Origin of the sequence: Leucothrix mucor DSM 2157 (assembly GCF_000419525.1) — a bacterium.
GTDB lineage: Bacteria > Pseudomonadota > Gammaproteobacteria > Thiotrichales > Thiotrichaceae > Leucothrix > Leucothrix mucor.
Window position 1 is genome coordinate 1554073 of record NZ_ATTE01000001.1, and the last position, 57671, is coordinate 1611743.

The window sequence follows — 57671 nt, forward strand, 5'->3', positions numbered from 1 at the left end:
GGTGGATGATAATGGCGTGGTGTTTTTATCAACCGATGAGCGCTGGCGGATGCATTTGTTATTCCCGTTTTCTGACGCTGAGCGCAAGGCCTTGCGGGAGACTGCGCAGTACCAGCAGAAAGATGACCCGCCATTAGAGTTAGTGCCAGCGATTGAGTGGCAATTTAATGATGCCAATCAACTGCAGCGCATTCGTATTAACGAGACAGTGAATCGTAAGCCCCGTGCCATTGATTATTTGGTTGAGCAGCGCGTCATGGCCAATCAAGGTTGGCGCGTGATGTTTCTGGCTCGGGGTAATGAAGTCTCGCGGCAAGTACGTGAGGCGCTCATGGTGGCCGCTTTAATGCTGGCGAGTGTATTGCTCACTGCGGCGAATTTATTGCAACGTCGCCGACGCTTAACCGAAATGATGGCCATGAAAGATGCCACCAGTCGCGAGCTGGAGCGACGGGTTGAAGAGCGCACTATCGAGCTGCGCGAACGCACGGTTACCTTAAATGAAGTGAATGAGCAATTGCGTGAGCAGATTAAAGAACGAGAGCAGGCTGAGGCGGATTTGCGTGAGGCTCAAGCGGGTTTAGTCCAAGCTACTAAGCTGGCGGCGCTCGGGCAAATGTCCGCCGGTGTAAGCCATGAGCTTAATCAACCACTCGCTGCGATTCGCTCTTATTCGGATAACGCCAAGGCCTTTATCGAGCGCGGCAATATTCAAACGGCAAGTGATAATTTACAGCTGATTACCGAGCTGGCTGATCGCATGGATCGCATTATTAAAAACCTGCGCACTTATGCGCGGGATGAGTCGATTTCGATGCGGCCTGTGGTGGTTGAGCTGCCCTTAAAAGAGTCGCTGACCTTATTGCAAAATCGCATTCTAAATGAAGCCATTGAGATCGATTTACAGTTGCCTGACGAGTCACCTTCGGTCATGGCCGGTGATGTGCGCTTGCAGCAGGTGTTTGTGAATATTATCTCCAATGCTTTTGACTCAATGCGCAATAGTCCGCAAAAAGATTTGAGCATTCGGGTGAGTGAGCAGGGCGATAAGGTGCTGGTGAGTTTTGCCGATAGTGGCCCTGGTGTACCCGAAGCCTTGCGGGCACATGTGTTTGATCCGTTTTATTCGACGAAGTCGGTGGGTGAAGGCATGGGGCTTGGGCTGTCGATTACCTACGGAATTGTTGACCAGTTCGGTGGTAAGATTGAGATCAGCGATGGCCCTGACGGTGGGGCTGTGTTTACGGTTATTCTAAATAAAGTTGCTAGAGATATTTAGAATCACCGTCAACACCAAACAAATACAGGAGAGTTCATGAGCAGTCCCGAGCGCCAACAATCCATTATTCTGGTTGATGATGAAAAGCATCTTCGCCATGCCTGTACGCAGGCGTTGGAGTTGGCAGGGCTGTCGGTGCAGAGCTTTCCTTCGGCTGAGGGTGTGCTGGATGAGTTGAGCAGCCATTGGCCGGGCATTGTGGTGACAGATATTCGAATGCCGGGGCAAGATGGCTTGGCGCTGATGGCGGATATTCTGACGCGTGACTCTGCGATTCCAGTGATCTTAATTAGCGGCCATGGCGATGTGCCAATGGCGGTGCAAGCCATGCGCGATGGCGCTTATGACTTTATCGAAAAGCCATTCCCCTCCGATATGCTGGTGGATGCGGTTAGGCGAGCGCTGGAGAAGCGGCGCTTGGTGCTGGAGAACCGCGCCTTACGCGAAGCGCTGGATACAGGTGTAGAGCTGAGCAAAAAAATGATCGGCACGCAGCCTTCCATTGTGCAATTGCGCCAGCAGGTGTTGGACCTTGCCAATGTGCAGGTAGATGTTTTAATTACGGGTGAAACCGGCGTGGGTAAAGATCTGGTTGCCCGCAGCTTGCATGAGCAAAGTACCCGAGCCGATGCACGCTTTGTAGCGATCAATTGCGGTGGCTTGCCGGATAATGTGATTGAGAGTGAGTTGTTTGGTCATGAAGCCGGGGCGTTTAGTGGCGCAACTGAGCAGCGCATTGGTAAGTTTGAACATGCCAGTGGCGGTACCTTATTCCTTGATGAAATTGAAAGCATGCCGCTGGAGTTACAGATTAAACTGCTGCGCGTATTGCAGGATAGGGTGGTGGTGCGTCTTGGCTCTAATCTGGAAATTCCGGTGGATGTACGCGTGGTAGCGGCCAGTAAAATTGATTTGCTCGCAGCCTGTGCGGAAGGCTCGTTTCGGGAAGATTTGTATTACCGCTTAAATGTGGTGAATATTAGTGTGCCGCCACTGCGCGAACGGCGTGATGACATTCCTTTGTTGTTTCAGGCCTTTGTGGATCAGATTGCTAAGCGCCATCATAAAGAAGCGCCGGAGATTTCAACGGATACGATTGCCTCGCTAGTGGCTCATGACTGGCCGGGGAATGTGCGGGAATTACAGAATGTGGCCACTCGCTTTGCACTGGGCTTAGCGATTGAAACTACTGCCAGCCAAGTTGAACTCATGCCAGAGCATAATACCTTGGCGGAAAAGGTGAATGCTTTTGAGCGACAGGTGATTGAATCTGCCATCCGGGAGCATCAGGGGAGCTTAAAGGCAACCTATGAGGCGCTTGGGGTCTCACGCAAAACCTTGTATGACAAAATTCAGAAGCATGGAATTCAATCGGAGTCCTCCTAAAACTGACTGCATGAATTCTAGCGTACGGATACCCTTTGTCTGTACAAAAGTGCCGCTTATTTTTACACAATAGATATATCTTATTATTAGTGTTAATTGTCTTGTTTTATCTTTAAAGCAAGGATTAGCCATGAGATTAAAAAGAATACTACTAGTGCTATTGGTCTCTACGTGGGCCAACTATGCCGCTGCAAGCCCTTGGCCTGTGGGCGTCAATGATGGCGCACCAACATTAACCAACATGCCCATCTCTATCTCAGTGCTTGAAAATGACATTGGGAACAATTTGATAATTTCAGCCGTCAATGAAACCTCTGTCGCTTGGGGTAAAATCACTATCAGCGCCGATAAAAAAACACTTAATTACACGCCTTATAAAGATTACGCCGGTGGTGATGAGTTTTGGTATGAGCTAAAAGACGATGAAGGGCGCACCAATGCCGCGAATGTTCAAGTAAGCGTTTCTCGTGAGGCTGGGTTACCTGACTGGCCTGTCGCTGTGACGGATAGCGTTACTGCAAACTATGACGCGGTCGCTAAATTTAAGGTTCTGGCCAATGACATTGGTGCGGGGTTGAAATTAGTAGAGGTGAATGAATGGTCGACTAACCAAGGTAAGGCGTGGATCAGTGGCTATAATGAAATCAGCTATCAGCAATATGGCGAAGCCCGTGGGGAGCGGCAAGATGAGTTTTGGTATGTAATGGTCGATCGCTGGGGACGTAGGAATGCAGCTAAAGTGATTGTCTCGTTGAAGGAGGCGACCTATACGCCTTGGCCAGTCGCCACGCCTGATTTTGCAGAGGCCAAGAATGGCTTACGTGTCGTTATCCGAGTGTTGGAGAATGACAGTGGGACGGGGCTGAAGCTTGAGGAGTCTAATCCATCGACTGCGAAGGGTGGTCAGACTGAAATTATGGGCACCTATATTCGTTATACGCCTCCTGCTGGCTTTTCAGGGGAGGATAGTTTTTGGTACTCATTAGCCGATGATGAAGACAGAACCAATAGCACGGAAGTCAAAGTGCAGGTTAGCGCTAACACTGAAAAATCAGTCGTTGAGTTTTGTGGAAATACCTACGAAACCGATGGTACTAAAGCTGGAACACAGTTAACAAGCTTGTTACCCGCCTCGCCAGTGACTTACCCCTCTACTGCAATCCCCCCAACGGGTATTAGTGGTGAGCTTGGGGTCATTCAAGGTCGCCGTTATTATGTTGAAACGGCTGGATCACAACAAACGCTCTTTATGGATTTCAATGGTTCAGTTTCAGAGGTTTCTTCTGTTGATAGCGACTTGCAAACCACGGCAATGGGAACGTACAAAGGTGTTTTTTATTATGCCGAAGCTGGGCGCTATCTGCTCGCTCATGATGGCAATAAGCTAACGACTTTAGGTGACTTGTTACTTACTCTGGGAGCTGGTAATTGGTATATGAGCGCCTATGACCCCTCAGCAGTCGAAGATCCTGAACGTTATGTCAATACAGTTCGCCTTGAAGAAGGCGCGGGGGATGCGCTTTATTTCTCAATAAATAATACTATCACCCCTTCTGATGGACTGTTACTCAGAGAGAGGGTTACGTATTTGCGTATCAGTGATGATTTGGATTGGAGACCGGTTAAAGTACAAGAGGTTATTCCATTTCATAGTGATACTTTCAACCGCGAGGAAAGTGTAAGAGCACTCCAGTTCTTTAATGGACTTGACTACTATGTGCAAACGTTATCTATGACGCAAACGCCATCGCCTGAGACTAATGTGTATACCATTAAGCAGAGGGATCACTATTATTTTGTAAAAGGTATTGATGCCGATGTAACTGCTATCACAGAGGACAGGGGGCGCTTGTTTATCGCAACTAAAGCATCGACCACGAGTATTGTTAGTCAGAATATCGATAACATGGCCACATTGTTTGTTGTTGATAATGTGACCGATGAGTATGTTCAATTGGCTACTTGTGAGTAAGTAGTCTTTACCGCTTGCATACTATTGTTGGCCCGAAGCGCTACTGTTCGGGCCAACACATAAGTGCTAATCGCTGCCTCAAGTGTAGGCTTCTATACACATAAAAATCCTCAATGGGTAAACTCCTACCCATGCGCACACCTGTCACTTCTTCTATGCTTTGATCAAAACTCCTAAAAAATCATAAATTACAATAACTTAATTTGATATTTTCTTTATTTAAGGGTTCAGCTTTCTGAATCCTGAATGGCTTGCTACTATAGTGAGAGTTTCGTTTTTCATTCGAAACCGATCGATATATTCTTTTAAGAGGAGAGGATCAATGCGTAAATCTTTATTAGCTGTGATGATTAGTGGTGCATGTTTACTGGGCTCAAACGCGGCATTTGCTGCTGACGCTTGTGACGATGGTGAAGTGGTAATCAAGTTTAGCCATGTAACTAACACCGACAAACACCCTAAAGGCATCGCGGCTTCTTTGCTGGAAAAGCGTGTAAACGAAGAAATGAACGGCAAAGTGTGCATGCAGGTATTCCCAAATACGACGTTGTACAACGATGACCAAGTTTTGGAAGCCATGCTGCAAGGCGATGTACAATTAGCCGCTCCTAGTCTGTCTAAGTTCGAAAAATTCACTAAAAAATACCGCATCTTCGATCTGCCATTCATGTTTACTAACATTGAAGCGGTTGATGAGTTTCAGCAATCTGAAGCTGGCCAGAAGATGAAAGACAGCATGAAGCGTCGTGGCCTGCAAGGTCTGGCGTTTTGGCACAATGGCATGAAGCAAATGTCGGCTAACAAGCCTCTGCTACTGCCTACCGATGCGAAAGGCCTGAAATTCCGTGTTCAAACCTCTGACGTGTTAAAAGCTCAAATGTCGGCAATGGGTGCTAGCCCACAGCCAATGGCATTCTCTGAGGTTTACGGCGCACTGCAAACGGGTGTTGTAGATGGTCAGGAAAACACGTGGTCTAACGTATTCGGTCAGAAGTTCTTCGAAGTACAGGACGGCACGACTGAGACTAACCATGGTGTATTGGATTACATGTTGGTGACGTCTACTGAGTTCATGGATAGCCTGAAGCCAGAAGTGCGCGATGAGTTCCTGAAGATTGTCGCTGAAGTGAGTGCAGCCCGTAACGCAGCCTCTGCCGAAGTAAATCAGGAAGCAAAAGAGTCAATCATCGCTGCTGGCGGTAAAGTGGTTGAGTTGGATGCAGAGCAACGCGCCGCTTGGATCGCAGCAATGAAGCCAGTTTGGGCGGAGTTTGAAGGCGATGTTGGTGCAGAAAACATCGAAGCAGCACAAAAGATTAATGAAGCCTTAGCGGCCAAGTAATCTGTTTTGATTTGACGGGTATATCGCATACCCGTCGGTGGCGCTGGTGGATTCCTACCGCGCCACATTCTCATGTTTACCTCTAGGGAGTAGGGATTATGAGCGCTCCAACTCAGAATATATCCCAAGGATTTGTTGGCCGCACCGTCAATGCACTGGAAGAAAATGCCATTGCCCTAATTCTTGGTTTGATGATTGTCATCACATTTACCAACGTTGTTTTACGCTACACCATGAATACCGGTTTGGTCTGGGGGCTTGAAGCCACTGCGGTTTTATTTGCCTGGTTGGTGTTATTTGGAATCAGCTACTGCGTTAAAACGACATCACACCTTGGTGTCGATGCCTTAATTATTTACTTTAAACCGTCAACTCGCCGCGTGATTGCCTTGATTGCGGGCGCGATTTGTATTGCCTATGCCATGTTGTTGATGAAGGGCGCATGGGATTACTGGGCTAACTTCGCCAATCTACCGGGGACCACGGGCCGCATTTTCCCAACCGGTTTTGAAGAGAAGTTTTTGGCGAAAGGCTGGTACGAAATGAATGATGTACCGCTGCCAGAATTTATGCGTTTTCTGGAGCCAATGATGAACGAAGGCGAAGCTTATGAGAAATTCCCTCGCTTCCTGCCTTACATTATTTTACCCATTGGTATTGCCTTGCTGTTGTTCCGCTTTATTCAAGCCACAGTACGCATTTACAAAGGAACCGCAACAGGGCTGATCGCCAGTCATGAAGTGGAAGATGAGATTGAAGCGCTGGAAGCGGCGCGCGTTGGAGGTAAAGACTAATGGCCGTCGCACTCTTATTTATTGTCATTATTACGCTATTGCTGTTGGGTGTGCCGATTGCCGTGGCGCTCGGATTTAGCTCTGTTTTATTCCTGCTGACACTTTCTGATACGTCTCTGGCTGCGGTTGCGCAAACGCTGTTTCAGGCGATGTTTGGTCACTACACACTGTTGGCGATTCCGTTCTTTATACTAGCTTCGACCTTTATGTCGACCGGTGGTGTGGCGAAGCGAATTATTCGTTTCTCGATTGCTTGTGTGGGGCATTTCCACGGTGGTTTGGCGATTGCGGGTGTCTTTGCTTGTATGATGTTTGCGGCTTTATCGGGCTCCTCACCGGCAACGGTGGTGGCTATCGGTGGTATCGTGATTGCCGGTATGCGCCAAGTCGGTTACACCAAAGAGTTTGCGGCAGGGGTTATTTGTAACGCCGGTACGCTGGGTATTCTGATTCCGCCATCCATTGTTATGGTGGTTTACGCCTCAGCGGTTGATGTGTCGATTGGGCGGATGTTCTTAGCCGGTGTTATCCCAGGCTTACTGGCAGGCTTTATGCTAATGCTAGCGATCTATGTGATTGCGCGTATTCGCAAAATGCCAAAAGGTGAGTGGACGGGCTGGAGAGAAGTATTCTCAGCAGGCTCGGCGGCAGGCTGGGGATTATTCCTGATCGTGATCATTTTGGGTGGTATTTATGGTGGTGTATTTACGCCAACGGAAGCCGCTGCGGTTGCGGCAGTGTATGCCTTCCTGATCTCTAACTTTATTTATCGCGATATGGGCCCATTGGCTGCGAAAAATGAAGATGAGAAGCCACTAAGCTTATTGAGCAAGCCTTATGCGCTGGTTACGGTGTTTTGGCATCCTGATACGCGTAAAGCCTTGTTTGAAGCGGGTAAGCTGACCATCACGCTGATGTTCATTATCGCCAATGCGCTGATCTTAAAGCATGTGCTAACCGATGAGCAGATTCCACAGCAAATCACCAATGCCATGTTGGCTGCCGGTTTAGGGCCAATTATGTTCCTAGTCGTGGTTAACGTGATCCTGTTGATTGGTGGCCAGTTTATGGAACCATCAGGGCTACTAGTAATCGTTGCGCCGCTGGTGTTCCCGATTGCTATGGAGCTAGGTATTGACCCGATTCACCTTGGTATTATCATGGTGGTGAATATGGAAATCGGGATGATTACACCACCGGTGGGACTGAACTTGTTTGTTACTAGTGGCGTGGCGGGTATGCCGATGATGGCGGTTGTGCGCGCGGCACTGCCATTCTTAGCGATCCTGTTTGTGTTCCTGATTATGGTGACTTACATTCCTTGGTTATCAACCTTCTTACCGACCTACTTTATGGGGCCGGAGGTAGTGATTAAGTAGTTTATGTAAGCTGCTAAGGGAAAATTAAGAGCGCTGCCTGTGATGGGTAGCGCTTTTTTTAAGCCTGTATTTACACATTTGTACATTTGATGCTATGTTGAAATTACCAAACAATTGGATGTTAAGTTATGAGCCGATTAACGATTGAAGTCACTCCCGAACAACATCAACGCATTAAAGTGATGGCGGCCATGCAAGGTCAAAGCATAAAAGACTATGTGATTACTCGTGTGTTATCCGATGAGCAAGCAGCGGAGACGGCAGCCTGGGAACAACTCAAAGTATTGCTAGCTGAACGTATCGATGATGCTCGTATGAGAGGAACCTCTCCAAAAACGGTACAGGAGATTACAGAGAGCGCATTGCAGTCGCTGAATAAAATATGAGCTATACCTTAAGCGTTGCGGCTGAAGAGGATCTCTTCAATATCGTGCTATATACCGCCGAAAATTGGGGTGCAGAGCAAGCACGAACCTATACCCAGAAGCTAGCAGACTGTATGGAAAAGCTATCAGCCGGACAGGGAGCATGTAAACAACTACATGACTTTCGTCCACCTATACGAGTGAAACACTGCCAGCATCATTATCTGTTTGGGCAAGAGGCAAATGACACCTTTCTGATTCTTGCAATACTGCATGAGATAATGGATTTCATGACGCATTTGCATGGGCGGCTTACTTAAACGTAAGACTTAAAAAACCAAGTGAAGCCAGTTCGCTTGTGAATCAAGCTGTAAGCACTATAATAATGCATTAAACATTATCAAAAATAAGAGTGGAGCCCACCGGATGCTAAATTCTGCAACTGCGAATGCCGTGATTGATCATGCGCTTTCCCTCGGCGCTGATTTCGCCGAACTATTTATCGAAAAACATCGTACCTCATCAATTGATACCCTCAGCGACCATGTGAAGTCAGTGGATTCCGGCATTGATTTTGGAATTGGCTTGCGCATTGTGTTTGGTGGCAAGGTGCTTTACGGCTACACCAACCAAACCGATGCCGACACACTAAAGCGCATTGCTTCCAGCCTTGCCGCACGTGATCAGCGTGAGCGTATTAATCAGCTAATGAGCTTTGATTTTACCGTGCCACAAGAGCGCCATCCTGCAAAAGTGATCTTAAGTAAGGATGCAGCAATCGACAGTAAAGTGGAGTACTTGCTTAAAGCCGATGCGGCAGCACGCGCGGTGAGCGACAGCATTACTCAAACGCGTGGCTACTGCATGCAACGCGAGCAGATGATCGAGATTTTCAATAGCGAGGGCTTACATGCCACTGATACCCGCAACTACATTCGCGCAGGGCTAACGGCCATTGCCAGTGATGGTGCTGAGCAAGCCACCGGCGGCTGGAATGATGGCGGCTTATTGGGCTGGGAGTTACACGATACGCTAGACCCGAAATACACCGGCGAAGAAGCTTCGCGCCAAGCGCTGGTTAATTTGGGTGCAAAGCCTTGTCCTTCCGGTCATATGCCAGTGGTCATTGGTAATGGCTTTGGTGGCGTTATTTTTCATGAGGCTTGCGGGCATTTGTTGGAGACGACGTCGGTCGCTAAAAAGGCATCAGTATTCCACGACCAGATGGGCGAGATGATTGCTAATCCGGTGGTGAATGCCGTGGATGATGGCACTATTCATAATGCTTGGGGTTCGATTAATATTGACGATGAAGGCATGGATACCCAGCGCACGCAGTTGATCACTAATGGCAAGCTCACTAGCTTTTTGGTGGATCGTTTGGGCAGTGAGAAAACCGGCTATGCACGCACGGGCTCAGGTCGTCGCCAATCGTATCGCTATGCGCCAGCGTCTCGTATGCGCAATACTTTCATTGAAGCGGGCACCAGCGAATTAGATGAAATGATCGGCTCGATTGAGCGTGGTATCTACGCCTCGCACATGGGCGGTGGTTCGGTACAACCGGGTACCGGCGAGTTTAACTTTGCGGTCAATGAAGGCTATTACGTTGAAGATGGCAAGATTCAATATCCGGTGAAGTCAGCCACGCTAATCAGCACGGGGCCAGCGGTACTTAAAGAAATCAGCATGGTGGGGAAAGACTTTGCATTGGCTTGCGGCATGTGCGGTTCGGTAAGTGGGGCGATTCCAACCACGGTGGGCCAGCCTGCCTTAAAAGTGAATGATATTCTGGTCGGAGGAAATGCCTAATGGAACAGTCAGCAATTAATCCGGCATTGATCGCAGCCAGTGAGCAAGTCTTTGATCGGGTCCGTAAAGCGGGTGCCGAAGCGGATTTAATCATTTTAGAATCCGAGTCGCTGTCTTTAAAGGCTAGCCAAGGAGAGTTGGAAGAGCATTCCATTAGCCAAACGCAAACCTTTGGTGTGCGGGTGATTAAAGATGAGAAAGTCGGAATTGCCTACAGTGAAGCATCCGATGCGGAGTCTTTAAGTTGGATTGTGGATCAGGCATTGCAAAATGCGACGTACTCCGCTGCAGAGCCAAGTGAGCGCATTCCCGCAAATGCACAAACCTTATTTACGGATGACTCCTACTTTTGCCCGAAGGACTCCGTCACGATCGATCAGCAGATTGATATGGTACTGGGGCTTGAGCGTGGCTTGTTAGAAAAGCCTAAGGTTAAAAACGTTCCTTATAATGGCGTGTCAGAATCTACAAGCGGTCGCTACTTATTCTCCACGGCGGGCTTAAGCGCCGCCAGTCGTCAACGTGCGGTGTATGCCTATGCTTACGCGCTGGCTGAAGATGGTGAGAAGAATGCCATGGAAGGCACCGGCCAAGTCTCGCGCTTGAGTACTGAGCTGGATATTCCCAAGTTGGTGGAGTCTGTGGCGAGCTTGAGCTTGGATATGCTGGAAGGCAAAGCCATTCCATCTGGGCGCTACGATGTGATTTTTGATCATGAATGTCAGATCAGCCTGTTTAATGTGTTCTCCATGGCACTCTCCGGTAAAGCGGCTAAAGATGGCATTAATCCTTGGCGTGAGAAAGTAGGGCAGTCGGTTGCCGATCCCCGCTTGCAGTTATCCGATAAGCCTTTAATGATGGATGGCTTCGGCTATTCCTTATTTGATGATGAAGGCACGGCCACTGCTGATACCCCATTAATTATCGATGGCGTACTGCAAACGCTAATCCATAACACCGTCACGGCTAATCACTTTGGCGTGACCACCACCGGACACGCCTCTCGCGGACCTCGCTCTGGTTTAGGGGTTGGCTATCATCAGTTAATGATTGAAGCTGGAAGCGCTGCAGATGCTGAGCTTAAAGCGGGCGAATATCTGGAAGTGACTAGCATGGCGGGATTGCACTCTGGTGCGAATGCGATTTCCGGTGACTTTAGTCTGGGTGTTTCCGGATTCTTATGTCGGGATGGCCAGCGCATTAAGCCAGTGCGCGGCGTTACCGTCGCGGCTAATTTCTACAAGCTACTCAATCAAATCCAATGCATTGGCGACACCTTGCACTGGAACTGGGAACGTTCTTCAGTGATGCCGTCCATTCGGTTTGCTGAATTAGCCGTGTCTGGCGAATAACGATGTTCTTTTTTGTCGATACACTCAAGCGTCTGCGGACGCTTCGGGTGCTCAAGGAAAATAAGCGATTGTTGCTATTTTTCTTGGGCATTTCGTTATTTTTCGCTGGGTACATGTGGCAGGTCGAAGGCCTGTCGCTGATCGATACCTATTATTTTCTGATTACAACAGCCACTACCGTTGGCTACGGTGATCTCTCGCCTAAAACTGATTTCGGAAAAGTGCTGGTAACCGTGTACATGGTGGTCGGCATTGCCTTGCTGGGTTTATTCCTCGGTAAAGTCACTGAATGGATGGTGGATGTGAGTTCACGCCGCAAAAAAGGATTACTACGCATGAAAGGTCAGGTTGATTTGATCATTGCCGGCTACCCCAGCGATGACAAGGTACACACTATTATTACCGAGCTGCGTAATGATGACCGCTATCGCGAGGCTCGCATCGTGTGTGTCAATAATCAGCTGGAAGAGGCGCCGCCTTGGATGGCTCCCTTGCAAGTGGGCTTTGTACGCGGTGCGGCTTCAGAAGGGCAGGTGCTAAAAGCTTGCGGGATTGATACGGCGCACACGGTACTCATTCTGGCTAATGATCCTGCGCTGGTAGAGTCAGATGATCACTCTGCGTCGATCTGCGCGGTAGTGGAGCGTATGCATCCTGAGATTCGTACCATTATTGAAAAAGTGCGTAAGGATACCTTGCTGTTCGATGTGGTGAATACCGACACAGTAGTGGATGTGGCTTCGCCTAGTGTATTAGCTCAGGAAGTTCTGGATGCGGGTGCGATCGAGTTGCAGAATGCGATTTTCTCCACCCATACCGAAGGCACTCAATATAATTACCACTATACGGGTGAGGATACGACTTGGTCGGCAATTGCTTTAGCGCTATTGGATCATGATGCGATTCCGGAGGGGTTTAAGAACCCTGGCGATCGTCATTTTAAATTATTGCCAAAGCGCGCTGATGTGATTAATAGCCAAGCGTTGATCAAGTATCGTGGCACCCGTTTATTGGATGAACTGGTTATTTAGACCTATTATGCAAATAAATTAAAAAAAGACTTGCGCAGTCGGAAGACCATCCCTATAATGCGCACTTCTTCTGGTGCGGGATGGAGCAGCCAGGCAGCTCGTCGGGCTCATAACCCGAAGGTCGTAGGTTCGAATCCTACTCCCGCTACCAATTTTACAGAAGAATTTTTACCCCTTCCCCAGCTAATCTAATTAGCGATTCTAAATATTTACCTCATAGTAGTTTCTATTATCTAAGTTTGTTGTATGCTATTGCTTATGGCGTCGGATAATTTTGCTGCGAACGAAACCAATCCCATTACGTCTGGTCATAAAGTTTACAGGTCTGGTTTTAAATTAACCTGCGCTTAAACCCGTTTGATGCTCTACCGTCTGTCAGAATTTGTTTGTTTATTATACTTCTGTGACGCTATATGGAGGTCGTACCTCTAATCAGTATTTCGTGTAATTCAGCGACTCAGACGCTATATAAAACAACAAGCACGGTCATTAATCTAAAGAGGTCTCTCCCAACACTGGGTCCGTGATTCGTTAATCGCGAGTCATATAAGGCCAAACTATAAAAAGAAACGCTAGTCTAAAATTTGGTGGTAAATAACATGAGTATTTTTGATCATTATCAATCACGTTACGAGTCTTTAAAGGAAGAAGAGTATTCACTACAGGAGTATCTTGACCTGTGTAAGAGTGAACCCTTAACTTATGCCACCGCTGCCGAGCGCATGCTTAAAGCGATTGGCGAGCCAGAGGTTATCGATACCGCGAAGGATCCGCGTCTCAGTCGGATTTTCATGAACAAAATCATTCACCGTTATCCTGCCTTTGAAGATTTCTACGGCATGGAGGATAGCATTGAGCAGATTGTGTCTTTCTTCCGTCATGCGGCTCAAGGCCTTGAAGAAAACAAGCAGGTGCTTTATCTCCTGGGCCCGGTGGGTGGTGGTAAGTCCTCGCTGGCAGAAGCACTTAAAGCACTAATGCAAAAGCAACCCATTTACTGCATTAAAGGCTCTCCCATTAATGAATCACCTCTCGGCCTGTTTGGCGATGAAGATGCGGTGATTCTGGAAGAAGACTACGGCATTCCAAAGCGTTACCTCAATACCATTATGTCGCCATGGGCCTCTAAGCGCCTGAAAGAGTTTGGCGGTGATATTAGCCAGTTCCGCGTAGTACGCCGTTATCCTTCAACGCTGAATCAAATTGCGATTTCCAAGACTGAACCGGGTGATGAGAACAATCAGGATATTTCATCGCTGGTCGGTAAAGTTGATATCCGCAAACTGGAAGATTTTCCACAACACGATACCGATGCCTATAGCTATTCTGGTGGTCTCTCGCTAGCCAACCAAGGCTTGATGGAGTTCGTGGAGATGTTTAAGGCGCCGATCAAAGTGCTGCACCCATTACTGACGGCCACTCAGGAAGGTAACTACAACGGAACTGAAAGCATTGGTGCGATCCCCTTTGATGGTGTAATTTTGGCTCACTCCAATGAGTCGGAATGGCAGACCTTTAAGAATGACCGCAACAATGAAGCGTTTATTGACCGTGTTTCCATTGTCAAAGTGCCTTACTGCCTGCGGGTAAGTGAGGAGATTAAGATTTATGAAAAGCTCATGCAGCACAGCTCGCTGTTTGAAGCACCATGCGCACCCGATACGCTAAAAATGTTGGCTGAGTTCTCGATTCTGTCACGCTTAAAAGTGCCTGAGAATTCCAGCATTTATTCTAAGATGCGCATCTATGATGGCGAGACGTTAAAAGATGTCGACCCTAAAGCCAAAACCATGCAGGAATACCGCGATGCCGCGGGCATGGATGAGGGTATGAGCGGAATCTCAACCCGTTTCGCCTTTAAGATTCTCTCTAAAGTGTTTAACTTTGACTCCACTGAGATTGCGGCCAACCCAGTTCACTTGATGTATGTGCTGGAGCGCCAGATTGAGCGCGAGCAGTTTAGCGAGGAAGTTCAAGACCGCTACATGGGCTACATCAAAGAGTACCTCAGCCCACGTTATGTCATCTTTATTGGTAAAGAGATTCAGACGGCTTATCTGGAGTCGTACTCTGAGTATGGCCAAAACTTGTTTGATCGTTATGTTACTTATGCTGATTTCTGGATTCAGGATCAGGAATTCCGTGACCCTGAAACCGGCGAAATTCTGGATCGTACGTCATTGAATACCGATCTTGAGAAGATTGAGAAAGCAGCCGGTATTAGTAATCCGAAAGACTTCCGAAATGAGGTGGTTAATTTTGTACTGCGTGCCCGCGCTAATAATGGCGGGAAAAATCCTGACTGGACCAGCTATGAGAAACTGCGCCGCGTGATTGAGAAGAAAATGTTCTCTAGCACGGAAGAGTTGCTACCAGTGATTTCATTCAGCGCCAAGTCGTCTACGGATGAGCAGCGTAAGCATGATAACTTTGTGAATCGCATGGTAGGCCGCGGTTACACCGAAAAGCAGGTTCGCTTGCTGGCCGAGTGGTATTTGCGGGTTCGTAAATCACAGTAATTAAGGGATTGTAGTAACTGATTAAACACGCATGAGGGGCTTATGCCATACATAATCGATCGACGTCTGAATAGTAAAAATAAAAATACGGTGAATCGCCAGCGGTTTCTGCAACGTTACCGCAAGCAGATTAAGAAAGCCGTATCAAAGGCAATCGGCAAACGTAGTATCACCGATATGGATCGGGGTGAAGACGTAAGTATCCCTCGTGATGATGTGAATGAGCCGGTGTTTTCACACGGCCCGGGCGGTCGGCGCGATTTTGTGCTGACCGGTAATAAGGAGTTCACTACCGGAGACCGTATTCAACGGCCTCCGCAATCTCAAGGTGGGGGCGCGGGTGAAGGCGAAGCCTCTGACTCGGGTGAGGGGGATGATGACTTTGTCTTTCAGATCTCTCAGGAAGAGTTTCTTGAGTTTATGTTTGAAGATCTGGCCTTACCGAATATGGTTAAGCGCCAACTGGCCGACAGTAGTGAGTTTAAAACCGTACGTGCTGGTTATAGTGAAGCCGGCAGTCCTAGTCAGTTAAATGTGGTGCGTTCGTTAAAGAGCGCCCATGCTCGTAAAATTGCTTTGGGTGGTAAAAATCGCCGTAAGCGCAAAGAATTACGCGCGGAGTTAGAAGCCTTTGTCGAGCCATTAAGCGATCAGGAAATTTTACGCAAGCAGGAGATCTTGGAAGAGATTGAGGTCTTATCGCGCAAGCTCAATGCCATTCCGTATATCGATGAGTTTGATCTTAAATATAACCTCACGGTGAAACTGCCTCAGCCATCACCTAAAGCCGTGATGTTTTGCCTGATGGATGTGTCTGGCTCAATGACTGAGGAAATTAAAGATACTGCTAAGCGTTTCTTTTTCTTACTGTATTTATTCTTGCAGCGCAATTACGAGAAAATTGAGCTAGTATTTATTCGCCATCACAATACGGCTTCTGAAGTGAGCGAGCATGACTTTTTCTACTCGCGTGAAACTGGTGGAACGGTGGTGTCCAGTGCGCTGGAATTAATGGATGAAGTGATTCAGGATCGTTACTCGCCAACCCAGTGGAATATCTATGCGGCGCAAGCTTCAGATGGGGATAACTGGCAGGGCGACACGGAAAAGTGCGTTGATTTACTCAACAATAAAATCTTGCCTTGTGTGCAGCACTATTCTTATATTGAAATCGGTAAACGCCCACCACAGGAACTTTGGTACAGCTACAAAGAAATCCAGGGCGGCGTGTTTGGTGACCGATTCGATTTAAAAGCCGTGCAGGATAATACGCAGATTTATCCGGTGTTTCGTCAGCTATTTGAGCGAGGTGTGAAATGAGCAGAAAACAACCCATTTCAACCGGTCCGGATTGGACATTCGAGCTCTTAGAGCAGTACGATCAGGAAATCTCCCGGATTGCTAAAGAGAAGTTTAAGTTAGATACCTATCCTAATCAGATTGAAGTCATTCGCTCTGATCAGATGATGGATGCTTATGCGTCGGTGGGTATGCCGGTGAGCTACCATCACTGGACTTATGGTAAAAAGTTTGTTTCCACGGAGAAGAATTACAGCCGCGGACGCATGGGCTTGGCCTATGAAATCGTAATTAACTCTAACCCCTGTATTGCGTATTTAATGGAAGAGAATTCCATGACCATGCAGGCGTTAGTGATCGCACATGCTTGTTATGGACATAACTCATTCTTTAAGGGGAATTACTTATTCCGTACCTGGACTGATGCCGATGCCATTATCGACTATTTGGTATTCGCTAAAAACTATATTGCTGAGTGTGAAGAACGCCATGGCGTTGAGGCGGTTGAAGCGACCTTGGACTCTTGTCATGCCTTAATGAATTACGGCGTGGATCGTTATAAGCGGCCGGTTCCAATTTCAGCGGAAGCAGAGCGGGTTCGTCAAAAAGAGCGCGAGCATTATATTCAAACGCATTTGAATGATTTGTGGCGCACGATTCCGGATAGCGTAAAGGCTGAACAAGAGCCAGAACGCCGAACTTTCCCGGATGAGCCACAGGAAAATATTCTGTATTTTATCGAGAAAAATGCCCCACATTTAGAATCTTGGCAGCGTGAGATTGTGCGGATTGTGCGGAAAATGGCGCAGTACTTTTACCCGCAACGCCAGACTCAGGTCATGAATGAGGGCTGGGCCACGTTTTGGCACTACACCATTCTCAATGAAATGTATGACGAAGGGTTGGTGACTGAGTCATTTATGATGGAGTTTTTGACTTCGCATACCAATGTGGTGATGCAGCCAGAGTTTGATAGCCCATATTATTCCGGCATCAATCCTTATGCGCTGGGCTTTGCAATGATGACGGATATTCGTCGTATTTGTGAGAACCCTACGGAAGAAGATCGCCGTTGGTTCCCGGAAATTGCAGGCAGTGATTGGTTGGAAACCTTGCATTACGCCATGCAGAATTATCGCGATGAAAGCTTTATCGAGCAGTATTTATCACCGACGGTAATTCGGAACTTCCGCTTTTTTGCACTGGAAGATAACGAGTACAAGTCAACGATTGATGTGACCGCGATTCATGATGATGAAGGCTACCGTCGGGTGCGTGAAGTATTATCTCAGCAGTATAATCTGAGCAGCAATGAGCCGGATATTCAGGTGTACAACGTGAATGTACGCGGTGATCGCTCACTGACCTTGCGGCATTATCAGCACAATGGTCGTCCTTTGGATGGGCAAACGTCTGAGGTGTTAAAGCATTTACGTCGCTTGTGGGGTTACGAGGTGCGCTTGGAGTCGTTTGGCGATAACCAACGTGCTTCAGTTTTTGAAAGTGAGTAAGCGCTGATACCAGATAACTATTGCGACTCCAGAGCCCTTGCGGCACTATCATTCTAAATTAACTATGAGGAGTGTATTGTGCCTGGATTACTACCCAATATTGACCCGGATGGCTTGCTGGAATACTCAGTTGTTTATACTGATCGTGCGCTAAACCACATGTCGGGCTCGTTTCAGGGTGTGATGAAGGATATTTCATCGACCCTGAAGCACGTTTACAACGCACACTCTGTGGCGATTGTTCCCGGCAGTGGCACCTTTGGCATGGAAGCAGTAGCCCGTCAATTTGCTACCGGCAAAAAGACCTTAGTGATCCGCAACGGTTGGTTCAGCTTCCGTTGGACTCAAATCTTCGAGATGGGGAATATCCCTGCCAGCTCTACCGTGCTGAAAGCGCGTATGACCTCGGATGAAAAACAAGCTCCTTTTGCACCAGCCCCGATTGAAGAAGTGGTTGCCACTATTTTAGCTGAGCGCCCTGAAGTCGTTTTCGCGCCGCATGTTGAAACCGCTGCTGGTTTGATCCTTCCTGATGACTACCTTAAAGCTGTCTCCGATGCTGTTCATGAAGTTGGTGGACTGTTTGTGTTGGATTGCATCGCTTCGGGCACCGTTTGGGTGGATATGAAAGCAGTTGGCGTTGATATTCTAATTAGCGCACCTCAAAAAGGTTGGAGTGCATCACCATGTTGCGGCTTGGTAATGATGAGTGAAATGGCTCGCCAACGCATCGAAGAAACCACGAGTAGCAGCTTTGCCTGCGACCTTAAAAAGTGGCTGCAAATTATGGAAGCTTATGAGAATGGCGGCCATGCTTACCACGCCACCATGCCAACCGATGCCTTAACCCGCTTCCGCGACATTATGGATGAAACCCGTGAATATGGTTTTGAAGAAGTCCGTGATGAGCAGTTGGAATTAGGTCGTCAAGTCCGCGAACTACTCAGCAGCAAAGGCTTTAAAAGTGTAGCCGCAGAAGGCTTTGGCGCACCGGGTGTAGTGGTTTGTTATACCGAAGATGATGGCATTCATAGCGGCAAGAAATTCTCCGAAGTTGGTCTGCAAACAGCAGCCGGTGTGCCATTGCAATGTGACGAGCCTGCAGACTACAAAACCTTCCGTATTGGATTGTTTGGTTTGGATAAGCTGCACAATATCGATGCAACGGTTGAGCATTTAGCTAAAGCACTTGAGGCGGTTTCTTCTGAAGCCTAATGCCTCAAATTTGAAGCTCTGTATCTGGCAGCCCCGAGCACAATCGGGCTCAGTGAATGAGGCTTTGATTAAGCTGGAGGCGTCTGCGACTATTGCCAGCGCCTCTAACGCTCAATTGCTGATTACGCCTGAAATGTATCTGACGGGATATAATATCGGGGTTGCCAAGGTGAGCGAACTAGCCGAGTCGAGAGATGGCTCTATGCTGACAAGTGTCTCTGAGATTGCCCGCCGCCATAAGATTGCGATACTGGTTGGCTTCCCAGAGTTAGATGCTGACGGCAGTATTTACAACGCAGTTGCCTTTATTGACGAGCAGGGCGCTCTCCTTAATCTCTACCGGAAAACGCATTTATACGGCGACGTTGACCGCCAGCAGTTTAGCGCTGGAAGCTGTTTAGATACGCCATTTGAGTTTCATGGCTGGACCCTCGCTACCGCCATTTGCTACGACATCGAGTTCCCAGAAGTAGCACGCCATTACGCGCAGCTAGGCGTCGATGCTTTGCTAGTCCCAACCGCCAATATGACTCCCTTTGATTCCGTTGCGACTCGCTTGGTACCTGCCAGAGCGGAGGAAAATGGTCTGTATGTCGCTTACGCCAATTACACAGGAACCGAAGGCGAGTTTAAGTACTGCGGTCTCTCTTGCCTGTGCGGACCAGATGGTGAGGACATTGCCAGAGCAGGCCGCGACAGCGAGCTAATCTTCGGTGAAATCTCTGCGCAAACACTTCAGGCTCGTCGCGAGCTATCGCCTTATCTTCAAGGCATTCGACCAGAACTTTATTAACACCAGAATGAGTGGGTATTATGAGTAATGCATCACAGAAGCCAGTCACCGCATTTGGCCCCGACTTTCCTTTTGCTTATGATGACTGGATTAGCCATAGCGCGGGCTTAGGCCAAATTCCTGCCGCACGCCACGGTGCGAAAGTGGCCATTATCGGCTCGGGTGCGGCCGGTATGATTGCTGGCTATGAGTTGATGCGCTTAGGGGTTAAGCCGATTGTGTATGAGTCCGGTCAGTTTGGTGGTCGCTTACGCTCGCAACCGTTTGAAGGAACTGAGGGTGTGATTGCTGAATTAGGCGGTATGCGCTTTCCGGTTTCATCGACTGGTTTCTATCATTATGTCGATAAAGTCGGAGTTAAAAGTGAGCCGTTCCCGAATCCATTAACCGCAGCTGCAGGCTCGACGGTGATCGATTTAGAAGGCGAAACACTCTACGCTGAAACGCTGGATGATTTACCCAAGATCTATCATGAAGTCGCGCAGGCTTATCATGAGGCGCTGGAAGAAAGCGCCCAGTTTTCTGCCTTAAAGCAAGCCATTCGCGATCGTGACCCTGAGCGTATTAAAGCCATCTGGAATCCTATCGTTCGCGATTGGGATGAGCGGACTTTTTACGATTTTATTGTCGCCTCAAAAGCCTTTCAGAAGCTGTCATTCCGACATCGGGAAGTGTTTGGGCAGGTAGGCTTTGGAACGGGTGGTTGGGACTCAGATTTCCCTAACTCCATGCTAGAAATCCTGCGTGTCAATGTAAATGAGTTTGATGATAATCAGCGCTATATGGTTGGCGGCGTTGAGCAAGTGCTACACAAACTTTGGCAGCGTGTGCCAGAAACTATGGCGCATTGGCCAGAAGGCATCACACTCAAAATTTTGAACGGCGGCGCACCACGTCCCGGAGTCACTAAGATTTCGCGCAATGAGGCGGGTGAGTTACTGATTACCGATCGCTGGGGCAAAGTCGAAACTTATGATGCGGTACTGGTTACTTGCCAAAGCCATCTACTGACCACCGCAATGGACACGGACGAGTCGCTATTCGATCAGAAATTGTGGATGGCATTAGATCGCACACGTTTTATGCAATCTTCCAAGACTTTTGTGATGGTTGATCGCGCCTTTTGGAAAGATAAAGACCCAGAAACCGGCCGCGATGTGATGTCGATGACCTTAACCGACCGCATGACGCGAGGCACCTATTTATTTGATAACGGGCCGGATAAGCCCAGCGTGATTTGCCTGACTTATTCGTGGATGACCGATGCACTGAAAATGCTGCCATTACCGGTCGATCAGCGAGTTAAGTTAGCGCTGTCAGCGCTCTCTAAAATTTATCCAAAGGTGAATATTGCCGATCATATAATGGGCGACCCTATTACCGTGAGTTGGGAGTCTGACCCGAATTTCTTAGGTGCTTTTAAAGGCGCACTGCCGGGGCATTATCGCTATAACCTGCGTATGTATAGTCACTTTATGCAGCAGAGTTTCCCGCAAGAGCAACGCGGTATCTTTATGGCCGGTGATGGTGTGAGCTGGACGCCAGCGTGGGTAGAGGGTGCGGTGCAGACTTCACTGAATGCAGTGTGGGGAATCATGACGCACTTAGGCGGCACGACACACCCTGAGAATCCAGGACCAGGTGATGTGTATGACACGCTAGGGCCAGTTGATCTTCCCGAGTAAAGCGCATAAAAAAGGCCCTGCGATGAGGGAGTCGCAGGGCCTTTTTTGTGTGTCATCAGTGAGTGACCAAACCACTCAGCGAGATGATTTACACACCAATCTCACCACCATCAACGCGAGAGATTACAACCGTGGTTGCACGTGGGCGAACCGTTGTGCCAGTAGGCGTTTCTTCTGTTGCATCATCGCTGTAAGGCCAGTTACGTGGGTGCTGGATATTCAGGAAGCAGTGCTTGTGATCAGGCGTAAAGGTTAGGCCTGTGACTTCACAACCATTCGGGCCAACAAAGAAGCGACGTAGCTCTGTTTGGTTGTCGCTATTCACAACGTCCTGATTATTGTCAGCATCGCGCAGCTTAGATGGAATCACCGCCAACATTTGGTCATTGGTGTACTCCGTTACTTCGCTCGCGCCGTTATCCGTTTGTACCCATAGAATTCCGCGATCATCAAACACCATTCCATCCGGGCTGGCTAATTGGTTCAGCTCGCTCAGGCTAGATAAGTTGGATTCGGTATCGCCTTCAGCGGGCGCACCAAACAGGAAGATATCCCAAGTGAAACCAGTGCCGGTTGCCGCATCATTCCAGCGAATAATATGACCAAAGCTATTGTCTAAACGTGGGTTAGCGGCATTAGCTTCTTCACGGCTCGTGTTATTGGTAAGTGTCAGGTAAACCGTGCCGGTGATTGGGTCAACCGCAGTCCACTCAGGGCGATCCATTGGTGTTGCCCCGACTAAGTCAGCCGCGCCAGCCGTATTCAAAATGATCTCCGCAAGGCTATCGAAATGATCAGCTAATGTACCGCCGCCTTTTACTGCGCCTTCCATGCTCAGTGGCAACCAAACGCCAACACCGGCTTCATCAAAGCGCGCAACGTAAAGTGTTCCCTTATCCATGTACTTGGAACCCGTCGCTAAGCGGTCTGTGCTGTTGGTATCGGCTGGGTCCCAAGCGGCTTCTGATACAAATTTGTAGATGTACTCAAAGCGGGAGTCGTGACCAGAGTAGAATGAAATTGGCTTGCCAGCTTCCAGCTTGCCATATGCACAGCCTTCGTGTCTGAAGCGACCTAGCGCGGTACGTTTAACCGCTTTGCTGCTTGCATCGTAAGGATCGATTTCAACGATATAGCCGTGGCCATTGGCTTCGTTACGGTAATCTTCGCTAGCACTTGCGCCAGTTGCTGTGGTATCAAAACGGGCGAACTCGCTGTTAACTTCGCTCGCATCGCCAGCAACATTATCCCAGCCATAACGGGTTCCGTTCGTGTCGATACCAATACGCGCTTCCTGATCACTCAAAGTGCCGGTATTAACAAAGTAGCCAGGCCAGTTCTCTTCACACGTCAGGTAAGTGCCCCAAGGTGTGTAACCGTTTCCGCAGTTGTTTAGTGTACCGCGCGCTTTCATACCTGTTGGTGCATAAGGCGTGATTAGACTTGCGTGACCAGCCAATGGGCCAGAGATATCCATTTCCGTTGCGCCGGTGAAGCGGCGGTTTTGAGCAGCATTTGGAACGACCTGCCACACGCCAGCAGCCAGTTGAATGTGTACAATAGTTACGCCGTGTGCATTGATTTCTTTGCGAACTTCTTCAACGCTGGTACGCAGGCCAGCATCGTCAACGGTTTTGCCGGTTGGGTGCAGGGCGTTTTGATCGATGTATTCGTGATTGATACACAGCAAGCCTTCTGTGCTGTCATCATTGAGCGGGAAGAAGCGCATGCCATCGTGGTGCATACCCACTGCATTGTCTTGATCGATTGCAGAGTTGCTACCATCGGCTTTCCACTCGCTGGCGGTGCTGTTCAGTGGTGTGCCCCAAGGCGCTAGAATTTTTGCAACGTAACCTGCTGGAACGGCAACTGCATCCAACTTAGAGCCCGCGATAGACTGGAAGCCAAGGCTCACATCTGCGCGTTTCTCAAGGTCAGGTACGTCATCTTTGCTGTCGCTATCACAACCTGTCAGACCAAAACCGGCTAGCATACTCAGGGCAGCCATGCCGCCACCAAACTTTAAAATAGAGCGTCGTGAAATCTCTTTTTCTAAGATCTCAGAAAAGGCTTCATTATTGCTTTTATTGTAACGGGTTGGATCAAACGTTGCTTTGCTCACTGTGAATACCTGTTTTATAAATGTGAATTAACTTTGGGTGTCACCAAATTTGAGCCGGAGCTTATATCAGCTTTGTTACGGTTTAATTACAGCGATGATTTTTGTTCGTGCATAGCGGCGATTGGGTGCAGTATGATCAGGATTTTACCCCGGAGGATTGCCATGTCTGTGAACGAAGTCACCACCCCAGAAGATGCTGCACAACGACGCGCGGCGCCAGCAATCGTGTGCTATCCCGTTGAAAAACTACCTGCTTACGACGCTGAGTTTTATAACGGTGTACGTGACGGGATGCGCAAAGTTTCCGAGATTAAAATTGAGCCGCGCGATGCCGGAACCTTTACCGTGCCGGCTGGCCATTTGTTTCGCATCGTCAGCACCGAAGGCTCCCAAGTCGGCGACCTGAATTTGTGGAATGCCAATGACTTAAATGAGCGCTTTTTCAGTGGGAAGACTCGCCAGCTGCATGCCACCCATGTCAGCACGGGTGACTGTTTATGGTCAAACCTACCGGGATTACGCCCGATGGCAACCATCACGCATGACACACTGGACTGGTATGGCTGGGATGAAGATGGAGGCGGAATTCATGATGTGATCGGCACGCGCTGCGACCCCTACACCAACTTTATGTTAAACGGTGTGGATTACCATCACTGCTGCCATTCCAACCTGACGCGCGCATTAGCCGCAGAGAAGGGCATTAGCGCAGAAGAAGCCGAGCCCTACGTGCATGATGTGTTGAATGTATTTATGTGCACCGGCTTTACTAAAGACACCCATCAATATTTTATGAAAGCCAGCCCGGTACGCCCCGGTGACTTTATCGAGTTTTTTGCGGAGATTGATTTACTAGGTGATCTATCCACTTGCCCTGGTGGCGACTGTGGCAGTAGCCACTCTGATGACAGCACGCCATGCTATCCTTTGATTGTTGAAATTTATGAACCCAAGCCAGAAGCTCTAGCCGGTTGGAAATCGCCTGAGCGCAATGGTTATAGCGGCACGCACGGCCTTTAATTATGGATAACATGGAATGAATATAGAAAAGCTGTTTGAGCTTCAGGGAGACTTCTTTGCACGGTTTCCTGATGGCTTTGAAGACCCTGAAATGCTGAAAATCATTAAGAAGCATAATGTTGGCAAGCTCTCCGATCAGGCGCAAGAAGCCTTTGATGAGATGCAATTTGGCAAGCCAGAATCCATCATTCAAAGCATGATTCAGATCATGTCGCGCTCTTCAATGATTTCAATGTTTGATAAACCGAAGTTTCGCGATGCGATTGGTTCCTTGTCGCCTGTCGAGCGTGAGGTGACGGTTGATGCGTTACAGGCGATGTTGCATGGGGATGAAGAGCAAGGCTTTAATCAGTTTTTGGAAATATTGATTCCGTTAAAGTTAGCGCGCTGGTCAATGATTAGTGCGCTGCCGTTTTATTATGCACCGACTGAGCGTTGGTTTATTAAGCCGAATACCACTAAGTCTATTTTGAAGTATTTTGAAATGGATCAGGAGTTGGTTTACAAGCCGCGGCCGTCGTATGAATTTTATCGGGATTATAGCGCGTTTTTAGACTCGATGAGGGATGAGTGTGATCCGAAGTTGAGTTCGAGCAATGCGGCGTTTACTGGCTTTTTGATGATGTCGATTCGGTAATTTTGAAGGAAATTCTAGTTTCAGTCTGGTCTATTTGTACCAGACTGAAACCACTGTGGTGGACTAGCTTTAACCCAGCTTCATTTCTTCTTTTACCGCTGCGAATGCCTCAATCGCTCGCTCTAAATCCTCACGACTATGACCCGCTGAAACCTGCGTACGAATCCGCGCTTTGCCATCCGGCACGACCGGAAATGAGAAGGCAATCACATACACGCCATGTGCCAACATACGCTCGGCAAACTCCGCCGCAATTTTCGCATCGTAAAGCATGACCGGCACGATCGGGTGTTCACCTGGTAAAATATCCAGCCCAATTTTCTGTAACGCATCACGGTAATAGCGAGTGTTCTCACGCAATTTATTACGCGCCTCTGATGACTCGCTGGCTAGCTCTAACGCTTTAATAGCTCCGGCAACCACCGGTGGCGCAACAGTATTGGAGAATAGATAAGGGCGTGAACGCTGACGCAGCAGCTCTACAATTTCAGCCCGCGCACTGGTATAGCCGCCACTTGCGCCGCCAAGGGCTTTCCCTAAAGTGCCGGTTAAAATATCAATACGCCCAATCACACCGCAGTGTTCGTGGCTGCCGCGACCATTGTCACCCACAAAGCCGGTAGCATGGCAATCATCAACATGCACCATCGCACCATATTTATCGGCCAGGTCACAAATCTGATCCAGCTTGGCGATGTAGCCATCCATGGAAAACACACCATCGGTGGTGATCAGTTTAATCCTTGCGCCATCGGCATCCGCTTGTTTTAGGCAAGCTTCCAGCTCGGCCATATCGCTATTGCTGTAGCGATACCGTTTGGCTTTACTCAAGCGTACACCATCAATAATACTGGCATGGTTCAGCGCATCGGAAATCACCGCATCTTCAGCGCCCAAAATTGTTTCAAATAAACCGCCATTGGCATCAAAGCAAGAAGGATACAAAATGGTATCTTCAGTGCCTAGAAACTCCGTAATCTGAGCTTCCAGCTGCTTATGAATATCTTGTGTGCCACAAATAAAGCGCACTGAAGCCATGCCATAACCATGATCTTCCAGACCTTGTTTGGCCGCCGCATTTACTTCCGGATGCTGGGCCAGCCCCAGGTAGTTGTTAGCGCACAGGTTTAGCAATTCCTTGCCATCTGCCAGCGCCACACTGGCGTTCTGCGGACCAGTAATTATTCGTTCATTTTTAAATAAACCCGCGGCGCGAATGCCGTCGAGTTGTTCTGCGTAAAAAGCGCGTGTGTTGGTATCCATAATTAATCTTCCCAGTTCAGAATGACTTTACCGGCTTGACCGCTAAGCATTGCGTCGAAGCCTTGTTGAAATTCGCTGTAGTGCAGACGATGAGTGATGACCGGGCTTAAATCCAGCCCGGTTTCGACCATCATCGACATTTTGTACCACGTATCGTACATCTCACGACCATAGATGCCTTTGATGGTAAGCATGCTGAAAATCACTTTATTCCAGTCGATTTTCACCTCGCCGGAAGGAATGCCGAGTAGTGAAATTTTGCCGCCATGATTCATATTATTGATCATGTCATTCAGCGCTTGCGGGTTGCCGGACATTTCCAGCCCCACATCAAAGCCTTCCACCATACCAAGCTCACGCTGCACATCACCTAAGTTTTCTTCAGCGATATTCACTAAGCGCGTTGCACCCAGCTTACCCGCTAGCTCAAGGCGATAAGGGTTCACATCAGTAATCACGACATGACGTGCGCCAGCGTGTTTAGCGACTGCTGCGGCCATACTACCAATTGGGCCAGCACCGGTAATCAGTACATCTTCACCTAACAGTGGCCATTGCAAAGCCGTGTGCGTGGCGTTACCAAATGGGTCAAAAATCGCAGCAATATCCTTGTCGATATTTGGACGATGCAGCCAGATATTTGCCATGGGTAGGGCAATGTATTCCGCAAATGCGCCCGTGCGATTAACACCGATGCCGGAGGTATTTGGGCAGAAGTGACGCTTACCTGCCATGCAATTACGGCAGCGCCCACAGACCACATGGCCTTCGCCAGAGACTAATTGGCCGGAGAAAAAGTCCACCACATTGGAGCCAACATCCACGATTTCGCCAACAAACTCATGGCCTACGGTCATTGGGACAGGAATGGTTTTTTGCGCCCATTCGTCCCAATTGTAAATGTGCATATCGGTGCCGCAGATGGCGGTGCGGTGTACTTTGACTAGCACGTCGTTGATACCAATTTTAGGCATTTCAACTTGCTGCATCCATAGGCCGGTTTCGGCTTTGCTTTTGACTAGGGCTTTCATCACTATTCCTCACAGTGGAAATATTTCCAATATAGTGTCATTTGTTTCTGGCGTGATGCAAGAAAAAAATATGATATAATGGAATTTTAATCTTTGATGAGATCCTGCATGTCCGACCCGAACTTGAATACCTTGGCTGAACGCCTTAAAAAATGCCGCAAAAAGCTGCACTGGACATTGGATCAACTGGCCGATCAATCTGGCGTTAGTCGCTCGATGTTAAGCCAGATAGAGCGCGGTAAAGCCAACCCGACTTTGGCAGTGGCTTGTCGCATTGCACAGGCATTGAATATCTCAATCTCAGAGCTGGTTGAAGAGCCTTGGACACAGCCAACCATTGAAGTCGTGCGCGGGAATGATCCGACGAATGTAATGCGCGATGATCAAAATGGCCAAGTGCAAATGCTGACCTCGCCTAGTATGGATGCGACCGAGTTTTATCGGGTAACTTTGCCACCCTCAGCGCAACTTAACAGCAAGCCACATTTTCGGGGAACGCGTGAAATTATCACCGTGCATAGTGGCTCCGTTGAAGTGGTTTCGGGCGCGGATATTGTGCAGTTGGAGCAGGGTGATACCGCCTATTATCAAGCCGATCAAAACCATCGTATTATCAATCGCAGCGACTCTGACTCTTTGTTATATATGATTATTTCTGTGGGCGCAGCGACTAACTCATTAAGCCATGTGTGGGATATGGAGGAACTCAGCTAAGTATTGCATGCAGAAGTGCAGGGTGTGGACGGCATTGGTGAAACGCAGCACACAGAATACGGAGCATCGCGAGATTTGCCATAACGATGTGCATAAAAAAACCTCCCCCAATAATGGAGGAGGTTAAGGCTTACAGGGGCGTGCTCAATACAGGTTTATTGTTTGTCGTAAACCAGTCTGAAGCTGGCAGGAACAGTGACATTGATTGAGGTTAACGCGGCTAATTCGCGTAGCACCTCTGCACCACCATCCAAGCCATAATCAGGCGCAGCAATCACAACAGGGGCCAGGCTCGATACGGTGATCTGTTTATCATCCTGCTCGACAAATACTTGAGTAGAAACTTCTTTCTCAACGCCATGCAGGCTTAGCGTGCCAACGATGGTTTGCGCACCGGATTTAACAGCTTCGCTGCCTAAGTCTATATTGAAGCTGGCATCTGGGTGCTTTTCTGTTTCAAATAGCTGCTTTTGCATGCGCTCATCGCGAATCGGGTTGGCCGTATCCACGCTGTCCAGTTTGATCGTTAGGCTGGCTTTGCCATCATCGCTGATTGCACCGCTGAGTGTTTTAAAATGGTGTACTTCTGAAACGGTTGCGTTTTTAACCGTAGCAAAATGTAGGCTGGACTGCTCGCTATTGAGTGTCCAAGCTGCTTGTGCTGTTGAACAAAGTAATCCTGTGCTCAGGATGCCGAGTAAAAGAGTTGACTGTTTAAGCATGATCCGTCCTTAGATTTAGGCTATCAGGTCTCTAAGTGTAGTACTTAATTTAAGAATTGAGTCTTAAATTACTTTAATGATGCCACTTTAAAAGTTATGCACTCAAGACCACAAACCTGAAAACTTAGCGCACCTAATGATCTTACTTTGATCTATGGAGTGAAATCCTTATAATGATTAAAAATATAGGATTATATTCCAATGACTAATCAGTCAATCAATCAGCTCATCACGATTCACAAGCGACTCTTGAATGCGACTGAGACAACGCGTCACCGCTACTTGTTTGACGCATTCAATATTAAGAACCGGCTTACAGGGTTGATTGGTGCCAGAGGAACGGGGAAAACAACCTTGTTGCTGCAGTTCATTAAAGAGCGACTGAGTAAGCAACAGTATGAAGTGATTTATGTATCGCTGGATCATCTATATTTCTCTGATCATTCGCTGCTGGATTTTGTGAATGAACTGTACGAGGTACAGGGTTGTCGCTACTTCTTTTTTGATGAAGTCCATAAGCATCCTAATTGGAATCAAATTCTAAAAAATATTCATGACTCCTATCCTGATGTTTATGTGGTGTTTTCCGGTAGCTCCAGCATTGATCTGATTCAAGGTACCCACGATTTATCGCGACGCGGGGTATTGTTTCGACTTGGTGGTATGTCATTTCGTGAGTATCTGAGTTTTCAGGGTATTGCTGAAATAGAGCCGGTAGGGCTGGAGCAGTTGCTATCAGATCGAAGCACATTGGAAAATCAGGTGGCAGAAATACCCAAGTTGCGTGGCTATTTTAAAGACTACCTACAGTCTGGCTACTACCCGTTCTTTCTGGAAGGCACGGATACTTATCAAGAAAAGCTGTTGCGGGTGATTGATAAAACTATCTACGAAGACATCGCCAATCACTATCGACTCAATACGGATAAATTACCGTATTTCAAACGCTTATTGTCGTATATGGCAACCATACAGCCGGGCGAATTGAGCCGGAATAATATTTCAAAGCATGTTGGCTTGGATAATAAAACGGTACAGCACTATCTGCATATTTTGCAGGAAACGGGCTTGGCTGAATTGATTCGGGATAATCGTGCAGGTAGCCAGCTTCTGAAAGCCAATGAAAAAATCTATCTGGATAATCCTAATCTATATCAAACCATCAGCCACGAAATCGGCCAACCGAGTCAGGTAGGCACGGTCAGAGAGTTATTTTTTATCAAAATGCTCAAGCATGCAGGGCATCAGGTGTATTACAGCAAAGTAGGTGACTTTGAAGTGGATGGCGTAATTTTTGAAGTTGGTGGTAAGGGCAAAACCACCAAGCAAATTCGAGATATTGAAGGCGCTGCTTATCTGGTGAAGGACGATATTTTGTATGGCGGCAAGCAAGAAATACCGCTGCATTTATTTGGTTTTTTGTATTAATTACTGAGGCCTGCATGTCACTGGCTTATGATAAAGTCTGTGCTCTGTTTCTGCTTTAGATAGGCAAGATTAGCCATGAAAATTTTAGTGAGTGCCTGCTTACTGGGCCATAACGTCCGTTACAACGGCAACGCCTTAACGCAAGCCAATACAGACTTTGATTGGTTAATTAATAACTATCAGATCATCCCATTTTGCCCTGAAGTATCTGCTGGTTTGCCAACGCCGCGACCACCCGCTGAAATACGCAATGGCACAGGGCAAGATGTATTGGATGGTCACTCCAAAATTTACTCTGTCGATGGAAAGGATCTTAGTGCCGAATTTTTATTCGGTGCAAAACTCGCGTTGGCGCAATGTCAGGCGCATGATATTCAATTTGCAGTGCTAACCGAGTCCAGTCCTTCTTGTGGCAGTGGAGAGATTTACAACGGTGAGTTCAACGGGACCAAACAAACGGGCAGTGGGGTGACAACGGCCTTATTACGCGAGAACGGCATTCAGGTTTTTAGTCAGCATCAGCTTGAATTATTACGATTAGCATTGACGGAACGTGCTGTTAAGCCTTTCTAAAACCTGATGTCTCTAGCGCGCACCGCACCGACCTCCCAATACGGTTCTGATGAAATCGTACTTTACATATGTGTTTTTTCATATACCCTAGGCCTTACTTATATACGGCTATCCGTATATTATTTTTAGCTATCTAAAAACACTAGAGTCGACCAATGAACCCTGTTCAGTTTTACAAATGTCTGGCAGATGAAACCAGATTACGCTGTTTGCTCCTTATCACCAACGAAGATGAACTTTGCGTTTGCGAGCTCACTGAAGCCTTACAAGAGAGCCAACCCAAGGTCTCACGCCATTTAGCCCAACTGCGCCAATGCGAACTGCTGGTCGATCGCAGACAAGGGCAGTGGGTATTTTATCGGCTCAATCCTAATCTACCGGAATGGGCGCGTTCTGTATTAACCGAAACTACCGCACACAACACCGGTTTTCTCGACATCAATCGACAGCGCCTGAAGCAAATGGGCGATCGCCCTGAGCGTGTAAATAATTGCTGTAGTTAAATCGTTAAGATCAAGGAAGTGAGTTATGGGTATTTTTGAGCGTTACTTATCCGTCTGGATTGGCCTCTGTATTTTGGCTGGCGTCGCGTTGGGTAATGTATTTCCGGGCTTTTTCCAAGTCATTGCAGGCTTTGAATGGGCGCATGTCAATTTCATCGTTGCCATCCTAATTTGGGTGATGATTTATCCGATGATGGTGCAAATTGATTTCAGTGCCATTAAAGATATTGGTAAAAAGCCTAAGGGGCTAGTGCTAACGCTGGTGATCAATTGGCTAATCAAGCCATTCACCATGGCGGCCTTGGGTTGGTTGTTTTTTAAAGTGTTTTTTGTCTCATTGGTTGATCCTGAAACCGCCAATGAATACATCGCAGGCATGATATTACTGGGAGTCGCGCCGTGTACCGCGATGGTATTTGTCTGGAGCCAGCTAACCAAAGGCGATCCCAATTACACATTGGTACAAGTCTCGGTCAATGACATTATTATGATCTTTGCCTTTGCACCGATCACCGCATTTTTACTGGGCGTCAGCGATATTGCCGTGCCATGGGAAACGCTGATGTTATCGGTGGTTCTGTATGTGGTATTGCCGCTGCTAGCAGGTGTGCTAACTCGTCGATATTTGCAGAAAAATCATGGCGAAGATCGGGTTACCGCCTTACTCGCCAAGACCAAGCCGTGGTCAATAGTAGGCTTGCTGGGAACGGTTGTTTTACTGTTCGGCTTTCAGGCTGAAACCATTATTAATCAACCATTGGCGATTGTGCTGATTGCCATTCCTTTGCTGATCCAAACCTATGGCATTTTTGCGATTGCGTATGCCTCGGCGAAGGCGATGAAGTTGCCACACAATATTGCTGCACCTGCTTGCATGATTGGTACCTCCAATTTTTTTGAGCTAGCGGTGGCCGTGGCGATTTCATTATTTGGATTACATTCCGGTGCGGCTTTGGCAACCGTCGTAGGTGTTTTGGTTGAGGTGCCGGTAATGTTGTCGCTGGTGTACTTTGCCAATCACACACGGCATTGGTTTAAAGAGGCTGATCAGCAGTGACCAGCCCCGTTTGAAGGATCAAATCGGCTCAAAGCTCAGCTTACTTAGCTCGTATTAATACTTCATATCTTTCGCATCGTAAACCAAGCCTATGCTTGCTGACTGCTTCTGAATGGCTTCAAAGATTTGCACATCCAGCGAGTCTTTAGCCGTTCCGGAGGCGGCAACTTTCTCTTTCAGATAGCTATCTCGCTTCTCAGAAAGCTGACGGATTTCACTTTGTAAACGCTGACGTGTTTCAGCCTTTTCTTTAATAAATTCCTGCTGTGCTGCCGGTGCCATCACCTTCATTTCGGATGGCAATTCATCGCTTGAAATATCGGCTAATTCCGCCTTACCGCTGATTACTTCCTCCACCAACTCTTTCTCGCCTAGGAAGTTTCCTTTACCGCTAGAGGAGGTATTAAATGCCGCCCGACGCGCTTGAGATTCGGTGCTAGATTCTACATAAAGCTTGCTACTGGCCGCGACTTTAGCGGACTGTTTGCGCTTATCTTCCGCATTGCCGTAGTAGACTCGGGTGGTATCTAATTCAGCGGATAATCTGGCCAAGTCCGCATCAAATGGGGTCGCAATCGCCACCGCATTCCCAGATTGCGAGACCTGAAAGTAGTTACCTTGACCCAAATTCGCAATTTGCTGCCAGTTTTGCGTGGTTGCACGGTTATTGCCGCTTTGAATGGCGTTAATCACAATGCCTTTATCGCCTGCGATTTTAACGGTTTCAGGGTATTTAACATCATCCTGATAATCCATGTGTGCGGGTGCATCGCCGACTAAAAACACCACTTTGTATGTATTCTTATCCTGATTCCACGACATTTTATGTACGGCATCATACAGCGCTTGGTTCACACTTTCAGGACCATCTCCGCCGCCTCGTGCTTGAAAGTCCATCAGCTTGGCATACATCGAATCCAGGTCTTTCGAGAGGTCAATGGTTTGCGTAATATACGCATCGCCACGGTCGCGATAGGCTACCAACCCCATTTTGATTTCCGGAGCCGTTTGCGCTTGCGCCATGGTGCTGGCAATCGACCAGATTTTTTCTTTAGCGGCATTGATTAAGCCACTCATACTGCCGGTGGTATCCAGTACAAATACGACTTCAATTTTCGGTTTCTGTGACGCTTGCTGTGCAATGCTATCGGTGTCTGAAATGGCTGGCGAGGTCTGAGGAGTCGCTGGTGCGATGATTGGTCTAGGCATCGGAGGGACTTCTGCCACTGCGCTTTGCAAGCCAGGTAATAAGGTGGCACCAGCAGTTGCGGCGAATAGGCTAAGGGCGATTAATTTGATTTTCATAATGAATTCCTGGGAGCTGTTTGGTTACTGGTTACTGGTGTTGCCATGTGCTGCGCTCCTATCTTTGGAAGTTATTCGCAGCGCTGGTTGACTGTATGCACAGTTTACGAAGCGCAGGGAATTACAAACAGGCACAGTTTGGTAAAAGCTGCAGCAGGAATTTTTACAAAAAGTTTACAGCGCACAGGGTGTGCCTTGTTACACTTGGAGTACTGATTAAAAAGGACCACACGCATGTCAACTGATGCCAGCATTCTGATCGTAGAAGACGAGCTCGCCATTCGCATGGGACTGATTGATGTGTTTGTGTATCATGGCTACCACGTTGATTTTGCAGACAATGGGCCGGATGGCTTAGCCAAAGGATTGAGTGGCGACTTCGATTTAATCTTGTTGGATGTGATGTTGCCGGGTATTGATGGCTTTGAGATTTGCAATCGCATTCGGGAGAAAAGTCGCGACCAAGCCATTATTATGCTCACCGCCAAAAGCAATGATGAGGATATTATTCAGGGCTTATCGTTGGGTGCGGATGACTATGTCTCTAAGCCGTTTTCAGTCGCGCAATTGGTATTACGGGTGCAGGCCGTGTTGCGTCGCACCGCCGCTTCCAGCGCGGTAAATGATGTGATTGAGCTATCACCAAGCTTACAAATTGACTGCCGGAATTTATCCGGCACCCGTGGCAAAGAAGTCTTGTCATTTACTTGCCGTGAGATTGCACTGTTACAGTATTTACAAGCACATTCCGAACGACCTGTTTCACGCGATGAGCTACTGCATAAGGTGTGGGGCTACGCGGATGATTTATCGTTAGAGACTCGCACGGTCGATATTCATGTCGCAAAACTGCGCCGAAAAATTGAGGCGGACTCTTCATCGCCTGAGTTTTTAGTCACTGTGCGTGGCGCTGGTTATCGTTTATTGAGCCAGTCATAAGCTATGCTTAAGCAGACTCTGAAAACACTGGATAAGAAAAAACTACGCCGTTGGCTATTGCTGTTTTTTGTGGCGCTATTAGTGCCAACGGTGGTGTTGATCCAGCAATCGTATAGTCGTTTAAAGTGGGAAGCTTTCCACCAACATCAGCAAATGGCGCAGGAGCTGTCAGTACGGATTGACAGCCGCTTTGCTGAGTTAATTCGTAAAGAAGACCAGCGACCATTTACCGATTACGCCTTTTTAAATGTGGCAGGGGATGTAAAGGCGGGCTTTTTGCAGCGTTCGCCATTATCTGAGTTTCCGGTTGCTGCGGAGTTACCGGGTTTGATGGGCTATTTTCAGGTCGATAATGCCGGTCAACTGGTAACGCCATTAGTGCCGGATGCCGATGCAAGCCAGTATGGGATTTCTGAGCTGGAGTTGGGGCAGCGGTTAGTACTACAAAATCAGATTCGGGATATTCTGGCGACCAATCAGTTACTGCAAAAGACAGTCTTGGCAGATATTGATGAGCCGGATAATGAATCCAGTGATTCTCTAAGTTCGCAAAGAATGGGCTCCGTAAGCTCACAAGGAGTGACTTCGGTGAGTGATTCAGCAGAGCCCTATGTGTCCGGAATGGCTGGGGTGTCGAAATTCTCTGGTGATTCATTGTCATCTCCTCAATCAATGCAACCCGAACTTTCCAGCCAATCGATACAAGCCGGTCAGTCAATGAGCATGATTGAAGCCGATAGCAGTATGGATAATGTGTCATCAGATAGTATTGAAGAAATGGCAGAGTTTGCAGACGTGGCCGAGCTTGAAGCAGAGGATGAGCGTGAATTGATGCAAGAGGGGGTTGATAAGAAAGAGCGCAGCCAAGCACCTGTTGCTGCACCTATATCAAAAAGCCTTGCAAGGCAGTCATCCAAAGCTGTCCAGTATTCCGCAGAGCCACAGATTGCTTTTGACCAATTAAAAAGCTTGTCTAAATTAGCGCCTCAAGCCAGCGAATTAGGGCGCTTAGAAGATCTAAATATCCAGCAAAACTATCAGCAGGCAGCACCTGTGCCACTTGCCGAAAGACTGGAAATATTTCCCGTACAAAAACAAGCAACCTCCAAAGCTGATATCCAAGCCAGACAAGCAAAGTCGGCTCCGGCAAAGCGTGCACGAGTGGAGCAAAACAGCTTGCCCGAAGCTGCTACATTGCCATCGCTAGGTGCTATTGTCAGCGCAGACTCAGCGTCCAGCACACAAGCCGCTCCTCAAAGCACTCGCATTCTCACTTTTGAGAGCGAAATCGATACATTTGAGTTTAGCCAGCTAGCTAGCGGCCATTTTGTGTTATATCGCAAAGTCTGGTTAAACGGACAGAAATATGTGCAGGGCTTATTAATCGAGCCTGAGGCGTTTTTAAGCTCAGTCATTAACACCGAGTTCCGTGCTACCGCACTTTCACAAATGAGTGATTTGCTGGTGGCTTATCAAGGTAATGTGCTAACGGCATTTTCAGGTCGGTCCTTACGGGGGTACTTATCCAGTAGCGCGGAGTTAACCGGTGAGCAGCTATATAAAACAAGACTGTCAGCGCCATTAAGCGATATGCAGCTACTGTATAGCGTGACGCAATTACCCGCAGGGCCGGGCGGACAAGTGATTCTGTGGTTAGCGGCTATCTTAGGCATTGTGCTATGCGGCGGTTTTTATCTGCTGTATCGCTTGGGATTAGGACAGATCAATCTCGCTAACCAGCAGCAGGACTTTGTCTCAGCCGTCAGCCATGAGCTAAAAACACCGCTCACTTCCATCCGCATGTATGGCGAACTGTTGCGCGAAGGCTGGGCTAGCGAAGAGAAAAAACGGACGTATTACGACTTTATTTTTGATGAAAGTGAGCGATTATCCCGACTGATTAACAATGTACTACAGCTGGCACGCATGACTCGCAATGAGCAACAAGCCGAGCTGCAGTTAATGGATGTGGGTCAACTGCTGCGCACCATCGAATCCAAAATCAACTCACAGGTCGAGCGCTCTGGCTTTGAACTGGAAGTACATTGCGTCGATGCAGTGAAAGACGCCAGCATTATGGTGGACGCTGATTGGCTAACGCAGATTATGATTAATCTGGTGGATAATGCGATTAAGTTCTCCGCCAAAGCCCCAGTCAAGAAAGTCGCAATCAGCGCTCAGCAAGGCAGTGACCATAGCGTGCAATTTACGGTACGCGATTACGGCCCCGGTATTGAAAAAGCACAGATGAAAAAAATCTTCCAGCTCTTTTACCGCTCAGAGAGTGAGCTAACGCGCGAAACGGTTGGCACAGGTATTGGTTTATCGCTGGTACAACAGATGGTTAGCAATATGGGGGGCAAGATCAGCGTGGCTAATTGTGAGCCTGGTGCTGAGTTCCGGCTGACGTTTGCAGAGCGTGGCAATTAAGCTTATATTCGCGAATTGAAAACTTCCGATGGTTGGAGTGACTATGCTTTCGTATGATGTAACTTTAAATGCTTTTGTGACGCTATTTGTCACCGTTGACCCCATTGGTAATGCGCCTCTGTTTTTGGGCCTGACCATTGGTATGTCCTCGATGGATCGACGCATGGTCGCTATTCGTGGCTGTGTTGTGGCGTTGCTGATTCTGACCTTATTTGCGGTTACCGGTACCGCAATTCTGGATGCAATGGGAATTACCATTGATGCTTTCCGTGTGGCGGGTGGTTTATTGCTGTTTTATACCGCGTTTGAAATGATCTATGAAAAGCGTCAGGAACGTAAGGAAGAAGTCTCTAAGTCGGCGGTTAAAGAGCACATTGCCAGTATTTCAGTCTTCCCATTAGCCATTCCACTACTGGCAGGGCCGGGGACTATTTCAGCGACTATTCTATTGTCTTCGGAGATGTCAGCCGCATCAACTGAACATCATTGGATGGGCATTGTGACTTTGCTGGCGGTTATTTTCGTGCTGCTATTGTTGACCGCGATAACGCTAATGGCCGCTGAGCTTCTTGATAAATACATTGGTAATACCGGCAAGATGATTCTAACTCGTTTGCTGGGTGTATTGCTGGCCGCCTTATCCGTGCAGTATGTTGCAGATGGTGCTCAAGCCTTATTTAGTTAAATGACTTGCTAGCAGGGCTCCAACTTAGCCTTATTAGCCTGCTTGCGAGTGACAACTATGGCTTGCGGACGCTGCTTAAGGACACTTACGGGGCTTGCTTGCAGGTAATTATCCCAGCCTTACTTATATTAGCTCAAATGATGTCTACTGCCAATCAAATAGGCAGTAGGCATCAAATAACTTTCACCGAATACTCCAATACCATATTGCCTGCCTGACCTGCTGGCACGGCATCAATCGCAGCCTTAAGCACACTAGTTCCATCTCCTTTATGCTCAACCACGCTACCAATTGCCTCTCGGCTATGCACATCACGAATGGAACGATACAGTTCAGTGTGCTCTGGTATTAAAGCCGTTACCTCGACATTACGGGCAGTTTGTCCGCCAGTATTCTCAACGGTGATGCGATAGGTAATGCAGTCACCAGGGCGCAAAGTATTAACATCGCTAGGCGCACCGGTACACAGCGCGCTGGTTAATTGAGTCAGTTCTAATTTGATCTGCGGTGGGCCTTCTGCCTGCACTTGAGTAGCGCCCATGCTGGCAACGAGATATAGCGCTGGTTTGATTCCGTTCATGAGTGTTGCTCCTGTTAAGACACATTTGTCTGGCTTTATGATGCAGCGCGTCATGCCACACGGGTAGCTGAAGTAGGATTAGCTGGCACGATTGGCTGTTAAGGGGTTGTTTGATATTTTAAAGGGTATTTTGACGGATCAATTTAAATGAATTAAATTTAGATCAATCGGTTTAAACAAGGTCTCAACGATCGAATACCCCAATGAGACAGCCGAACCCCATTCAATAAGGAAATAGTATGAACACTCAAGCTAAGACGCTCGAAATCGACATCGTATCGGATGTGGTTTGCCCCTGGTGCATCGTCGGTTATCGGCAGTTGGCAGAGGCGCTGGAGGCTAGCGGTACACCACATGAAATTCGCTGGCATCCGTTTGAGCTAAATCCCGCCATGCCGCCTGAAGGTCAGGATATGGAAGAGCATTTAGTTGAAAAATATGGCTTAACCAAGGCACAGTCTGATGAGAATGTGGCGAGATTGAGTGATGCAGGTTCCAGCGTAGGATTTGAGTTCCGCTTTGGTGACACAATGCGCATGCACAATACCTTCAATGTACATCAGCTGCTGCACTGGGCTGATCAGCAAGGAAAAAAGCATGAACTGAAGCAGGCATTATTTACCGCACACTTCCAAGCGCATAAAAACCTATCTGATATTGCGGTACTGGCCGATATCGCTGCTGGCATTGGGTTAGAGCGTGAAACGGCTTTAGCTGTACTTGAAGATCAACGCTTTGCAGAAGCGGTGCGAGAAGCCGAGCAGTTCTGGCAAGGTCAGGGCATTAATAGCGTACCGGCTGTGATATTTAACCAACGCCATTTGGTGAGTGGTGCGCAGGGTGTTGAGAACTTTACAAGCATTCTGAAGCAATTAGCGGAAATGAAAGAGTAAAGGCTAACAGCCACTTCAATCCCCGTTGACTCTAAGCAATTATGAGTCAACGGGGATTAGGCTTATTTAGTTGTTAGTGAATCCGCCGATACAAATAGCCAATAATCACTAAGCAAGGCAATGCCATAATCGCCATGGCGCTGCCCACTGACAAGGCCGGCATATCCGCCAGCAGCCCAATCGTGAGTGGTGCAACCAGTACAATACTGCGCGAGCCTGCGGTCATTGCCCCAAGTGCAGCCCCTGAGCGTGGGTCTTGCGCAGCGGCATCATACAGCGATGGAAACAAGACCGAAATCCCAATACCCGCCATGGTCAGCGCCGCATAAACCAATGGCACAAAGTCAACTAAACAAGCAATGCTCAAACCACAAAAGGCAATAATCACTGCATAGTTTAACAACCGTGCTTTACTCATTTTTGAGGCTACCCAATCGCCGGATAAGCGACCAATTACCATGCCGACCGTGAATGCTACATAACCAATACCGGCCATTCCTGCGGTGGTCTCCAAGTCATCTTTAAGCCTAAACGGCGACCAGTCACTACCCACCATTTCCGGCACAAAAGCCGTTCCGCCTAAAATAGCAAACACCCATAAGCTCACTGGCGCACGAAATGGAGTAGGGGCCGCGTTTTCATCGCCATCCTCAATAGGTACTGCTTTATCTGATGTTAGTAGTCCGCTACCGATATAGATCAAACCGCCGCCCATTAATGCCGCCGCCCCAAGCAAATGCCATTGCAATGGAATTAAGAAAGAGGCCATGGTCGCGGCAATAATTCCGCCCACCACCGAGCCCACACTCCACAAGCCATGCAGTCGATTCATCACTGGCATTGCACGTCGGTTACTCAGGTTAGAGCCTTGAATATTCATCGCCACATCCACTAACACATCGACCAGCATAATGGCTGAGAGCACCATCAACAGCATCCATACCGATGAGGCGGCTGCGATCAATGGCAGCAGAATAATCAACATAATCGTGCCATAGATCATGGTGGTGCGCGTACCAAATTGGCGCACAACCCGACTCGATAGCCAGCTACCTAACAAACCAGTCACACTGGCCGCCGTCAGCAATTGCCCAATTGTCGTCAAATCCACTCCCAAGTGATCGCGAATCTCTGGCAAACGCGGGATGTAGGAAGCAGTTACTGCGCCATTTATAAAAAACTGCATGGCAACCGCCCGCAAGGCACGTTGGTCTTTAGTGATTTGAGTTGAGGTCATGGGCGGTCATCATTGGTTAATGGGCGTATTTGAATGAGTTCATTAGCGCGGTGCGTTTCTGGGCCAAAATGGTTTTTGTAAATCATTACGGTCGGCGACGGCAAACTCAAAAATGGAGAAGCCTTCCGACCCCATGCGCAAGTCGCTGACAACGATCATGTTCTCGCGATCACTCATGCGGTAAAAGCCGCCGGTAAACCATGCCAGCCGATGCGCCGCCCAGTTATTCGGGAGTTTATTGAGCCAGTCTTTATTATGGCGATAAGCATTAAACCGCAAGGGGCCGCTGGGTTGAAACACGGAGGCACGCGTCTCATAGTAATTCTCTTTATCCATCACAATGCCTCGCCAAAATAGCGTGTTATAGCGCTCAGGCGTGACTTTCATCTGCTGGTAAGGAATGTTCTGGCGGGCTAGCTCTTGGCGCATATGCTGCACCACCATATGTTTTGCGCCCATGCTCCAAGCCAAATAGGCGCTACTGATACACAAGCCAGCAACGCTCAACGTGGCGAGTTTAGGGCGCTTAAATAAAGCCCACAAACCAGTGATTAACAATGGCACAGTGTACAGCGGGTCGATAATAAACACCGAGGCCCAGGATTCCGGCACGCGGGGCAGCGGCCAAAATAGCTGAGTGCCATACACCGTAAAGCCATCTAATAAAGGATGCGTAATCAGCGCCAGCCAAATGCCTAATAACAGACGCCCACCATCAATACTTTTAAAGGCATTAAAACGCCGTAGCAGAAACCAAATAATCGGGCTAACCGCCGTTAGCACCAATAGCGAATGGCTAAAGCCGCGATGATATGTGAAGTTGCTTACCGCATTGCCGTATTGAATAAATACATCCAAATCGGGCAGGGTACCAAGCACTGCGCCCAGGTAAAGTGATTTGCGCCCCAGCGTTTTACCGGTAACGGCGTGGCAGGCTGCAGCACCTAACACGACTTGTGAAACTGAATCCAAGTGTGACTCCAAAAATCGCGGTTTTAAACCGATTCTAATAATGCCCGCAGCATGGCCGCTCGGTGGCGTTTTTGTCAAGCCAAAAGCCAGTGCAGCGATTTAAGCCAAACTTGGCTGGATAAAAACAAATTATTCATGGCTCGACAAGGTTGGATGTGTGAGAATTCTTTGTTTTAAATCAAGCCACTTAATACGATGTCCTTTCTAAAACAATTATCTCCCGTCAGTCCTAAAGATGACGTTCTCTCGGGGCTAACCGTTGCCCTTGCGCTCGTACCGGAGGCCGTTGCATTTGCACTGGTTGCTCAGGTGCATCCACTTCTAGGCTTATATGCCGCCTTCATTATCGGTTTAATTACCTCTGTATTTGGTGGTCGACCGGGGATGATCTCCGGTGCGACTGGCGCAATCGCTGTGGTACTGGTGAGTTTGGTTGCATTACACGGTGTTGAATACCTATTTGCTGCGGTTATCTTAATGGGTATCTTGCAGATTATTTTTGGCGCGTTGCAGCTGGGTAAATTCATTCGCTTAGTGCCATATCCGGTGTTTTTGGGATTCGTAAATGGATTAGCGTTGGTTATTTTTATCGCACAGCTTAAGCAGTTCCAGGTGACTGGTGAAGACGGTTCTAGTGAGTGGATTGTTGGCGCACCTTTAATCATCATGATTGGCCTGGCGCTTGTGACTATGGCGATCATTCACTTCTTGCCAAAATTCACTAAGGCGGTTCCTTCCACTCTGGTCGCGATTATTGCGCTAAGTTTATTGGTGGCGCTGTTTAATATCGATACCCGTACGGTCGGCGATATCGCATCGGTAGCCGGTGACTTACCAACGTTCCATATCCCAACCGTTCCGTTCACTTGGGAAACCTTTATGATCATCCTGCCATACGCTGTTGTCATGGCGCTGGTTGGTTTGATTGAAAGTTTGCTGACGCTAAACTTGGTTGATGCCTTGACTGAAACACGTGGTCAGGCAAACCGTGAAAGTATGGCACAGGGTTTAGCTAACTTCGTCACTGGCTTATTTGGTGGTATGGGTGGTTGTGCCATGGTTGGCCAAAGTATCATCAATATCAATTCTGGTGGTAAAGGGCGTTTATCCGGTATTACCGCTGCCTTGGCTTTACTGGCAATTATTCTGCTGGGTGCGCCATTGATTGAGCAAATCCCGATTGCAGTATTGGTCGGCGTGATGTTTATGGTGGTTATTGGTACCTTTAAGTGGTCCAGCCTGCGCTTGTTTGGTCGTGTGCCACACGTTGAGCTGGCGATTACGGGTGCGGTTATGCTGACCACCGTATTAGCTGATTTGGCTGCTGCGGTTATCTTGGGTGTGATTCTATCTGCACTGGTATTTGCTTGGGATCATGCTAAGAAAATCCGCGTTCAGAAGTTTGTGAATGATGGTGGAAACACCGTTTACGAACTGATTGGTCCGATCTTCTTTGCGTCAGTTCATAACTTCCAGGAGCTGTTCCAGCCAAGTGAAGATGCTCAAGATGTAATCATTGATTTTAAGCGCTCACGCGTTGCCGATCACTCTGCATTGGAAGCCATCGATCAACTGGCAGAGCGCTATGAGCGTGCTGGAAAGCGTCTGCACTTAGTTCACTTAAGCCCTGAATGTCGCTTGTTATTGAAAAAAGCGGGCGATTTGGTCGAAGTTAACGTGGTAGAAGATCCGGTGTATGCCATTGCAGCAGGTTTAACTGCCGCAGAGATCGACGCTTATGAAGCTCGCAGTAAAAAGGCAAGCTCTGGTCATTAGGAATACCATCGATCTGTTGTTGATTTATTCATCTATTGGGCTGCTGTATACTAAAAAGTAACCTAAGTGTCACCCAATAATAAAAATATGAATAAAGCACCTCAGATTGTTTTTGACAATGAGCATCATGATTTAGGACGGTTAGCAGGCGAGATTAAGCTTGCTAACCCCCTTGGCGTCACCATTTTCATGGGCAAACGCTATCCACATACAAAGCCAACAATCGATGCTTTTTTGCTGTCGTTAGAAATGCCTGTTTCTGGTGGCATTTTTCCTGAAGTAATTTATGGCGACACCTATTATGGCGATGGTGTGATCGCATTATTGTGGTTTGATAAACCTGAAATACGCACCTTCAAAAACATTAGCGATCCGCAATCTGAGCTTCATCAGCATCCATCAGCCCTTGAGCACGACCCAAGCCAAGTCAGTTGTTTGATGATTATGGATATGGTGAGTGGGGCACCTGAAGCGGCACTTGATGCGCTTTATTACTCGAATGGAACTGACCTTACTTACGCAGGCACGGGCGCTGGTTATGCTGAGGGCGGATCTTCACCGTGTGTGTTTTGTGAAGAAGGAGTGATTGCAGACGCTTTGCAAACGATTTGTTTACCCTATACCCAGAAAACCTATGTCGGACATGGATGGCAAGTGCTATCCGGACCACACTTAGTGACCGAGTCGGAAGGGAGCCATGTTAAGTCGCTCGACTATCGCCCCATAAAGCCGCACTTTGAACAGATGATAAAAGACAGTCACCCTGACGATGTGAGTGATTTATCATTCGATCAGTTAATTAGTCGCTTTCCAATGGGCATAAAGCCATATGACGAAGATATATTAGTCCGCGATGCCATGGGCTATCAGGATGGAACCATTCGATATATCGGTGATATTCCCGTATATTCTAAGGTTTATTTGCTGTCAGGCACGCCGGATAGCTTATTGGGATTTGTTAAAGACAACCCGGAATCCTTTGAGCCAAACGCCGAAGAGTCAACCTTATCCTTAATTTTCAGCTGTGTTGGTCGTCGCTTTCACATGGGTGAGCACAGTAATACAGAGCTTAAAAGCTTGTCACCTATGCTTAAGAGTAAAAATATTATTGTTGGCACCAGCTCCGTAGGCGAAGTAGCCGTGAATAAATCAGGCCTACCGTGCTTACATAATATGAGCCTAGTGGTGTCGAGGCTGTCTATCTAATGAATCCCGCCCATAGCTTGATAATGTTGCAGCATGAGTTGCTGATGAGCTTAGATGTTTCAGATGAGCCTAAAAAGATTCTGATCAGTTTTGCCATGAGAACTTTAAAGACTCTCAACCTGCGGGCACTGTATGTGCTGGAAAAAGATAATGCTGAAATTGGCATAGAGGTTTCGACCCACCAAATTCCCCAAGCTTCAACCCCCATTGAAGAGCATGACTTCTTAAAGAAGTACATTGATGGAGATGCACCGAATAAGAATGAATTTCTTGAATTAATCCAAACCCAGCGAGGTTATTGGTACTGTTTTGCGCTAAAAGACCTTGGTTATCTGTTATTTGAGCGAAGCACCAAGCGCTTTGATCAGACCTTGATCTATGCACTCTCTGCGCCGATGTCGCGCTTTGCTCAGACCTATATCGATCGTAAGCAGTTCTTGCTAAACGAACGCAATCGCTTATACATCAAAACTATTTCCGAGCACCTGCAATCCGAGAAAGGCAAGCTGGAACACGTCCTGCGTTCAATTCAGGATGGCGTATTGGTTGTGCATGAGTCTGGCTGGATTAACTTTGCCAATGAAGCGGCTTACCAGCTATTAGGGCTTCCGGAAACCGACCAGCTCGACGAGCATTTCAAAAACTATTTTAATATTTTGGAGACTGAAACCGAGCGCAGAATGAATGCTGAGATTGTCGGTTTTTGCATGGAGCATGATAGCTGGACGCAAGCTAAACCCGTCATTTTGAGACCTCATACGGGTAAGGATGTTGTTGTCATCTTGAAGGTCAAGAGCATGCTAGAGCCTCCTCAAAATGACATGCCGGCACAGCGCTTTTTTGTGTGTAGTTTTCATAATATTACCGAAAACTACGCCATGGAACGTCGCCTGAAATGGCAGGCTACTCATGATCCGCTCACCAGTTGCTTAAACCGACATGGCTTTCAGGAGCAGTTGGAACAATACATCGAATCTGATCGCGAGAATGAAAGAGGTGTGTTGCTGTGTTTGGATTTAGACCGCTTTAAATATGTGAATGATATTGGCGGACATGTCGCGGGTGATGCATTGCTGCAGCAACTAAGCGCACTGATGCAGCAAGAGCTGGGCGATCTGGACTTTTTAGGCCGTGTCGGTGGTGATGAGTTTTGTGTGTTATTACGAGACTGCAGCTGTGAACGGGGCCTAAAGGTCGCAGAATCAATACGCCGGCAGATCGATCGACTGCGCTTCAAATGGGAAACCAATATTTTCAGCGTGGGCGTCAGTGTTGGTGCATCGGCTATCTACCAAATTGATAAAGATGCCGATGCGATACTGCTCAGAACCGATGAAGCCTGCATGGTTTCCAAGGAGAATGGTCGAAACCAAGTCACAGCGGTTGATAAGCCCAGCGCCAGCGGGAGCGCTCAGGCCAATACCGGTCAATCTAAAAACTTGCAATACCTTAACCGTGCCTTGTCTGATAATGATGACGATTGCCGTTTTATCTTATACAAGCAGGATATTCGCTCTTTATCCCCGGAGACCCAAGCAGGGCACCAGGAGGTATTGTTGCGCATCTTAAAGGATGGAAAAATTCTGGCACCCAACAGCTTTCTACCAGCCGCCGAGCGTTCAGGCAAAGTGGCTGACCTTGATTTATGGGTGTTGAGTAATACTTTAGATTATCTCTCTTATAATAAAGAACATCGCCTGAATGTGAATCTCTCGGGCGTGACACTCAGTAATAAAAAGGTCTGCGATAGAATTTATGACCTGATTAAAGCCTATCCGGTTGAAGCCTTGCACTTGTGTCTGGAGATTACAGAAACCTCCGCCATTATCAATTTAGCCAAATGCATCGCCTTTATGGAAAAGCTGCTAAAGCTGGGCGTAACCTTTGCACTGGATGACTTTGGAACCGGTGTTTCATCGTTTAGCTACCTGAAAAATATGCCGGTTGAATACTTAAAAATAGACGGCTCATTTATTCAGGATATCTGTAATAACAAGATTGATGAGATTGTGGTGCAGTCTATTGTGGCCGCTGCGCGCGCTATGGATATTCGCACGGTGGCGGAGTATGTGAGCGATCAGGCTATTTTGGATAAGGTCACTGAGTTGGGGATCGATTTTGTACAAGGCTTTTGCCTTAACGAGCCCGAGCCACTGATTCGAAGCAGCAAGATTAAACTCGGAAAAAAGCACAAACTCCTCGTACCTTACTGAGAAAGAGCATAGCCGGATAGTCCTTTGGGGGTGTAAACTGCAGCTGTTTTAAGTCTGCTAAGATCAACAAGGAATTCCAATGCTTTCAATTAATCAGCGTTTTGATGCGGGTAACATTGTGGTGGTCGAGGCCACTGATCCTGCAGCCATTCAATTAGAGATCCGCGCGGATCATCAATCAGAATTCTTTCAGTGGTTTTACTACCGCATCTCTGATGTGAAAGATACCCCTCTGAAAATGACCATCCTTAATGCTTCTGAAGCCGCTTATGTCGATGGTTGGGAAAACTACCAAGCCGTTGCCTCCTATGATCAGCAAGACTGGTTTCGGGTTCCGACCTCCTATGTCGATGGCCAGCTCGTCATTGAGCATGAGCCGGTTTGTGACTCGATTTATTACGCCTATTTCACTCCGTATTCATTAGACCGTCATCAGCAGTTTGTTGCGCAAGTGCAGTGCGACCCACGTTGTAACTTGATTATTGCCGGCCAAAGTATCCAAGGACGTGATCTTGACGTGTTGCGCTTTGGCGAAGAGGGCGAGGGCAAATCTAAAGTGTGGATTAATGCGCGTCAGCATCCTGGCGAATCAATGGCAGAGTGGTTTGTGGAAGGCCTGATCTTGCGCTTATTAGATCCGGATAATGCTATTTCTGAAGCGTTACTGGCATCCTGTGTATTTTATATCACGCCGAATATGAATCCTGATGGCAGCACCATGGGCCACTTGCGGACTAACGCGGCGGGCGTGAATCTTAATCGGGTATGGGGCAATGCCTCTCCTGAGACCAGCCCTGAGGTGTACCACATTCAGGCTATGATGGAACAAACCGGTTGCGATCTATTTCTGGATATTCATGGGGATGAAGCCTTGCCATGGAACTTCATTGCCGGACAAGCAGGCTTGCCGGTCAGCAACAAGATCCTTAAGCAGGAAGAAAACTTTAAAAAGCGCTTGGCAAAAATTAACCCGGACTTCCAAACTCTGCATGGCTATCCCCCTAAGAAGTTCGGAGATGAGTCGTTAACACTGGCCAGTAATTGGGTCGGTGACCGGTTTGGTATTGCATCGATGACATTGGAAATGCCATTTAAAGATAATGCCGGACGCCCCGAGCCATTGGCCGGTTGGTCTGCCGAGCGGAGTATGCGGTTAGGCTCTTCAACCTTGTACCCTATTGCGATGCACTTGAAGGTTTAAGCCCTTATGTTTTTATTTATACACGGCTTTACCTCTTCCTCGCAATCGACCAAAGCACAGCAATTGCGCAACTGGTTAACATTGCAAGGGCGCGAGAGTGAGTGGGTTTGCCCGGATTTACCGATTGATCCGACAGAAGCAATCGCCATGCTCAGTGAGATTATCGAGCAAGCACCCCAGCCACCGAAATTGGTGGGCAGCTCTTTGGGTGGGTTCTATGCGACGGTATTAGCCGCTCGCTATAATCTGAAAGCCGTTGTGATTAATCCGGCAGTACATGCCGGTTTAGTCTTGCGCCAAGCCATTGGGCCACAGAAAAGCTGGCACTCTGAGGAACTCATGGAGTTCACGCAAGCGCATGTTGACAGTTTAAATGCGATGGATTTACTGGCACCCGCTGAGCCTGACAATATCTTTTTGATGGCTGAAAAAGCAGATGAAACCTTAGATTGGCAAGCCGCTGGCGATTATTACCGCGACTGCCATCAGCTCATTTTCCGGGGTGGTAACCATAGCTTCACGCGCTTTCAGGAAGTATTAGAATTGATTGACCGCTTTTAAGCGTCTGTCACCACACTAGCAGGAGATAACAGATGCACACACGTCAAATAGGCTCATTGACCGTTTCGGCGATTGGCTTGGGCTGTATGAATATGTCCATGGGTTATGGCCCGGCAGATGATGAAGTATCCGCGCAATTATTAAATGAAGCGCTGGATACGGGGTACACTTTTCTGGATACCGCCACGCTATACGGCGGTGGCCATAATGAATCGCTAATAGGTGAAGTGCTCAGAACTCGTCGTAAAGAATATGTGCTGGCGAGCAAATGTGTATTGGCTAAAGATGCCGAAGGTAATAACATTATTGATGGTCGCCCAGAGTCTATTAAGCGCCAATGCGAAGCGAGCTTAAAGCGCCTGCAAACGGATGTGATTGATCTTTATTATTTGCACCGTCTGGATAAACAAGTGCCGATTGAAGAGAGTGTCGGTGCCATGGGTGATTTGGTACAAGCCGGTAAAATTCGTGAGATTGGCTTGTCTGAAATGTCTAGTGCTACCTTGCAGCGGGCTTATGCTGAGCACCCGATTGCCGCTATGCAGTCCGAGTATTCACTGTGGTCGCGTACGCCAGAGTTTAAGATGCTGGCGACTTGTGAAGAATTAGGCGTGACATTTGTGCCATTCTCACCCTTGGCACGTCAGTTCCTGACCGGTAAAGCCTGCGACAATACGATGCTTGGCCCGAAGGATATTCGCTGCACTAATGCGCGTCCTCGTTTTGAGCCCGCCGCTTATGCGAAGAATGCCAAATTGCTAGTGCCGTATGCGCGTATCGCTGAGCAGGTAGGTTGTAACATGGCGCAATTAGCCTTGGCTTGGATCATGTCTCAGCAAAACTCTCAAGGCAAAGCCACATTGGTTCCCATTCCGGGGACTAAGCATATCGAGTATATGAAAGAGAATGCCGGAGCAGGGGATATTCAACTGGATGCTGATGTGATTGCTGAGCTCAATGAGTTGATTAATGAACAAACTATCGTCGGCCGACGCTATACGGATGATCTGATGATGTCGACTGACTCTGAGCAGGATCGTTTGGCTTAAATAAAAACAACTCAGCGTCACGATTCATTCTGGCGTTGAGTTGCTTCCTGGCATCATATTGCATTGCCCTAGAATTTTTTGCCATGCTTTAGTATGACGCTCACGAGCCTGCACCCATTTCCCCCATAAGCTATCTTCACTCTCCAGTGCCAGCACTTGCAGCCGATAGCCCTGCATGGATTTTGGAGCAGGTAGCTGTTTAATCATCGCATCATGCAGTCCAAACCAGCGGCTTCCTTCGCGTTGAATAATGGCCATATACGGCTGCACTTCACCCGCATAATATTTTTGAAACACATTACTGAGAATAGTCGCGCGAGGTGGCTGGTGCCCTTCAAAACAAAATGGTTTGCGTGCAAGCCGGGTTTCAATGGCTTTCGCGGTGCGATCTAGCGTATGAGTCATCATACTCAAACTCACTAACAAACCTGCACCAAGTTCACTACGATGCAATGCTTCATAATGAGTTTCGATATCATCCAACCAATCGGGCAGGGTGATCGACTCGCTGCCACTCATCGCGGCTAACTCCGAGAGCTTTTCCAATGCATTTTGCGGGCTGCCATAGCTGATATTCTCCATTGGCAGTGGTGGCTTGCCCAACTTAAAATGATGACTAATCTCATCCGAGCCATAAATACCATTCCAGACTTCAATCGGCAGATTAGCCAGTTTCGTTTGGTAAATTGACTCTAAGCGCTCTTGAAATGCTTGCTGCGTTTCATCCGGCTCTTCAATGGATTCCAAAGTTTGGTAGCAGTTCTGTAGCGCGCTAACAAACCGCAATTCATAACGCATTTTTTGGCTGGGTGGCATCACCTTGCCCAGAGTGCTGTTGCGCTCTGATATCAGGTGCAACATATCGCATTGGCGAAAATCCAAGACATCCCACAAGCCTTCGCGTAACTCGGTCGTTGCCACAAGGCGCTCGCGCTTAACTGGAAACACCGGTATTGCCAGTGCAGCCTGATCAAGCTCCAGCTCGATTTCAGTTTCCAACACATTAGCCATGCGCGCAGCATAGTCTTTTAGCATTGCTTTAGGTGCCGACTCTTGGCAAGCACTTAGCAATAACACGCCAACTAAAAGCGTTATGAACCGCAAGGGTGAAGAGTATTTAATCAAGATTATCCATTTTAATAAAACACTTATTGATTAATAAATAAACAAAAAGTTACATTAATAATTCATTAAGTATGGCAGTGAGATACTTAAAAAACTAAATTAAATAGTCAAATCATGGGTTTGCGCAATAATAAAAATAAGCTTGCAAAACTTCTGTTCGGATACGCATTGTTGTTCGGGCTATTGCTTGCGTCAAATGTTTACGCAAATACTACGGTTACTGTGTCGGATGAGGCCTTCGGCAATAACATCGCTGGCCGCGCTGCCGCAGCAACGCTTGATGATGACTGGGCGGCTTCCTTACCCAGTGGTATTTTCAACCCTGATTTATTTGAAGGCGGCACGGGTTACGATGGGGCTAAGACCATTATTGATCCCACTGGTGCATTCTATCGTGTGGGTTGGGAAGTCGGCTCGATTGATGACACGGGCCCCGGCACGCCCACCTCAACCACCTTTATAAAAGCCACTTCAGGCGGCGTAACCTACGGTAGCTCAGCTAGAATTCAGGCAACTGCGCCCAATCCGGTGAGTGAGTCGCGCTTATCATCCGGCCATTCTGCGCCAGGCTTAAACTCTATCCTGCTCGACTTCTCGGATAGCTTAACGCCCATTTATGAATTTGGTATTTTTATTGGAGATGCCGAGTCGCGGATCAATAACGGGACTGCTGCGCGGATGATTGTGTTTGATAAGTCCGGTGCATTGCTAAAAGATGCACCGATTATCTATACCGGTACGGTATTAACCGGCACTGGCGTTGGCGATCGTTATACTTATACATCCGTCGAACCACTGGGCTCACCCTCTGGTGATGCCAATACACCATCGGGATATTGGGGCAATAACACCACCGCATTTGTTACCGTCAAGTCCGATCACATTATCGGTAAGGTGATTTTTCAGGCGGGGGATGATGATCACACCACGCGTAACGAAGGTACTCAAGAACAAATCGGAATGACGGGTATTTTGCTGCCGTATGAGCCTTATGTCCCGCCTGCAGCACGGCCACCAGAGCCGACGCATCCGGTATTTGAAGCTAATCACCAGTCGCAGATTTTACCCGGCAATGTGTTGTTCTACGCCCATAAATTCAGCACGCCGAGCAATGGCACCGTAAACTTCAGCAGCATTAGCTCAGGTAATCAAAGTGTTGGTTGGGCACAGCGAATTTATCTGGATAGTAACTGCGATGGCGTACTGAATGGCAATGAAGGCAGCGCCACCTTTTATGGCACCAAGCTAAGTAATACCAACTGGGAATCTCCCTCTGAAAGTCTCGCCGCAGATGATGAAATCTGCTTGATCAATAAAGTCTTCGCGCCTGCTAATGTAGCCGCTTATGATCGCTACACGCTGCAAATTAGCGCTGAATTTATCGATGAAGATGGCAAGGTTTGGATGCTTAAAGTACAAGATGCCACCAGCGCCAAACAAGCTCAGTCAGTAGCGACACCCACAACCCCAGCGGTTGGTGCATCGGCCCTGGAGCTGCGTAAAACCGTCCAAAACATCACAAGTAATACTGATGAAACGGCAACCATGAATCAGGCCTTGCCGGGCGAGACTTTGCAATACCGCATTTACTATCGCAATACCGGCACCGCAGCGCTGAGTGAACTAGTGGTTAATGACACACCACCAGAATACACCACTTACAAAGCAGGCAGCATCAGTTGTCATACACCGCCATCCAATATGCTCTGCAATCCACTAGTCGGCACGCCGGAGTTACATTGGCAGTTTACCGGTCCACTCCAAGCGGGCGAACAAGGGGTGGTGAGTTATCAGGTACAGGTTGATCAATAGCCATATTACTGCGGGTAAAATTAACGATTAGTTATCCCACTAAAAAGCTGACATATATCAACTAGGCCACGCGCGCAATTATCTACTATCAGGCTTACTACTCCAATGCCCAAACACAAGGATTAAGTCATGAACGAATTACGCGCCCCTAAACAGCCGTTTTTCATGCCTGATTTTGAAAACAGCGCCGAGATTCAGGACATTATGGACCGCTCGGTGCATGCACTACAGGCTCGCTCGACCTTAGGTCTCTCCCCAAAAGCCATTACCGGCGCTTATGCCGACTGGTTTACCAACCTCATGAACTCTCCTGGCAAGCAATATCAGCTGGTGGAAAAGGCGTTGTCTAAAGCGATGCGACTGGCTAACTTTACCGGTAGCCACCTGCTACACGGCGCTGATTGCGAGGCCTGCATCGAGCCATTGCCAACTGACAAACGCTTTAAAGGGGATGCGTGGAAAGCGTGGCCGTTTAATGTGATGTCGCAAGCATTTTTGCTGAACCAACAATGGTGGCATAACGCAACAACCGATGTGCGTGGTGTGACTAAGCAACATGAAGATGTGGTTGATTTTGTGACGCGGCAAATGTTGGATATATTTTCCCCATCTAACTTCTTAATGACCAACCCTGAGCTATTGCAACAAACTTTGCAGGAAGGTGGTCAGAATCTGGTGCGCGGCGCACGCAATATGCTCGAAGACTGGGAACGAACCAGCCAAGGCAAACCTGCAGCGGGTACTGAACAATTTAAAGTCGGTCAGGATATTGCCATTACGCCCGGCAAAGTGGTGTACCGCAATCACCTGATCGAGTTGATTCAATACTCGCCCACCACCGAAAACGTACAGCCAGAGCCGATTCTGATCGTGCCGGCTTGGATTATGAAGTACTACATTTTGGATTTATCACCCGATAACTCCTTAGTGCGCTACCTAACCCAACAAGGCTTTACCGTGTTTATGGTGAGCTGGCGTAACCCCGACAAAGATGATCGCGACTACGGCATGGATGACTACCGTGAGCTGGGCATTATGCAAGCGCTCGATGCGGTCTGCAGTATTACCGGTCAACAAAAAGTGCATGGCGTTGGCTACTGCTTGGGTGGAACGCTGCTCTCCATTGCCGCCGCTGCTATGGCGCGCGATGGCGATACGCGCTTTCAGACGCTCTCCTTCTTTGCCGCACAGACCGACTTTACCGAAGCCGGTGAATTGATGTTGTTTATCAATGAAAGCCAAGTCACTTTCTTAGAAGATATGATGTGGGAGCAGGGCTTTTTAGATACCAAACAAATGGCCGGTGCTTTCCAAATCCTGCGCTCCAATGACTTGATCTGGTCACGCATGGTGCACGACTACCTGATGGGCAAGCGCTCACGCATGAATGACTTAATGGCGTGGAATGCCGATGCCACCCGTATGCCATACCGCATGCACTCTGAGTACTTGCGCCAACTGTTCTTAAATAATGACTTGGCAGAAGGGCGCTTTAAGGTGAATGGCAAAGCGGTTAGCGTTGAGGATATTGATGCGCCAATCTTTGCAGTGGGCACCGAATGGGATCACGTTGCGCCATGGCATTCCGTGTATAAATTTCGCTTACTCACCGATACAGAGCTTACCTTCTTGCTAACCAACGGCGGGCATAATGCAGGGATTGTGTCAGAGCCTGGCCACCCACGCCGACACTACCGCATGGAGACCATGACACGTACCAAGCATTATGAAGAAGCAGATACTTGGGCAGAAGCGCAAACCGTGCATGAAGGCTCTTGGTGGCCTGAGTTTGCCAGCTGGCTAAAAGCCCGCTCTGGCGAACCGGTTGCGCCACCCGCCATGGGCGCACCGAAGCTTGGCTTTGAGCCGATCTGCGATGCACCAGGCACTTATGTCATGCAGAAATAGTTACGCTTTTAACAGATCGGTAAGGGGCGAGTCGGCTAATGGCTCGCCCCAGCCATTTCGATGCACCAACTCATCCAATGGCAAACGCGAGCGCCAACCTTTAGCTTCCAACTCCGGCTGCTCCAAAAACTCACTCACATAGCCCAAGCACAAATACGCCAGCGGATATACCGACTCAGGCAAGTTAAGCGCTGCGGATAAGTCATCCTGATCTAAAATACTCACCCAGCCTACACCAATGCCTTCGGCACGAGCGGCCAGCCATAAATTTTGCACCGCCAAGCAGGTACTGAATAAATCCATTTCCAGAATAGAATTGCGCCCCAATACATTCGGCCCGCCACGGCTGCGATCGCAGGTAATGCAGAGGTTAATCGGGCTATCCATAATGCCTTCCAGCTTAAGGCTGCGATAATGCTTGGCTTGCTCACCCTCATAATTATTGGCGGCTTTTTCATTCTCACGCAGGTAGAGGTCTTTAATGGTTTGCTTCACCTCAAGCGAGTCGATCACAATGAAATCCCAAGGCTGCATAAAGCCCACTGAGGGCGCATGGTGAGCGGCTTTGAGCAGGCGTGCTAAGACTTCATCGGGAATAGGATCAGGTAAAAACTGAGAGCGTACATCCCGTCGCTCGTGAATGGCGCGGTACAGACCTTGGCGGTCGGCATCGGAGAAATGTTGGTTATTATCCATAGTAAGGTGATCTTCCTCAATTCTTAGTCCTTTAGGGCGCGAGTATAACGCAAGGTTGATCGCTAGCTACGCCCGTTAATGCACTCCATCAGTACTTGATCGCGATATTTAGGTACAATTACAAAGTGGTGCTGTATTTTGAAAACGGGATGACTGCCATAACGATACTCCAGCGGATAAATCTGACCGCCTAAAGGCAGTGGTTCTAACCTTAAATAAAACTAATAAAAAAGGAATATTATGAGTGCGATTATGTTGCCGTCTACGTCTTGGCTGAAAGCCTTCTCAGGTAAAACCTTTGCGGTATTTGGTAGTTTTAGCCGGTGGCCGAGTTACTACGGGTCGCGAACCAGCCCTAGGGTATGGCTAGAGAAATATGGTGGGATCAGCGTAGATACGGTAACCAAGGATACAGGCTTCCTGATCATTGGTGACAAGCGAGCGAAGGGAAAAGCGGATGCAATCCGTAAAGCCGAGAAGTACGGCACGACCATTATTAGCCAAGATGATTTTTTCTACCATATCCGACCTGATTTAGGCAAAAAGCGTATTACGTTCACGGGTGGTTTTTTGTTTTTGCCAGAGTCCGTGAGTAGCGGTCACGCTTATCCAATTTTAGAGACATTAGGCTGGGAGCAAGATAGTGCTGTAACAGCGGATACCGACTACCTTGTTGTGGGTGAGAAGCGTGGCAAGGGTAAAGCGGGAGCCATTAAGTTGGCCGAGAAAGGCGGCGTATCCATGCTCACAGAGGAGCAATTTCTCGACTTGATTGGTAATCAGTTCAATCCTGACGATTTGGACTTTCATTCCCTGATCATCAAACTGCAAAGAACGATTAATCCGAATCGCCTACAAAAAGCGCTGGTCATGCTTAAAACCTCAGCCTTTGACCTCTACAATGAACATGACGCTATTTCCGCAACCGGTATTATCCAGAGCCAGACTGGTACCAGTTCTGCTTATGCCTGTACCATTGACGATAAAGGCGTGTACTCCTGTTGCGATGATAATCTTGATGCTTGCTGGGGGATGCAGGGTGGTGGCGTGTGCAAACATAATTTGGTCTTATTATTAGGGCTGGTGAATAACAATGCATTGGATGCCAGTACGGTGTTCAACTGGATAACGAAGACCAATCTGGTCGGCCCATCGAGCAGTAAAAGTACTGAGGATAATCTGGCAAAGACTTGGCTGCGATACAAAGGCGTTAAAGCAGGGAAGTTGGATTGGCGACCCATGGAAACGATTCCGGAAGACTATTACGCTTTTTAAGCGGAACTGTTTAAGGATTCAAGGATTGTTGAATCAGGACATGATTTGTACAATGCACTGGGTGAGTTGTTCTGGCGTGCAGGACAGAATATCCACTCCTTGTTTGGCCATCTTTGCAGCGGTTACCCGATCATAATCGGGGCGTGCATCGTAACCCAGTGCGGCTAGGCCCACGGTACGGGCGCCACTTAAGTTAATTGCCCGAGTGCATTCCAATAATTTAAGCTCATCACCACCCTCATAAAAATCAGTGATTAAAATAACGATGCTGCGTCGGGGCTCCTTAATGAGCTGCTGGGCATATTGCATTGCTCTAGCAATATCAGTACCGCCGCCAAGCTGTACTTTTAGGAGCACATCAACGGGCTGCCCGACCTGATCAGATAAGTCTGCAATGTCTGTATCAAACAAGAACAGTGAGGTGTTGACCGATGGTAACTCGTAAAAAATTGATGCCATAATCGTTGAAAAAACGGCAGACTCCAGCATTGAGCCAGACTGATCCACCGCAATAATAATATGCCAAGGCCGCTGCGTACGCTCACAGGCATAGTAATAAGCCCGATCCACTACCAAGCGCTGATTGTCTTCATCCCAGTTTTGTAGATTGCGGCGCAACGTGGTTTTAAGGTCTAAATTACGAAATACTTTGGCCGGTGAGTGACGATTGCGGTTAATGACTCCGGTGATAGCTTGCTGTATTTCTGGCTTAAGTTTTTCGCGAAGTTCGTTAACGACTTTTTCAATCACCTTTTGCGCCAGAACACGAGTGTCCTCATTCAGCAGGTTTTTAAACGTCAGGATTGTTTTGACCAGCTCAATATTCGCTTCAACTTTTTCCAGTAATTCGGGCTCTTTCAGTAGCTGCGCGATGCCTCTGCGAGCAATGAGTTCTTGTTCCAGTATCTCTTTAGCTTCACGCGGGAACAGCTCATCCACGGCTTGCACCCAATCAGGAATGGTAAATACCGATTTACCTTTGCCTGCCCCTTTGCGCGAGCCAT

The 57671-nt window shown here is 48.0% G+C and carries 48 protein-coding genes, 1 tRNA gene and 1 pseudogene (2 of these 50 only partly in view); 38 read left to right on the plus strand and 12 right to left on the minus strand.

Annotated features, from left to right (window positions below):
* From LEUMU_RS0106915 to LEUMU_RS0107000, 18 genes are all read left to right on the plus strand, one after another.
* A protein-coding gene (locus LEUMU_RS0106915) for a sensor histidine kinase (protein ID WP_022951548.1) crosses the window boundary here: on the plus strand, positions 1-1279 show its 3' portion. Its footprint begins 602 nt before the window's first position; only the last 1279 of its 1881 coding nucleotides appear in the window; the start codon falls outside the window, past its left edge; its stop codon occupies positions 1277-1279.
* A 36-nt stretch (positions 1280-1315) separates the two neighbouring features.
* Positions 1316-2665: a sigma-54-dependent transcriptional regulator gene (locus LEUMU_RS0106920; RefSeq protein ID WP_022951549.1), complete on the plus strand. Its 1350-nt coding sequence runs from the start codon at positions 1316-1318 to the stop codon at positions 2663-2665.
* A gap of 130 nt (positions 2666-2795) precedes the next feature.
* Positions 2796-4637 (plus strand): Ig-like domain-containing protein, encoded by a 1842-nt coding sequence (locus LEUMU_RS0106925; protein WP_022951550.1) that lies wholly within the window; start codon positions 2796-2798, stop codon positions 4635-4637.
* 322 nt (positions 4638-4959) lie between these two features.
* Positions 4960-5979 carry a DctP family TRAP transporter solute-binding subunit gene (locus tag LEUMU_RS0106930; protein ID WP_022951551.1) on the plus strand — a complete coding sequence of 340 codons (1020 nt, stop codon included), beginning with the start codon at positions 4960-4962 and terminating at the stop codon, positions 5977-5979.
* 98 nt (positions 5980-6077) lie between these two features.
* Entirely contained in the window at positions 6078-6773 is a 696-nt protein-coding gene (locus tag LEUMU_RS0106935) for a TRAP transporter small permease (protein WP_022951552.1), read from the plus strand.
* The gene (locus LEUMU_RS0106940) at positions 6773-8152 is read left to right on the plus strand and encodes a TRAP transporter large permease (RefSeq protein WP_022951553.1); all 1380 of its coding nucleotides are present in this window, start codon (positions 6773-6775) and stop codon (positions 8150-8152) included. Before LEUMU_RS0106935 ends, LEUMU_RS0106940 begins: the two co-directional genes overlap by 1 nt.
* 128 nt (positions 8153-8280) lie before the next feature.
* Complete coding sequence (locus LEUMU_RS0106945) at positions 8281-8538, plus strand: antitoxin (RefSeq protein ID WP_022951554.1); 258 nt, start codon at positions 8281-8283, stop codon at positions 8536-8538.
* On the plus strand, positions 8535-8837 hold the full coding sequence (locus LEUMU_RS0106950; RefSeq protein WP_022951555.1) for a type II toxin-antitoxin system RelE/ParE family toxin: 303 nt from the start codon (positions 8535-8537) through the stop codon (positions 8835-8837). The genes LEUMU_RS0106945 and LEUMU_RS0106950 overlap by 4 nt, the downstream gene beginning before the upstream one ends.
* Before the next feature lie 106 nt (positions 8838-8943).
* Positions 8944-10329 carry a TldD/PmbA family protein gene (locus tag LEUMU_RS0106955; protein WP_022951556.1) on the plus strand — a complete coding sequence of 462 codons (1386 nt, stop codon included), beginning with the start codon at positions 8944-8946 and terminating at the stop codon, positions 10327-10329.
* Positions 10329-11681: a TldD/PmbA family protein gene (locus tag LEUMU_RS0106960; protein WP_022951557.1), complete on the plus strand. Its 1353-nt coding sequence runs from the start codon at positions 10329-10331 to the stop codon at positions 11679-11681. The genes LEUMU_RS0106955 and LEUMU_RS0106960 overlap by 1 nt, the downstream gene beginning before the upstream one ends.
* 2 nt (positions 11682-11683) lie before the next feature.
* The gene (locus LEUMU_RS0106965; protein ID WP_022951558.1) at positions 11684-12712 is read left to right on the plus strand and encodes a potassium channel family protein; all 1029 of its coding nucleotides are present in this window, start codon (positions 11684-11686) and stop codon (positions 12710-12712) included.
* Positions 12713-12786: 74 nt separating this feature from the next.
* Positions 12787-12863 (plus strand) — tRNA-Met (locus LEUMU_RS0106970).
* Positions 12864-13311: 448 nt separating this feature from the next.
* A complete protein-coding gene (locus LEUMU_RS0106975; protein WP_022951559.1) occupies positions 13312-15231 on the plus strand; it encodes a PrkA family serine protein kinase in 1920 nt (639 codons plus the stop codon).
* 42 nt (positions 15232-15273) lie between these two features.
* Positions 15274-16551 (plus strand): YeaH/YhbH family protein, encoded by a 1278-nt coding sequence (locus LEUMU_RS0106980; protein WP_022951560.1) that lies wholly within the window; start codon positions 15274-15276, stop codon positions 16549-16551.
* Complete coding sequence (locus LEUMU_RS25030; protein ID WP_022951561.1) at positions 16548-18041, plus strand: SpoVR family protein; 1494 nt, start codon at positions 16548-16550, stop codon at positions 18039-18041. The genes LEUMU_RS0106980 and LEUMU_RS25030 overlap by 4 nt, the downstream gene beginning before the upstream one ends.
* 78 nt (positions 18042-18119) lie before the next feature.
* On the plus strand, positions 18120-19256 hold the full coding sequence (locus tag LEUMU_RS0106990) for an aminotransferase class V-fold PLP-dependent enzyme (RefSeq protein WP_022951562.1): 1137 nt from the start codon (positions 18120-18122) through the stop codon (positions 19254-19256).
* 10 nt (positions 19257-19266) lie between these two features.
* Entirely contained in the window at positions 19267-20049 is a 783-nt protein-coding gene (locus LEUMU_RS0106995) for a carbon-nitrogen hydrolase family protein (protein ID WP_022951563.1), read from the plus strand.
* 20 nt (positions 20050-20069) lie between these two features.
* Complete coding sequence (locus tag LEUMU_RS0107000; protein WP_022951564.1) at positions 20070-21734, plus strand: flavin monoamine oxidase family protein; 1665 nt, start codon at positions 20070-20072, stop codon at positions 21732-21734.
* 88 nt (positions 21735-21822) lie between these two features.
* Here LEUMU_RS0107000 and LEUMU_RS0107005 read toward each other — a convergent pair whose 3' ends face one another.
* Positions 21823-23856, minus strand: coding sequence for a PhoX family protein (locus tag LEUMU_RS0107005; protein WP_022951565.1), 2034 nt, complete (start codon positions 23854-23856; stop codon positions 21823-21825).
* 162 nt (positions 23857-24018) lie between these two features.
* Between LEUMU_RS0107005 and LEUMU_RS0107010 the strand changes: the two genes are divergently transcribed.
* On the plus strand, positions 24019-24876 hold the full coding sequence (locus LEUMU_RS0107010) for an urea carboxylase-associated family protein (RefSeq protein WP_022951566.1): 858 nt from the start codon (positions 24019-24021) through the stop codon (positions 24874-24876).
* Between the two features lie 16 nt (positions 24877-24892).
* Positions 24893-25513: a hypothetical protein gene (locus tag LEUMU_RS0107015; protein WP_022951567.1), complete on the plus strand. Its 621-nt coding sequence runs from the start codon at positions 24893-24895 to the stop codon at positions 25511-25513.
* Positions 25514-25582: 69 nt separating this feature from the next.
* Here the strand turns inward: LEUMU_RS0107015 and kbl are convergent, their stop codons facing one another.
* Complete coding sequence (gene kbl, locus LEUMU_RS0107020) at positions 25583-26776, minus strand: glycine C-acetyltransferase (protein ID WP_022951568.1); 1194 nt, start codon at positions 26774-26776, stop codon at positions 25583-25585.
* A 2-nt stretch (positions 26777-26778) separates the two neighbouring features.
* Positions 26779-27807, minus strand: a complete 1029-nt coding sequence (gene tdh / locus LEUMU_RS0107025; protein ID WP_022951569.1) for an L-threonine 3-dehydrogenase — start codon at positions 27805-27807, stop codon at positions 26779-26781.
* A gap of 108 nt (positions 27808-27915) precedes the next feature.
* Here tdh and LEUMU_RS25035 point away from each other — a divergent pair, with 108 nt between their 5' ends.
* The gene (locus tag LEUMU_RS25035; RefSeq protein WP_022951570.1) at positions 27916-28521 is read left to right on the plus strand and encodes a helix-turn-helix domain-containing protein; all 606 of its coding nucleotides are present in this window, start codon (positions 27916-27918) and stop codon (positions 28519-28521) included.
* A 155-nt stretch (positions 28522-28676) separates the two neighbouring features.
* Here LEUMU_RS25035 and LEUMU_RS0107035 read toward each other — a convergent pair whose 3' ends face one another.
* Complete coding sequence (locus LEUMU_RS0107035) at positions 28677-29243, minus strand: YceI family protein (RefSeq protein ID WP_022951571.1); 567 nt, start codon at positions 29241-29243, stop codon at positions 28677-28679.
* Positions 29244-29444: 201 nt separating this feature from the next.
* Here LEUMU_RS0107035 and LEUMU_RS0107040 point away from each other — a divergent pair, with 201 nt between their 5' ends.
* The 4 genes from LEUMU_RS0107040 (at position 29445) to arsB (ending at position 32804) form a co-directional block, all read left to right on the plus strand.
* A complete protein-coding gene (locus LEUMU_RS0107040; protein WP_022951572.1) occupies positions 29445-30671 on the plus strand; it encodes an ATP-binding protein in 1227 nt (408 codons plus the stop codon).
* 75 nt (positions 30672-30746) lie between these two features.
* Entirely contained in the window at positions 30747-31244 is a 498-nt protein-coding gene (locus tag LEUMU_RS25040) for a 2-thiouracil desulfurase family protein (protein ID WP_022951573.1), read from the plus strand.
* A gap of 155 nt (positions 31245-31399) precedes the next feature.
* On the plus strand, positions 31400-31747 hold the full coding sequence (locus LEUMU_RS0107050; protein WP_022951574.1) for a metalloregulator ArsR/SmtB family transcription factor: 348 nt from the start codon (positions 31400-31402) through the stop codon (positions 31745-31747).
* Between the two features lie 25 nt (positions 31748-31772).
* A complete protein-coding gene (gene arsB, locus LEUMU_RS0107055) occupies positions 31773-32804 on the plus strand; it encodes an ACR3 family arsenite efflux transporter (protein ID WP_022951575.1) in 1032 nt (343 codons plus the stop codon).
* Positions 32805-32858: 54 nt separating this feature from the next.
* Here the strand turns inward: arsB and LEUMU_RS0107060 are convergent, their stop codons facing one another.
* Positions 32859-34109: a vWA domain-containing protein gene (locus tag LEUMU_RS0107060; protein WP_022951576.1), complete on the minus strand. Its 1251-nt coding sequence runs from the start codon at positions 34107-34109 to the stop codon at positions 32859-32861.
* A 234-nt stretch (positions 34110-34343) separates the two neighbouring features.
* On the opposite strand from LEUMU_RS0107060, the gene LEUMU_RS0107065 reads away from it, so the two are divergent.
* Genes LEUMU_RS0107065 through LEUMU_RS0107075 form a run of 3 tightly spaced genes read left to right on the plus strand, consistent with a single transcriptional unit; the run spans position 34344 to position 38163 of the window.
* A complete protein-coding gene (locus LEUMU_RS0107065; RefSeq protein WP_022951578.1) occupies positions 34344-35048 on the plus strand; it encodes a response regulator transcription factor in 705 nt (234 codons plus the stop codon).
* Positions 35049-35051: 3 nt separating this feature from the next.
* Positions 35052-37478 carry a sensor histidine kinase gene (locus LEUMU_RS0107070; RefSeq protein ID WP_022951579.1) on the plus strand — a complete coding sequence of 809 codons (2427 nt, stop codon included), beginning with the start codon at positions 35052-35054 and terminating at the stop codon, positions 37476-37478.
* A 43-nt stretch (positions 37479-37521) separates the two neighbouring features.
* The gene (locus LEUMU_RS0107075) at positions 37522-38163 is read left to right on the plus strand and encodes a MarC family protein (RefSeq protein WP_022951580.1); all 642 of its coding nucleotides are present in this window, start codon (positions 37522-37524) and stop codon (positions 38161-38163) included.
* Positions 38164-38335: 172 nt separating this feature from the next.
* On the opposite strand, the gene LEUMU_RS0107080 is transcribed toward LEUMU_RS0107075, so the two are convergent.
* Positions 38336-38743 (minus strand): DUF11 domain-containing protein, encoded by a 408-nt coding sequence (locus LEUMU_RS0107080; RefSeq protein ID WP_022951581.1) that lies wholly within the window; start codon positions 38741-38743, stop codon positions 38336-38338.
* 239 nt (positions 38744-38982) lie between these two features.
* Here LEUMU_RS0107080 and LEUMU_RS0107085 point away from each other — a divergent pair, with 239 nt between their 5' ends.
* On the plus strand, positions 38983-39636 hold the full coding sequence (locus LEUMU_RS0107085; RefSeq protein ID WP_022951582.1) for a DsbA family oxidoreductase: 654 nt from the start codon (positions 38983-38985) through the stop codon (positions 39634-39636).
* Positions 39637-39709: 73 nt separating this feature from the next.
* Here LEUMU_RS0107085 and LEUMU_RS0107090 read toward each other — a convergent pair whose 3' ends face one another.
* Complete coding sequence (locus LEUMU_RS0107090) at positions 39710-40873, minus strand: MFS transporter (protein WP_022951583.1); 1164 nt, start codon at positions 40871-40873, stop codon at positions 39710-39712.
* A gap of 42 nt (positions 40874-40915) precedes the next feature.
* Complete coding sequence (locus LEUMU_RS25045) at positions 40916-41845, minus strand: metal-dependent hydrolase (RefSeq protein WP_040504224.1); 930 nt, start codon at positions 41843-41845, stop codon at positions 40916-40918.
* A 195-nt stretch (positions 41846-42040) separates the two neighbouring features.
* Between LEUMU_RS25045 and LEUMU_RS25050 the strand changes: the two genes are divergently transcribed.
* From LEUMU_RS25050 to LEUMU_RS0107125, 6 genes are all read left to right on the plus strand, one after another.
* Entirely contained in the window at positions 42041-43621 is a 1581-nt protein-coding gene (locus LEUMU_RS25050; protein ID WP_022951585.1) for a SulP family inorganic anion transporter, read from the plus strand.
* Positions 43622-43708: 87 nt separating this feature from the next.
* Complete coding sequence (locus LEUMU_RS0107105; protein ID WP_157474278.1) at positions 43709-44827, plus strand: FIST C-terminal domain-containing protein; 1119 nt, start codon at positions 43709-43711, stop codon at positions 44825-44827.
* On the plus strand, positions 44827-47040 hold the full coding sequence (locus LEUMU_RS0107110; protein ID WP_022951587.1) for an EAL domain-containing protein: 2214 nt from the start codon (positions 44827-44829) through the stop codon (positions 47038-47040). Before LEUMU_RS0107105 ends, LEUMU_RS0107110 begins: the two co-directional genes overlap by 1 nt.
* Before the next feature lie 79 nt (positions 47041-47119).
* On the plus strand, positions 47120-48241 hold the full coding sequence (locus LEUMU_RS0107115; protein WP_022951588.1) for a M14 family metallopeptidase: 1122 nt from the start codon (positions 47120-47122) through the stop codon (positions 48239-48241).
* Between the two features lie 6 nt (positions 48242-48247).
* A complete protein-coding gene (locus LEUMU_RS0107120) occupies positions 48248-48802 on the plus strand; it encodes a YqiA/YcfP family alpha/beta fold hydrolase (protein ID WP_022951589.1) in 555 nt (184 codons plus the stop codon).
* A gap of 32 nt (positions 48803-48834) precedes the next feature.
* Positions 48835-49851, plus strand: coding sequence for an aldo/keto reductase (locus LEUMU_RS0107125; RefSeq protein ID WP_022951590.1), 1017 nt, complete (start codon positions 48835-48837; stop codon positions 49849-49851).
* 24 nt (positions 49852-49875) lie between these two features.
* Here the strand turns inward: LEUMU_RS0107125 and LEUMU_RS0107130 are convergent, their stop codons facing one another.
* Positions 49876-50886, minus strand: a complete 1011-nt coding sequence (locus tag LEUMU_RS0107130) for a DUF3080 family protein (RefSeq protein WP_022951591.1) — start codon at positions 50884-50886, stop codon at positions 49876-49878.
* 273 nt (positions 50887-51159) lie between these two features.
* On the opposite strand from LEUMU_RS0107130, the gene LEUMU_RS0107135 reads away from it, so the two are divergent.
* Together LEUMU_RS0107135 and LEUMU_RS25055 are read left to right on the plus strand one after the other, a co-directional pair.
* Positions 51160-52788, plus strand: a complete 1629-nt coding sequence (locus LEUMU_RS0107135) for a DUF11 domain-containing protein (RefSeq protein ID WP_169446393.1) — start codon at positions 51160-51162, stop codon at positions 52786-52788.
* Between the two features lie 129 nt (positions 52789-52917).
* Positions 52918-54696 carry a PHA/PHB synthase family protein gene (locus tag LEUMU_RS25055; protein ID WP_022951593.1) on the plus strand — a complete coding sequence of 593 codons (1779 nt, stop codon included), beginning with the start codon at positions 52918-52920 and terminating at the stop codon, positions 54694-54696.
* On the opposite strand, the gene bluB is transcribed toward LEUMU_RS25055, so the two are convergent.
* Both bluB and LEUMU_RS28755 read right to left on the minus strand, forming a co-directional pair.
* Positions 54697-55392, minus strand: coding sequence for a 5,6-dimethylbenzimidazole synthase (bluB, locus tag LEUMU_RS0107145; RefSeq protein ID WP_022951594.1), 696 nt, complete (start codon positions 55390-55392; stop codon positions 54697-54699).
* A gap of 89 nt (positions 55393-55481) precedes the next feature.
* A pseudogene (locus tag LEUMU_RS28755) lies at positions 55482-55565 on the minus strand (IS200/IS605 family transposase); the annotation flags it as partial.
* A 67-nt stretch (positions 55566-55632) separates the two neighbouring features.
* Between LEUMU_RS28755 and LEUMU_RS0107150 the strand changes: the two are divergent.
* Positions 55633-56667, plus strand: coding sequence for a BRCT domain-containing protein (locus LEUMU_RS0107150; RefSeq protein ID WP_022951595.1), 1035 nt, complete (start codon positions 55633-55635; stop codon positions 56665-56667).
* 33 nt (positions 56668-56700) lie between these two features.
* On the opposite strand, the gene LEUMU_RS25060 is transcribed toward LEUMU_RS0107150, so the two are convergent.
* Positions 56701-57671 carry the 3' portion of a VWA domain-containing protein gene (locus LEUMU_RS25060; RefSeq protein ID WP_022951596.1) on the minus strand. Its footprint extends 181 nt past the window's final position, so 971 of the gene's 1152 nt are visible here — the last part of the coding sequence; the start codon falls outside the window, past its right edge; the stop codon is at positions 56701-56703.

What these genes read in the sequence shown, in the direction of transcription:
- LEUMU_RS0107130 (WP_022951591.1), bottom strand. Translation starts at nt 50,886, where the DNA reads ATGCTAAAAGACTATGCTGCGCGCATGGCTAATGTGTTGGAAACTGAA.
- LEUMU_RS0107150 (WP_022951595.1), top strand. Translation starts at nt 55,633, where the DNA reads ATGAGTGCGATTATGTTGCCGTCTACGTCTTGGCTGAAAGCCTTCTCA.
- LEUMU_RS0107015 (WP_022951567.1), top strand. Translation starts at nt 24,893, where the DNA reads ATGAATATAGAAAAGCTGTTTGAGCTTCAGGGAGACTTCTTTGCACGG.
- LEUMU_RS0106935 (WP_022951552.1), top strand. Translation starts at nt 6,078, where the DNA reads ATGAGCGCTCCAACTCAGAATATATCCCAAGGATTTGTTGGCCGCACC.
- tdh (WP_022951569.1), bottom strand. Translation starts at nt 27,807, where the DNA reads ATGAAAGCCCTAGTCAAAAGCAAAGCCGAAACCGGCCTATGGATGCAG.
- LEUMU_RS0107085 (WP_022951582.1), top strand. Translation starts at nt 38,983, where the DNA reads ATGAACACTCAAGCTAAGACGCTCGAAATCGACATCGTATCGGATGTG.
- LEUMU_RS0106950 (WP_022951555.1), top strand. Translation starts at nt 8,535, where the DNA reads ATGAGCTATACCTTAAGCGTTGCGGCTGAAGAGGATCTCTTCAATATC.
- bluB (WP_022951594.1), bottom strand. Translation starts at nt 55,392, where the DNA reads ATGGATAATAACCAACATTTCTCCGATGCCGACCGCCAAGGTCTGTAC.
- LEUMU_RS0107105 (WP_157474278.1), top strand. Translation starts at nt 43,709, where the DNA reads ATGAATAAAGCACCTCAGATTGTTTTTGACAATGAGCATCATGATTTA.
- LEUMU_RS0107000 (WP_022951564.1), top strand. Translation starts at nt 20,070, where the DNA reads ATGAGTAATGCATCACAGAAGCCAGTCACCGCATTTGGCCCCGACTTT.
- LEUMU_RS0106975 (WP_022951559.1), top strand. Translation starts at nt 13,312, where the DNA reads ATGAGTATTTTTGATCATTATCAATCACGTTACGAGTCTTTAAAGGAA.
- LEUMU_RS0106980 (WP_022951560.1), top strand. Translation starts at nt 15,274, where the DNA reads ATGCCATACATAATCGATCGACGTCTGAATAGTAAAAATAAAAATACG.
- LEUMU_RS0106955 (WP_022951556.1), top strand. Translation starts at nt 8,944, where the DNA reads ATGCTAAATTCTGCAACTGCGAATGCCGTGATTGATCATGCGCTTTCC.
- LEUMU_RS0107070 (WP_022951579.1), top strand. Translation starts at nt 35,052, where the DNA reads ATGCTTAAGCAGACTCTGAAAACACTGGATAAGAAAAAACTACGCCGT.
- LEUMU_RS25030 (WP_022951561.1), top strand. Translation starts at nt 16,548, where the DNA reads ATGAGCAGAAAACAACCCATTTCAACCGGTCCGGATTGGACATTCGAG.
- LEUMU_RS0107075 (WP_022951580.1), top strand. Translation starts at nt 37,522, where the DNA reads ATGCTTTCGTATGATGTAACTTTAAATGCTTTTGTGACGCTATTTGTC.
- LEUMU_RS0107040 (WP_022951572.1), top strand. Translation starts at nt 29,445, where the DNA reads ATGACTAATCAGTCAATCAATCAGCTCATCACGATTCACAAGCGACTC.
- LEUMU_RS0107115 (WP_022951588.1), top strand. Translation starts at nt 47,120, where the DNA reads ATGCTTTCAATTAATCAGCGTTTTGATGCGGGTAACATTGTGGTGGTC.
- LEUMU_RS0107060 (WP_022951576.1), bottom strand. Translation starts at nt 34,109, where the DNA reads ATGAAAATCAAATTAATCGCCCTTAGCCTATTCGCCGCAACTGCTGGT.
- LEUMU_RS0107120 (WP_022951589.1), top strand. Translation starts at nt 48,248, where the DNA reads ATGTTTTTATTTATACACGGCTTTACCTCTTCCTCGCAATCGACCAAA.
- LEUMU_RS0106930 (WP_022951551.1), top strand. Translation starts at nt 4,960, where the DNA reads ATGCGTAAATCTTTATTAGCTGTGATGATTAGTGGTGCATGTTTACTG.
- kbl (WP_022951568.1), bottom strand. Translation starts at nt 26,776, where the DNA reads ATGGATACCAACACACGCGCTTTTTACGCAGAACAACTCGACGGCATT.
- LEUMU_RS0107010 (WP_022951566.1), top strand. Translation starts at nt 24,019, where the DNA reads ATGTCTGTGAACGAAGTCACCACCCCAGAAGATGCTGCACAACGACGC.
- LEUMU_RS0107065 (WP_022951578.1), top strand. Translation starts at nt 34,344, where the DNA reads ATGTCAACTGATGCCAGCATTCTGATCGTAGAAGACGAGCTCGCCATT.
- LEUMU_RS0106945 (WP_022951554.1), top strand. Translation starts at nt 8,281, where the DNA reads ATGAGCCGATTAACGATTGAAGTCACTCCCGAACAACATCAACGCATT.
- LEUMU_RS25035 (WP_022951570.1), top strand. Translation starts at nt 27,916, where the DNA reads ATGTCCGACCCGAACTTGAATACCTTGGCTGAACGCCTTAAAAAATGC.
- LEUMU_RS25055 (WP_022951593.1), top strand. Translation starts at nt 52,918, where the DNA reads ATGAACGAATTACGCGCCCCTAAACAGCCGTTTTTCATGCCTGATTTT.
- arsB (WP_022951575.1), top strand. Translation starts at nt 31,773, where the DNA reads ATGGGTATTTTTGAGCGTTACTTATCCGTCTGGATTGGCCTCTGTATT.
- LEUMU_RS0106940 (WP_022951553.1), top strand. Translation starts at nt 6,773, where the DNA reads ATGGCCGTCGCACTCTTATTTATTGTCATTATTACGCTATTGCTGTTG.
- LEUMU_RS25050 (WP_022951585.1), top strand. Translation starts at nt 42,041, where the DNA reads ATGTCCTTTCTAAAACAATTATCTCCCGTCAGTCCTAAAGATGACGTT.
- LEUMU_RS0107080 (WP_022951581.1), bottom strand. Translation starts at nt 38,743, where the DNA reads ATGAACGGAATCAAACCAGCGCTATATCTCGTTGCCAGCATGGGCGCT.
- LEUMU_RS25040 (WP_022951573.1), top strand. Translation starts at nt 30,747, where the DNA reads ATGAAAATTTTAGTGAGTGCCTGCTTACTGGGCCATAACGTCCGTTAC.
- LEUMU_RS0107110 (WP_022951587.1), top strand. Translation starts at nt 44,827, where the DNA reads ATGAATCCCGCCCATAGCTTGATAATGTTGCAGCATGAGTTGCTGATG.
- LEUMU_RS0107050 (WP_022951574.1), top strand. Translation starts at nt 31,400, where the DNA reads ATGAACCCTGTTCAGTTTTACAAATGTCTGGCAGATGAAACCAGATTA.
- LEUMU_RS0106920 (WP_022951549.1), top strand. Translation starts at nt 1,316, where the DNA reads ATGAGCAGTCCCGAGCGCCAACAATCCATTATTCTGGTTGATGATGAA.
- LEUMU_RS0106925 (WP_022951550.1), top strand. Translation starts at nt 2,796, where the DNA reads ATGAGATTAAAAAGAATACTACTAGTGCTATTGGTCTCTACGTGGGCC.
- LEUMU_RS0107125 (WP_022951590.1), top strand. Translation starts at nt 48,835, where the DNA reads ATGCACACACGTCAAATAGGCTCATTGACCGTTTCGGCGATTGGCTTG.
- LEUMU_RS0107035 (WP_022951571.1), bottom strand. Translation starts at nt 29,243, where the DNA reads ATGCTTAAACAGTCAACTCTTTTACTCGGCATCCTGAGCACAGGATTA.
- LEUMU_RS0107090 (WP_022951583.1), bottom strand. Translation starts at nt 40,873, where the DNA reads ATGACCTCAACTCAAATCACTAAAGACCAACGTGCCTTGCGGGCGGTT.
- LEUMU_RS0106965 (WP_022951558.1), top strand. Translation starts at nt 11,684, where the DNA reads ATGTTCTTTTTTGTCGATACACTCAAGCGTCTGCGGACGCTTCGGGTG.
- LEUMU_RS0106960 (WP_022951557.1), top strand. Translation starts at nt 10,329, where the DNA reads ATGGAACAGTCAGCAATTAATCCGGCATTGATCGCAGCCAGTGAGCAA.